Here is a 57,223-nt window from a genome sequence, read left to right on the forward strand (position 1 = left end):
GTGCGTGTTGCCAGTGATTAGTGGTTCCAGGGCAAGAGCAGCTTGTAGTTGGCCACAGAGAAATGGCTTGGTGTTAGAGAACCGTCATCCTCTGCTGGCGTGAACTTTGGCTCAGCACTTCGTCAGTAACATCTTGGTGACTTCGTTCTGGCCAACCTTGAGCATCGGCCTCAACGCCCTCGCCTTCTCTGTTCCAACGAGTTGGTCAGCAACATCGGCACCGGTGCCTGTTCTTTGTCCCAACCCGTTGGGTTTGAGAGCCAGCCTTAGCGTCTCTTTCTTCTTGGCGCTGTTCTGGTTCTGCAAGCTATCAGGCTGTTTTCGCTGTCGCCCAAGCGGCTGGCGTAGTTGGCCCCGGTTCAGCGCACAACAAATATTTCAACGGGACGCGCATAAAAGCCGCGCTCCCGTTAACTAAGACGTTGTGCGTGTTGCCAGTGTTGAGTGGTTCCAGGGCAAGAGCAGCCAGTAGTTGGCCACAGAGAAATGGCCAAGTGTTAGAGAACCGTCATCATCTTGTGGCGTGAACTTAGGCTCACCACGTTGTCAGCAACATCTTGGTGGCTTCGTTCTGGCCAACCTGGCTCATCGGCCTCGGCGCCCTCGCCTTCTCTGTTCCAACGAGTTGGCTAACAACATCGGCACCAGTGCTTGTTCTTTGTTCCAACTCGTTGGGGTTGAACGCCAGCCTTAGCGCCTCTTTCTTCTTGGCGCTGTTCTGGTTCTGTGGGCCATCAGACTGGTTTCGTTGTTGCTCAAGCGCCTGGCGTAGTTAGCAGCAGTTCTGGCACAACAAAAATTTCAATCGGACTGGCCTTAAGCTGCCGGTTTATCAACACACTGCTAAAGAACAAGGGTATCAAGGCCACCATTCCGCCGCGAAAAAATGCCGCCTTATGGGAAGAAGGCCATCCACGAAACGAAGCGGTTGAGGCACTCAAAGCCGGTGAATTGGCCGAATGGAAAAAGCAGTCCGGGTATCATCAGCGTTCGAAAGCGGAAACGGCGATGTATCGTTACAAACAGCTGATTAGTCCCAAACTGAGCCTGAGAAACCACAATGCCCAAGTCGGTGAAATGCTGGCTGGAGTAAAGGTATTGAACAAAGTCATCGGACTAGGAATGCCTGTCCGGCAGCCACTAAACTAAGCCAGGAAAAGCCGCAGGGGAACTGCTGTTTGGTGGCTGAATTGATCAACAACGCCGGGCCGGTATATAAATGTTACCTGTAGTCATGACCTACCCACATGCCCAGTATCTTGTACAGGTGATCCCGAACTGCTATACTTGTACCACTTAACGAACATGTAAGGGGGGTCGTATGAACATAGTGTCGTTCACAGAGGCAAGAAACAATCTCAAAAGTGTTTTAGATCAAGTGGTTAATGATGCTGATTGTACCGTCATCACACGTCGGGATTCAGAAGATGCCGTTGTCATGTCACTCGACTATTACAACAGCCTCATGGAAACAGTCCATCTTCTGAAATCACCGGCTAATGCAGCTCATTTATCTAGATCCATCGAGCAATATCGTCAGGGTAAGAGCCAAACCAGGGAACTGCTTGATGAGTAGACTGCTCACATGGACCGATGATGCTTGGTCAGATTATCTCTATTGGCAAACCCAAGATAAGAAAACACTAAAGCGTATCAACAAGATCATCGAAGATGTAAAGAGGGCTCCATTTGACGGCATTGGCAAACCAGAACCATTAAAGATGAATCTATCTGGGTTTTGGTCTCGCAGAATTGATGATACCAATCGCCTAGTCTATGCCGTTGACGACAGCGCCATAACGATAATTTCATGCCGCTACCACTACGAGTCATAGTCCGGTTATGCTGGTAACAAATAAATTAACTTCGCGCCTGGCCTTCGGCCCTACGCGGGCCGGTTATATAAACGTTATGAAAAATTATGCATCATAATCAATATTCGCGCGTAACTGATTGATTTTATTTGGATGTCATATCAATGTCAGCTAAATGTCGTAACACATTCACTCCATCTTGTGGAAAATCCCCTCGAACACCGAAAGCAAAGGGATAACAATGATCGTTCGTAAACTTAGGCTCCAACGCAATTGGTCTCAGGAACAATTAGCCCAAATCAGTGGACTCAGCATTCGTACCATTCAACGAATAGAACGAGGGCAGACTCCTGGACTTGAATCATTGAGATCACTCGCCGCTGTTTTTGATGTTCATATGGATAAACTTCAAATGGAGAACATTATGACTCAAGAAACTGAAATAGAAAAAACCGAGCTACGAGCTATTGAACAGGTTCGAGACATCAAAGGCTTTTATTCGCACGCCATAAAATACATTGTTGTAATAACGTTGCTCTTCATCATCAATTTAGCCACAGACCGTAACTACATCTGGGCGTGGTGGCCAATGCTTGGTTGGGGGTTAGGGCTTTTATCTCACGGGCTGAATGTTTTTGAAGTTTTTAACTTCTTCAGTCCCGCATGGGAAAAACGTCAAGTAGAAAAGCGTCTTGGCCGAAAAATATAGCAGCACATAACAAATAGTTTATGTTGTTCGCTTCGCTCACTGGGACGCCGCAAGCGGCGCCCCATAACTAAAATTTTGTACGTGTTGCCGGTGATGAGTGGTTCCAGGACAAGAGGCGCGGGTTGTTGGCCACAGGAGCCCAGCAGGGTTGGTTAGGCGATACCGCTATTCATCTTTTAGGTAAATCGTCGGCACCCTGGCCTGTAACTCGCGCAATTGGCTTTCCAGCTCGCGGATCCGCACCAGCAGCAGATGGGCCAGGGGAAGCGCATTGGCATCCAGGTCAAAATCATCCCGTAACCGGCAGACGCTGCGCACTGTCACCACATGATGGCCGGCAAACGTCCAGGGAGTGGCCTGCGGATGGATGGGGAGCAGCGCACAGCTCTCCACCAGTGCCTCCAGCTCGGCCGCCGAGAGGCCCGAGAGCGCCACCAACTCCTCAAACGAGAGCTCGACCTGCTCGTCCAACAAAAAATCTTCTGACAGCTGCAGTCTCATTGTGCCGACTCCTGAGTAAGGTGACTACGCGGGTTGAAACTTGAGCCCTGTGCCAATTGCCGGAACAGGGCTTGCTCTTGCTCGCTGAGCACGGGCGGGATCACTATCTGCACCAGAGCAAAGAGATCGCCCGGCTCGCCGACCCGTTTTGGCAAACCATGTTTGGCGATGCGCAACTGCTGCCCGGACGAGGTACCTGCAGGTACCTTCAGACGAACCATCCCCGCCAGGGTTGGCACTGCTATGGTGGCTCCCAGCGCAGCCTCCCAGGGGCAGAGCGGTAAGTCCAGGTAGAGATCATGCTCCTTGACGCGAAAGATGGGGTGGGGACGGAGCACAATATGCAGGTAGAGATCGCCGTTGCGACCACCGTGGATCCCCCGCCCCCCTTTGCCCGCCAGACGCAACTTCTGACCATCCGTCGCCCCCTGGGGCACCCGCGCCTTGAAGGTTTGCTGCACACTGTGCATGCGGCCATCCGTCCCCAGCTCGGGCGCCGAAAAACTCAGATCAATCAAGGTGCCGCTATAGGCCTCGGCCAGGGAGAGTGTCGCCGTCACCTCATAATCCTGCCCTGGGATGGGCGTCATGGCGCCTTGCGTGGCCCCCCGTTGCCTGCGGGCCGAGAGCGAGGCAAAGAGATCGGCCAAATCGATATCATTAAACGAGAACGCCTCCCCGCCGAACTGCTGCTCCCAGGCTGGCGGCGGCTCAAACTCCTGACCCGAAGGGTGCTGTCCCAGCTGATCGTAGGCCGCCCGCTTCTGGGGATCTTTTAGCGTCTTGTAGGCTTCGGCTATCTCCTTGAATTTGCTCTCCCCCTTGGGATCGGTCGAGATATCCGGGTGAAATTGATGGGCCAGCTTGCGATAGGCCTTCTTGATCTCATCGGTAGTGGCATCATGCCCTATGCCAAGAACCTGATAGTAATCTTTATATTTCATCGGCTTGCGTTCCTGGATGACGGCGACATGGTGCCTGGGGCAAGTAGCAGGGCAAGCGGCGCCGCCATGCCGGAGGGTGAACTAGCTCTAGTAACTCTAGTGCTATTTGGCAGTGACACATAGCAAACCCGCTCAGAAGTCGGCCATGCTCCACAGGCAGAAGTGCCTGGCTGGGTATTAGCAATAACACAAGAGCAGGCCAGGGAATGAATAAAATATCAATAAATTCAAATAGATACAAAATACCCAATAAAATCAACATGATATATGTCGTTGATTTTATTTGGTATTTATATTCGTATTCTGGGAAACGCGCGGTGTAACTGAGGCTGGCAAGGGGAGTGGCCTCCCCTGCCCTTAGATCTTCACGCCGTGAATGGCTTGCAGGACCCGCTTATCCGAGATGGGATACGGGGTGCCGAGGTTCTGGGCGAAGAAGCTGACGCGCAGCTCCTCTAACATCCAGCGGATCTCGCGTACCTCGGCGGGAATGGGCTGGCCCTTGGGGAGCTTGTTTTTAAGCTGCTGGTACTCCTGCTCCACCGACTGCACCTTGAGCATATAGAGGCGGTCGCGGTTGGGATCGGTGGGGATCTTCTCCAGCCGCCGCTCTATGGCGCGCAGGTAGCGCAGCAGATCCGGCAGGTGCTGATGGCCGGTGTCGGCCACAAAGCCCCGGTAGATAAGGCGCTCCAGCTGGGCCTGGATATCCGAGTGGGCGTAGGCCAACTCCAGAGTCACCCGCCCTTTGAGCTGCTTCTTGATGCCGTGGGCGGCGGTGAGGATCTGCTCCACCAGCTTGGCGATCTCCACCACAGTGTCGTTGAGATCGGCGCGGATACGCTCCTTCATCACCTCGAACTCGTCACTGCTCCACTTGGGCGCCCCCTGCGCCGTCATTAGCTGATCGCAACCGCAGGCGATACAGTCATCAATCAGGTCCGCCACCTTGCCGAAGGGGTTGAAGTAGAGGCCGAGCTTGGCCTTGTTGGGCAGCTTCTCCTGCAGGTATTTGATGGGGTTGGGAACATTGAGCAGCACCAGCCGCCGCTGCCCGGCCCACATGGCCTGCTGCTGGGCGAGCTCAGAGTCAAAGAGCTGGATGGCCACCGAATCCTTATTATCGACTATGGCCGGATAGGCCTTCATCTCGAAGCCACCACGCTTCTGGCTGTACTCCTTGGGCAGCGGGCCAAAGCTCCAGATGGTCAGGCCGCTTTGCTCTATGTCGCTGTCGGCCACCTGGCTTAGGGTCTCCTGCACCTTGCCCTGCAACTGGAGTTTCAGCTCGGTCAGATCCTTGCTCTCGGCAATCTTCTTGCCCTTGTCATCCACCACCCGGAAGCTGATCTTCAGATGCTCGGGCACGGCGGCCAGATCCCAGCTCTCGCGGGGAATGGTGACGCCGCTCATGCGCTTGAGCTGCTTTTCCAGGGCATCGAGCAGCGGGCCTGCATCTGGGCTCAAGGCTTGATTGAGTGCCGTGGCATAGTTGGGCGCCGGCACAAAGTTCTTGCGCAGGTTCTTGGGCAGCGCCTTGATCAGCGCAACCAGCAGATCGTGGCGCAGGCCGGGGATCTGCCAGTCAAAGCCCACCGGCTCTATCTGGTTCAAAATGGGCAGCGGAATATGTACCGTCACCCCGTCGGCATCGGTGCCGGGCTCGAACTGGTAGGAGAGCCTGAGCTTGATACGGCCTTGGTGCCAGAAGTTGGGGTAATCCAGCTCGCTGATATGGCTGGCATCGCCCTTCATCAGCATCTCGCGCTCGAAGTTGAGCAACTCCGGCTCGCTCTGAGCGGCCTTTTTCCACCAGCTATCAAAATGACGACCGGTCACCACATCGTGGGGGATGCGGGCATCGTAGAAGGCAAAGAGGGTCTCGTCATCCACCAGAATATCGCGGCGACGGGACTTGTGCTCCAGCTCCTCCACCTCGGCCAGCAGGGCGCGGTTTTGCTTGAAGAAGGCGTGACGGGTCTCGAAATCCCCCTCCACCAGGGCGCGGCGGATAAAGAGCTCGCGACAGAGCGCCGGATCGATCTGGCTGTACTGCACCTCGCGCTCCGGCACTATGGTCAGGCCATAGAGGGTCACCTTTTCGCTGGCGAGCACGGCCCCGGCCTTCTTCGACCAGCGCGGATCCGAGTAGGAGCGTTTGATCAGGTGCCCGGCCAAAGGCTCAATCCACTCAGGCTGGATGCGCGCGGCGGTGCGGGCAAAGAGGCGCGAGGTTTCGGTAAGCTCGGCGGCCATCACCCACTTGGGCGGCTTCTTGAAGAGCCCCGAGCCCGGAAAGAGCATGAAGCGGGCGTTGCGCGCGCCGATAAACTCCTGCTTCTCGCCATCTTTCGTGCCGATATGGCTAAGCAGGCCGCACAGCAGCGCCTTATGGATGGATTGGGGCTCGCTTGCTGCTTCGTTATGCAGCAGCCCCAGCTCGCGGGTGGCCTGGCGCACCTGATAGTGGATGTCCTGCCACTCACGGACGCGCAGGTAGGAGAGATACTCCTGCTGGCAGCGTTTGCGAAACTGGTTCTGGCTGTCCTCCTTCTGGGCACTCTGCAGGTAGTTCCAGAGATTCAAAAAGGCGATAAAGTCCGAGTCCTTATCCTCGAAACGGCGGTGCTGCTCGTCGCTGGCCTGCTTCTTCTCCATGGGGCGCTCGCGCGGATCCTGGATGGAGAGCGCCGAAGTGATGATGAGGATCTCCTCCAGGGCACCGAACTTGGGCGCCTCGAGCACCATACGCGCCAGACGCGGATCCAGCGGAATACGCGCCAGCTGTTTGCCCAGCGCTGTCAGCCTTAGCTCGCTGCCAGCACGGGTGGCATCCAGGGCACCCAGCTCCTCCAGTAGACGCACACCATCGCTGATCTGGCGGCTATCCGGCGGCTCCACAAAGGGGAAGCTGGCCATATCGCCCAGACCTAAGGAGAGCATCTGCAAGATGACCGAGGCGAGATTGGTGCGCAAGATTTCCGGATCGGTAAACTCGGGGCGCCCCATAAAATCTGCCTCGTCATAGAGACGAATACAGATCCCCGGTGCCACCCGACCACAGCGCCCCTTGCGCTGGTTGGCGCTGGCCTGGGAGATGGGCTCGATGGGCAGCCGCTGTACCTTGGTGCGCGCCGAGTAACGACTGATACGCGCCGTCCCCGGATCGATCACATAGCGAATGCCCGGCACGGTGAGCGAGGTTTCCGCCACGTTGGTGGCCAGCACAATGCGCCGTCCGGCATGGGGACTGAAGACCCGGTTCTGCTCGGCGTTCGACAAGCGCGAGTAGAGCGGCAAAATTTCGGTATCGCGGATATTGCGCTTGCGCAGGGCATCGGCGGTATCGCGAATTTCCCGCTCGCCGTTCATAAAGATGAGGATATCCCCCAGTCCTTCACAGCAGAGCTCGTCCACCGCATCGAAGATCCCCTGCAGCGGATCCTTCTGCTCACTCCCCTCCACCAAGGGTCGGTAGCGGGTCTCCACCGGATAGGTGCGCCCGGAGACCTCTATGATGGGCGCCTTGCCAAAGTGCTTGGCAAACCGCTCGGGGTCTATGGTGGCCGAGGTGATGATCACCTTTAAATCGGGCCGCTTGGGCAGCAGCTGTTTGAGGTAGCCCAGGATAAAGTCAATATTGAGGCTGCGCTCGTGGGCCTCGTCTATGATGAGGGTGTCATACTGGCTCAGATAGCGGTCGCTCTGGATCTCGGCCAGCAGAATGCCGTCTGTCATCAGCTTCACATAGGAGTCGCTGCTGACCTGATCGTTAAAGCGCACCTTGTAACCCACCGCCGTGCCCAGCTCGCACTTGAGCTCCTCGGCAATACGGGTCGCCACACTGCGGGCCGCCAGACGCCGTGGCTGGGTATGGCCAATCAGCCCCTGAATGCCGCGCCCTACCTCCAGACAGATCTTCGGCAGCTGGGTGGTCTTACCCGAGCCGGTCTCGCCGGCCACTATCACCACCTGATGGGCGGCAATGGCGGCGGCGATATCCTCCTTTTTCTGGCTGACCGGCAGATCGGCCGGGTATTCGAGCTTGGGCACCCTTCCTGCCCGCTCATCGGCCCGCAACTGGGCCGCCGCTATCTCCAGCGCTATGGTTTCCAGAATTGGCTGGCGCTTGGCCTCCGGCACCTTCTCTACGCCACGCAGCCGACGGGCAAGGCGCTGGCGATCCATGGCGAGACAACTTTTTAAGGAAGAGTGCAGTTGGGGGATGGATAAAGACACGAGAAGACTCCACAAAACTCATTGATGCCAGAAGAGGAAAAAGCGGCATCCAGACGGGGCGATATCCTAGCAGGGATCGGGCTGTGACGCAGCATCCATGCTTTTCAAGGCATCGTTTTGAAGCCAGGCTCCCCGAGCCCCCCGGTGTCAGAAAATCCGGAGGCTAAAAATGACAATTGCACAGCGTAATGACAGACGACACTATTTCGAGTCTCTTTTTAACACTCGGGTAGCGGAAAAATGTCAAAAAAAGCGGCGGTGCTTGGCGATATAGGAACAGATCACCACGGTTTTCCTCCTACGCCTATCATCGTTGGTTCGGCCAATATCTATATTGATGGCAAACCAGCTGCAAGGGTTGGTGATCCGTTAGCGCCACATTCTAAACCTAAGCATCCACCTCACCCCAGAAACATAGCTACCGGCTCATGTAGCGTGTTTTTCAATGGCTTGCCTGCTGCATTGACGGGCAGTGAGATTGATTGTGGTGGCGTGATTATCGGTAGCAGCTCGGTAACCATAGGTGAAAAAGTATGCTTCATGGAAGAAATAAATATATTGTCCTTTTTTTAGTTGGCGTGTTCTCGGTGTTTTTTTTCCTGCTATTCGAAGAGGTTGGTCGTTTAATTTATATGAAGTTTTTCATTCCAACATCCCGAGGGAGAGCGTTGTATTATGCAATTTGGATTTTCAGCATATATCTAGCTCCTGCAGGATTATTGCTTAGTTGCTTTTTTAATTTAAAATTTCAATCGAACCTCATATTCTTCATGGGGTTTTGTTCTGCAGTCATCTATACATTTAGAGATAATCCTCTTTGGGCAACACTATTGCTGCTCTCTTATTTGCTAGCTATCTTACTGGCATTAATTTTGAAATGGATTGCGAATAGGTTATTTGGTCTTTCCAATCACTGTTGTTGAGTTGAAAAGTTTTCCTTTCCTTCTGTGCATGACCCGCTAAGGTACCAGCTGTCTCTTATGTACATTTCTGGACGTTTCCGATGCCCTTATGCCTGCAGCGAATTCAGGGCCAGCATCAGGGTCATGGGATGATGAGGTGATACCACAAAACCGTAGTGCTCATAAAAAGCTCGGGCCTGTTCGTTAAGCGCATGAGCCAGCAAGGCGCGGATCCCGACGTTCTGGGCAACATGGATGCTGCGGTTAACCGCGTCCTGCAACATGCCCGCCCCTAGCTTGATGCCCTGCACCCGACGATCAGGCATGATAGCCAAACGCCCTGCTGATCACGCCAAGCCACTATCCTATTTCTCTTTTTTGTTAACCCTGAGAAGCAAATGGATTTTCATCTGAAGCCACGGCGAGTAGCATGGAGATCACTTTTTGCCAGCTGTCAGAACCGGCAACGTCAAACCATACTTCCAAGTGAGAAATATATGACTGTGATTGAGTATGTATCGATATTAGAGAAAGAAAGCCAGGAACTGAGTGCTCTATCAGGCAAACTGAGTGAGATTGAGTTATTTAAACAGATTTGCTTCCGCAGTTCCTATCCCCTTTTTTGGGAGCTATGCAAGCAGTATGGGTTGGATTTTGTTCTTGAATTAAAAGCTGAACTTGTCAAACAGCATAATATTGACAAATTCAATCAATACACGGTTAATTTATCAAGTGAAACACTAAGTGATATCCCAACCTGTTATCCTGCAGTTCCAGGAAGAAAAACCATCGACTACCTTATCGAAAAAAACAATGGTAAGCACCCAGAAATGGGCGTCATCGGAATGCTGTCTCAATACCAGAGCCTGGATGCAATAGAATATGCATTTACCAGACTGAATAGCATCCCGGGCTCTGAGGATTTTTTGTCGACTCTGCTAGCTGAAGTAATACTCAGGCAACATATAGCCGACAACATCAATTTTAAAAAGCACTTCGAAAGACACCTGGAAGATAAATGGCTAAAGTCACTACCGATTAAACTGCTTGCTGCAGAAAATTCATTCCCGATAGTTACATACTCTTACAGCGGGGGCTGTGGTTACAATAAAGTTCACTTTGACGATATCCTGAGCAAGGAAATTGAGATTGACATACGACATGCCTCTGCAACGGAAGAAATCGTCAACGCCCAAGCGTTCGGCTTTGCGGTGCAGGATTGGATAAGCTCCTCCAATGGACATAGCATTGAAAAAATATATCAATTAGAAAGTCCAGAGCAAGACGACGTAAGCCTATTGGCCTCAGTATTAAAAAGCATGAATCAAAGCTTTGAAGAGGAGTGTGACAGTTACAGAGTAAAACAATTAAGCCCTTGTGATACCATTGCCATTCTTGGGCAAGCATCTGCCTTTGGTGGCGCATATTCACGAATTATGCCATTTAAGCAGGCAAGGCTTGAAACCTGGAAAACATATTCAGCACTTACAGGAAAAACAATAAACTTCCTTGTTGAAAATGACAGAAAGGATATTCCAGACGTCTCTATATATCTTGTCTCGCCAGAAAATGATTGGTTTTGGCAGTTGGCATGGGACCTGTTTATTATTGTGATTGACAGATCAGCGAACCTTGCAAGAGTACTTGCCGCAACAGATACAGATTAAAGAAATAAATCCATACTCGTAGGCGACAGCCGACAAAACTATGTACCTGTCGAGCATTCATCCTGTTAGCTGCAGCCTAGAACCATGAGCGACACCAATACTACAATCTTAAAAACTTGGGGAGCCGTTACAGGTTTATGGATTCTGATAACTATTGCGAGCAAAATATGTCTAGTGAAAAATCAGCTACCTATCAGGCTTGGGCGGATAGTGACGGCATATTATTTACCACGTTGGAAGGTGTCGCCTGGCATAAGGAGAGAGGCTTATTATCTGCAGAGGCTACACTGCTGCACGAAGTGATTGCCGATACGCCGGAAGAAGCCAGTGCCGTGCATCATATCAAGATGGGCTGGGCTCCCTATAAGCCCATGGGTGAAGCCGCCCCCTGCCCTCAATGTGGCGCTTATTTTTATCCCGAGAGCAGTGGTATTTGCCCCAATTGCGGCCCTATCTGTTAACCGCTAGGTAAAAAAGAACACGCATGCCTAAGCAATCGCTTGAGTCGAGAATTAATGAACATCAGAAATACCGTCGGCAGTGTCAGGTAAGAATTCGCTCGGGAACAAGGCTGCTTCTGATCTGCCTGATTCCGGGACTCTTGCTGCTGCTCTATAAGGCAGCACTCTGGAAATGGGTGCTGATTGTGCTGGTGATTATCGGCGGCCCCACCCTGCTGGAGGTGTGGGGCTATCGCAAACACCATAAGGCGCTGGCTAAGCTGACCAAGCAGCGCCAAGGCATCAGTGAATAGCGAAGCTTGTCTGAAGGGATGACAGAAACCAGGGGGAAACAGTAAAACACGAATAGATTACACCAGTAAAATCAATATGCTATATCTTATTGATTTTACTGGGCATTTTTATATCTATTTGATTTTATTGGTAATTATAACCAGCGGATCATATCGTCGTTGAGCACCCCTTGCGGCCACTCGAAGCTATCCAGACGATGGAAACCGTGGCGCAAGTAAAAGTGCACGGCCCGGCGGTTGGCATCCTGCACTCCGCCCATCAGGACCACGGCCTGGCGTCCCAACTCCCGGCACAGATGCACTCCCTGTTTAACCAGCGGTGTACCGAGCCCCTGGGACTGCCACCCTTCGGCCACGACCGGGGCCAGGCTGACACACAGCGCTGGATCGTACTCTATGCCGTAGTGCGCAAATCGCGCCACCTCATGGGGGGCTAACCCCATCTGCAAGATGAGATAACCCAGCACCTCCTCTCCGGGCCCGCTCTTATCCAGCAGTAGCAGACGCAGCACCTGGCTTGGATCCAGTTCATCCACCAGCTGCTGGCCATCCTGCCACTCCAGGCCATGAGGGGCAAAAAAACCGCGGGTATCACTGGATAGTGAGCTCAAGAAGCGGGAGAACCGCTCCCCATCCCGAGGGCGCAGCGGGCGGATGAGCCGCAGACGGCCATGGGAGTCGGCAAACCAGGCTTCGGCGAAGGGGTTGTGGGTCAGATCGGCAAAAGAGAGCGACATAATGAGCCTCCAGATAAATAGTTAGCCTCGACATCACTGGCCTAGGAGGCAGGAGCAAGCCGCGGACAATATTTCAAGCCTAGATGATGGCAGCCTGGGCCGATGAGGAATGGATCGCGTTTTGCCACTCTCCGGGCATAGCCACACACTTCACGCAGCCTCTGCTAGCAATTCCGTGTCATTTCCCATCTTTATCCCTAGACTCAAATTACCCCAGCCTCAAAACAGGCTTGCTTCATCTCACCAAATGCCTATATTAGAATCATCTAATTTAAGGAGAGCTGCTATGTTTCATCGAACTTCTGCTCCACATCCCCTTACGCTCGGGATCCTCTGGCTTATTGCATCCTTCTGTGGCCCGCTAGGCGCGGCAGAAGCCCCGGCCTCGCTACTGACTATCCAGAGCCAAGCCCGGAGCGACTGGTTCGAGATGGATGCCCGCATCGAGCCGCAAGATCAAGGTTCGGTCGCCGCCCAGACCGCTGGGCGCGTCAGCCAGATCACCGTAGATGTCAACGATGTCGTCCCCGCAGGACAGCTGCTGATCGAGATCACCAACACCTCGCAGAGTGCCGGCTTGGATCAGGCCAAGGCGGCACTGCAAGCCGCCGAGTCACAACAACGGGACAGCGAGCGCCAACTGGCCCGCATGAGCGCCCTGGTGGCCAAGGGCACAGTCTCCCGTCGGGAATACGATAGCGCCAAAACCCAGAGCGATGCCGCCAACAGCGCCGTCGATCAGGCCAAGGCGGCACTGGTGCAGGCCAAAGAAAACCTGGGCTATACCCGCATCCTGGCCCCCTATGCCGGTATCGTCTCTGCCCGTCACGTCTCATTAGGCGAAACCGTTAACCCAGGCCAGCCCCTGCTCTCGGGTTATGCCTTCGAGAAGATGCGCCTGGTGGCCGAGTTACCCGCCCGCTATGTCAATGTGATACAGCCGCAGACCGCGTTGCGGGCCACCCTGCCGGACGGCCAAACGCTAACCCTGAGCCAACATCAGCTGTTTCAATTCAGCGACCCCAATAGCCACACCTATACCCTGCGCGCCCTGCTTCCCCCCCAGAGTCAACCGCTCTGGCATGCCGGGGGCTGGGCCAAGCTGGCGCTGCCTCTGCCACCACGCCAGGTGATCGCCATACCGGAAGGCGCCGTGTTGCGGCAAAGCGAACTCTCGGCCGTCTATCTCAAACAGGCTGAGGGTTATGTGCTGCGCCAGGTGCGGTTGGGGCGTCATGATGAGGGGAGCGTGGAAGTGCTGGCCGGCCTGCAGGAGGGCGAGCAGATCGCCGCCGATGCCTATGCCATCCTGAAGCAGCAAGGAGGCCACTATGCGCCCTGAGCCAGTTTCGACCTCTGAGCATTCTGCGCCGTTGGGCATTGCCGGCCGCCTGGCGCGGCAGTTTCTCCACTCCCCGCTGACCCCGCTGTTTGCCATAGTCGGCCTGCTGCTGGGGTTGGCCGCCGTGCTGGTCACCCCCAAGGAGGAGGAGCCGCAGATCGAGGTCACCTTCGCCGATATCTTCATCCCCTTCCCCGGCGCCACGCCGCAGGAGGTGGAGCAATTGGTGACCACACCGGCCGAGCAGGTGATCTCCGAACTGGGCGATATCGACACCCTCTACTCCTTTTCACAACCTGGTGGCGCCCTGCTGATCGTCGCCTTCAAGGTGGGCAAACCGCGCCAACAAGCCCTGGTGGATCTCTATAACCAACTGATGTCCAACCGGGACTGGCTGCCCGCCAATCTGGGGGTGGGTGAGCCACTCATCAAACCCCGCGCCATAGATGATGTGCCTGTGCTGGCCTTGACTCTGTGGAGCAAACAGGCCAGTACCACGGCCGAGCAGCTGACACAGATAGCCCATGGCCTGGAGACAGAGCTAAAACGCGTACCCGGCACCCGGCAGATCCAGACCCTGGGGCGACATGACAGCCTGGTGAATGTGATCCTGGATCCCGTGCGCCTCAACGCCTTTGGCGTGGATTGGCCAACTATCACTCAGGCACTGCAAGGCGCAAACCAACAGCAAGCGCCCCTGAGCCTGACCCAGGAGAACCGGCAGATCACCCTGCAGGTGGGGGATTTCTTGAGCTCGTCCCGCGAGGTGGGCGATCTCATCATCGCCAGCCATCAGGGCAAGCCTGTCTATCTGGCCGATGTGGCGACCATTAGCGATGGGGGCGATATCCCCAAGGCCAATGTCTGGATGAGTCAACAGGGACAGATCTATCCGGCCGTGACCCTGACAGTCGCCAAGCAACCTGGCGTCAATGCGGTGGAGCTGAACCAGGCTCTGCAACAGCGCATCAATCAGGTGAAGAACATACTGATCCCCGATGGCGTCGAGCTCAGCTTAAGCCGGGATTACGGCCAGACCGCCAGCGAGAAGGCCAATACCCTGATCGCCAAGCTCATCTTCGCCACCACGGCTGTGGTGTTGCTGGTGTGGCTCAGTATGGGGTGGCGAGAAGCCCTGGTGGTCGGCGCCGCCATTGTGCTAACACTGGCGCTGACCCTGTTTGCCTCCTGGGCCTGGGGCTTCACCCTCAATCGTATCTCACTCTTTGCGCTCATCTTCTCCATCGGCATTCTGGTGGATGATGCCATAGTGGTGGTGGAGAACATCCACCGTCAGCAGGCCAAGGGGGCCCACTGGCGTGAGGCCATACCCCAGGCGGTCGATGAGGTGGGCGGCCCGACCATACTGGCCACCTTGACGGTGATCGCTGCCCTGCTGCCCATGGCCTTTGTCAGCGGCATGATGGGCCCCTATATGAGCCCCATCCCCATCAACGCCAGCTCCGGCATGCTCATCTCGTTGGCGGTAGCCTTTATCGTCACCCCTTGGCTCGCGTTCCATCTGCTGCGCAGCCCTCACCAGACCAACCCGACACACCCTGACAGCCACCCGGGCCAGCACGCATGGGAACAAAAGGCCGCACAATGGCTGGGGCGGTTTCTGCAAGGCCCGGGGGCCCAAAAGGCGCGGCGTAAATTGGGGCTGACGGTAGCACTGCTGTTACTGATCGCCGTGGCGCTGCCCCTGACCGAACGGGTCGTGCTCAAGATGCTGCCCTTTGACAACAAGTCCGAGTTTCAGGTGATGGTGGACTTGCCGGAAGGGACGCCGCTGGAGCAGAGCCAGGCGCTGTTGCAGCAACTGGCCCAGGAGGTGGAGAAACTACCGGAGGTGACCTCGGTGCAGATCTACGCTGGCACCTCGGCGCCCACCAATTTTAACGGTCTGGTCCGTCACTATTTCCTGCGTGCTAGCCCTGAGCTGGGCGATCTGCAAGTCAATCTCCAGGGTAAGCATGAACGCCACCGTACCAGCCACGCTATCGCCCGTGAGGCTCGCCAGCGCCTCACCCCGCTGGCCGATGCCGTCGGCGCCAGGATCAAAATAGTGGAGATACCGCCCGGGCCTCCAGTCTGGTCCCCCCTGCTGGCCGAAGTCTACGGCCCGACCCAGACCCTGCGCGAGCAGGCCGCCAGCCAACTGGAGCAGATCTTCCAAAACACAGCCGATATAGTCGATATCGATCTGGATGTTCCCGGAGCTCAGGCGCAATGGCGGGTGCATATCGATCGGGAGCGGGCCATGCGACTGGGGATCAGTGAAACGGCGATCCGCAACACGCTGGCTGCCGCCATAGGCGGGCAGGATGTAACCCAGTTGCACCATGCGGGGGTTGAAGGGCTGGGGCAGAAGTATGCCAAACCGGTTCGTCTGCAGGTGAGCGAGGCCGACAAGGTCAATCTGCAAGGGGTACTGAGCCTGACGCTGCCCTCGGCCGAGGGGCGGGCGATTCCACTGGGTGAGCTGGTGCAGATAGAGCAAGGTGTGCAGCCGCACTCCATCATGCACAAAAACCAGCAGCCTATCGTGATGGTCACCGCCGATATGGCGGGCAAACTCGATAGCCCGCTCTACGGTATGGCGGAGATTGCCAGCACACTGCGCACCCAGCACCCCGAGTGGTCACAGACGTTGATCTCGGCACCCGATGGTCTCGCCGGTGTGGGTATCAAGTGGGATGGTGAGTGGAAGATCACCTACGAAACCTTCCGCGACATGGGGCTGGCTTACTCTGTGGGCTTGCTGCTGATTTACTTTCTGGTGGTGGCCCAGTTCAGATCCTATCTGGTGCCGCTCATCATAATGGTGCCCATCCCGCTCACGCTGGTCGGTGTCATGCCGGGCCATGCTCTGCTGGGGGCGCCGTTTACCGCCACCTCCATGATCGGCATGATAGCCTTGGCCGGTATCATAGTGCGCAACTCCATCCTGTTGGTGGACTTTATCAACCAGCAAAGGGCGGCTGGCGTCGAGCTGGCCACGGCCGTGATGGAAGCCGGGAAGGTGCGGGCCAAGCCCATCATACTGACGGCGCTGGCCGCCATGATAGGTGCCCTGTTTATCCTCGATGATCCCATCTTCAGTGGCCTGGCCATCAGCCTGTTGTTTGGACTGTTTGCCTCGACTCTGCTGACCCTGATCGTCATTCCTGTGCTCTATTACCTCTACCTGCAAGCACAGGCGCGCACATTAACCACAGAGTCAAAGCCAGATCTGGCCACACCTTTGACCTCAGAGCCCGCCGCCGAGCGTCCGGAGGGCGATCTGTAGTTGCTCTCCCTCCCTGTTTGAAGGATAAAACAAGGCCCCGCAGTGCGGGGCCTTGCTGTTAAAGCACATCACTCGCCGTGGATGCGGAGACGTTAATCACCCGGTTGCGCCGTGGCAAACTCTTCCGAGTTCAGGGTGCCGTTGCCATTCTTGTCGTACAGCTTGATCCAGGCCGCCGTTGACCCATCGATCTGATGGCGAGGCATGGGCGCCAGCTCCTGCGCACTCAATACCCCATCCTGATCAACATCCAGTTGGCTAAAACGGCCTTGATGCTGGGCCATGCGATGGGTATTAAACTCGGCCTCACTGATCTTGCCGTCATTATCCGAGTCCATCATCTGCATGCCCCACCCCTGGCCGTTGCCATAGGGGCCATTCATCATGCCCACACCTTGTTGATTCTGGCCCTTGGGGCCAGCTTGCCCCATCATGCCGCGGCCGTAGCCACCACAGTAGCTAGTGAACTCCTGGGGTGTCAGATAGCCATCCTTATCCTGATCCAGTGAGCCGAAGTTGACGGCTGGACCCTGTGCTAGAGCCAAACCGGCGATCATCGCCAGGAGCAGTCCAGCCATTCCTCTGCCTGTTTTCATAGGTCACCTCATTACATTTGTTTATGTGTGCCTAGCGTGAGTATGGTCTACCGTTGTGACAAAAACGCGCCAACTAGCCACGCAATTGTAACCAGATGCAACAAGCAGCCTGGCTTGGCCACGTACACCACCTGGTCACCCATCCGTAATGAAAGCGTCACCTAAACGTAATGAGACAGCACGGATAATCCCCTCAGGTAGCCAATGCCGCCATAGACCTTAATTCGGCTCTACGACCAGCCAGCCCAAGGAGATCACCATGAAGCACTTCACGCACTGTCTGACCACAGGCGCCCTCCTCTTCGCCCTGCACGGAGAGGCAGCCGATCTCGCCCCCCTGAATAAGGCCGCGCAGGCTGAGGGGGAAGTCAACAGCATCGGCATGCCCGATAGCTGGGCAAACTGGAAGGATACCTGGGCCGATCTGGGCCGTCTGTATGGCATCAAGCATATGGATACCGACATGAGTTCGGCCGAAGAGATCGCCAAATTCGCCGCCGAGAAAGAAAATGCCACGGCCGATATCGGCGATGTGGGGCACGCATTTGGCCCTATCGCCGTGCAAAAGGGGGTGACCCAAGCCTACAAACCCAGCCACTGGGATGAGATCCCCAACTGGGCCAAGGATCCGGAAGGGCATTGGATGCTGGCCTACACCGGCACCATAGCCTTCATGGTTAACAAGGATCTGGTCGCCAATCCACCCAAGAGCTGGGCCGATCTGCGCAGCGGCAAGTACAAAGTCACCCTGGGCAACGTGGGTGTCGCCTCGCAGGCCAATAATGGTGTGCTGGCGGCGGCCATAGCTGGGGGCGGTGATGAGAAGAACCTGGATCCCGCCTTTAACCTCTTTGCCGACCTGGCCAAACAGGGCCGACTCTCCCTTGCCGATCCGACCCTGGCCTACATCGAAAAAGGCGAAGTGGAAGTGGCCGTGTTGTGGGACTTCAATGCCCTGAACTACCGGGACAAGATCGATGCCAAACGCTTCAGCGTGGTGATCCCCGCCGATGGTTCAGTGATCTCCGGCTACACCACCCTCATCAACAAGTATGCCAAGCACCCCAATGCCGCCAAGCTGGCTCGGGAATATATTCTGAGTGATGCCGGACAAATCAACCTGGCCAAGGGCTATGCCCGCCCCATACGCCCCAGCGTGACATTGCCCGCCGACGTGGAAGCCAAGCTGATCCCGGCCGCCCAATATGCCTCCGCCAAGCCGATCAAAGACTTTGCCGCCTGGACAGCCGCCGCCAAGACCCTGCCCCGTCTGTGGCAGGAAAAAGTCATGATCCACCAGCAGTAACCACCAAGCCAGAGCAGGCCTAACCCCTCATCCTGGATGGCCTTGCCTGGCGGGTAGCCCGTGGAAACATGGGCTACCCCGCTGGCAAAAGAGCCCACTGAACTCCAGCAGGCGATCTGACACCTAACCCATCCCAGGGACTAGACCCCTTCGAGTGAATGCCCATTGAGTGATGAAGCACTGCTACTCCCCGCAAAATTCCAGCGGGTGGCACACCAGACACCCCATCCTGGCCAACAACGCCAGCTGCTGCGCCGAGTGCGCCATGCCGTTCCTGCGCTTTGGCTGCTCCCTCTGCTGCTGATCCTGGGGATATTTACCTTTGCCCCCCTGGGCTGGATCCTGCACAGTGCACTGGCTACGGAGCAGGGTTGGTCGCTGAGTCGTTTTCACGAGATCCTCGCCTCGCCCTTCTATCGTCAGGCCTTCGGCAACAGCCTCTATCTCGCCATCGGCTCATCACTGGCAGGCCTGCTGCTGGCGACGCTGGGGGCGGCCTCGTTGCGCCGAGTCGGCGGGCCACTGCGCAACTGGGTGGTGGCCCTCACCAACATGACCAGCAACATGGCCGGCGTCCCCCTGGCGTTTGCCTTTATCGTTATCCTCGGCACCAATGGCGCCATCACCCTGCTACTGCGGCAGGGTCTAGGCATAAGCGGCTTCAACCTCTACTCCATGCAGGGGCTGCTGCTTATCTACACCTACTTCCAGATCCCGTTGGCCCTGCTGCTGCTCTATCCGGCGTTTGACAATCTCAACGACGACTGGCGCGCTGCCGCCGCCCTGCTGGGGGCCTCCCCCGCGCGTTATGTGTGGCATGTGGCTCTGCCCGTGCTGGCGCCGGCCCTGCTCGGCACCTTTATCCTGCTGTTTGCCAACAGCATGGGGGCCTATGCCAGTGCCTATGCCCTCACCTCGGGTAATTTCAATCTGCTGACTGTGCGTATTGCCAGCCTGGTGGCGGGCGATCTGTTTCTGGAGCCGGAAACGGCCGCCGCGCTGTCGGTATTGCTGATGGGGCTGTTGGCTCTCATCGCCTGGGCCAATCAACTGCTGCTAAAGAGGGTAACGCATGGCCGCTGACTCCAGTTCGCCTCGCTTGGCGTCCATGGCTCGACGATCGCATTCGAGCCGTTGCTGGCATGTTGCGAACTATCATAGGCTGGTGGTCGCCACGCTGCTGACCCTCTTGCTGCTACCCATTCTGGCCACGCTGCTTTACTCGCTCTCCAGCCGTTGGGGCGCCACCATACTGCCCGATGGCATCACCCTGAACTGGTATCTGCAACTGTGGAGTGAACCACGATTTCTGGCGGCCTTCGCCCGCTCACTGCTGCTGTGTATCGGCACTCTGCTGCTGGCGATACTGGTCGTGGTGCCAGCGGCCTTCGTGGTCTTTTACTACTACCCCAAGCTGGATCGCTGGATGAACCTGTTGATCCTGCTGCCCTTTGCCATGCCTCCCGTGGTCAGCAGTGTCGGCCTGCTCAGCCTGTATGCCGATGGGCCGCTACCACTGATCGGCACCCCCTGGGTGCTGCTGGGTTGTTACTTTACCCTCATCTTGCCCTTCCTCTACCGAGCCCTGGCCAACCGGCTGCAGAGTCTGGAGTTGCACGCGCTGATGGAGGCGGCCCAACTGCTGGGGGCCTCGGCACCCCGTGCCTTTATCTGCGTGGTGTTACCCGCTCTGCGCAAGAGTCTGTTTGCCTCGCTGTTTCTCTCCTTCTCGTTTTTGATGGGGGAATTTGTCTTTGCCAATCTGCTGGTGGGCACCCGTTTCGAGACCCTGCAGATCTATCTCTACAACATGCGCTCGACCAGCGGCCACTACACCAGTGCTGTGGTGATGAGCTATTTCCTGATCACCTTGATCCTCACCTGGCTCGCCACCCGTTTTAATCGCTAGCCATCTCTATAGCTAGCCAGTAGCCATCCTAACCAAGGAGCCGACCATGCCGTTCTTCCAGATCCAGCAACTGAGTAAGCAGTATGCTGGTCGCCCCGTATTCAGTGATCTGGATCTGAGCATAGAGCCGGGCGAATTCATCACTCTGCTCGGCCCCAGCGGCTGCGGCAAGTCCACCCTGCTGCGTTGCATGGCCGGGCTCAGCCGGCCAGATCGGGGGAGTCTGCACATGGCGGGCCAGGAGATCACCCAGCTGCCACCGCAAAAACGCGGCATAGGCATGGTGTTTCAAAGCTATGCCCTCTTCCCCAACATGACGGTAACCCAGAACATCGGCTTTGGCCTGCGCATGCAAGGGGTGCCTGCAAGCCAGCAACAACAAGCCGTGAGTGAGATCATCGAGCTGGTTGAACTCACGGGCAGAGAGCAGGCCATGCCCGAGGAGCTCTCTGGCGGACAGAAACAGCGCGTGGCCCTGGCCCGAGCCCTGGTGGTGCGTCCCAAACTCCTGCTGCTGGATGAACCGCTCTCGGCCCTGGATGCCCGCATACGTCGTCATCTGCGTGAACAGATCCGCGCCATTCAGCGGAGTTTGGGTCTCACCACAGTATTTGTGACTCACGATCAGGAAGAGGCGCTGACCCTATCGGATCGCATCGTGCTGATGCACGACGGCCAGATAGTGCAGGCCGGCTCTGCCGAGAACCTCTACACCCGCCCGACCAGCCGCTTTGCCGCCCAGTTTATTGGCCACTACAACCTGCTCACTGCCCCCGAGGCCCTGACGCTCTTCGGGCGCGCCATTGGTGGCCAGTTGGCGATCCGGCCCGAATCCATCACACTGATAGCTGACCAGGCAGGGGGGATCACAGGCCGCGTGATCGATCACCAACTGCTGGGCAACGTGATCCGCTATCGTATTCTCTGTCGGGGCATAGTGCTGAAAGTCGATGCCCTCAATCGCGATGCGACCGCCCTGCTGCCTGCTGGCAGTGACGTCGGACTGAGCTTCGCCGAACCCGAACTTTGCGAGGTAGCCTGATGGCATTGGCCCTGTTTGATCTGGATGACACCCTGCTGGCTGGCGATAGTGCCACGCTCTGGTTTCACTTCATGGTGACCAAGGGGATAGCCCCAACCGCCATGCTGGCCGAAGAGGAGCGCATGATGGCCTGCTACTATGCTGGCGAGCTGGATATGGCCGAATACATGGCCTTCACCCTGCAGCCGCTGGCTGGCAGGGGCAGCCAAGAGGTGGAAAGCTGGGTGCAGGAGTTTGTCAGCTCCATGATACCGCAACGGCTGTTTGTCGAGGGGCTGGCCCGTATCGCCTGGCATCGAGCCCAGGGCGATCGCGTGCTCATCATCTCGGCCAGTGGTGAGCATATAGTCAAGCCTATCGCGGCACTGCTGGGCGTTAACGAGGTGCTGGCCATAACGCTGGAACAACAGGGCGGCGTGTATACCGGGCAAACCCGGGGTGTACTGAGTTTTCGTGAGGGCAAAGTCACGCGGTTAACTGATTGGATGGCGCAACAGGGTGAAACCTTAGCGGGCAGTAGCGGTTACAGTGACTCCATCAATGATCTCCCCCTCCTGCAGGCGGTCGAACGGCCCGCTGTGGTCAACCCGCCGCCACGCCTGCTGACACAGGCCCAAGCGCTAGGCTGGCGGATATTAACGTGGCAACAAACGGCACTCGTTGAAGCAGAGGAGAGTCACACTACCACTACGATCGATAACCCTTCGCCACAGACTCCGCGTTAAACATCAAATTCGGCTAGCAATGCAAGGTTAATTACCGCCTTGCCATAAGGAACCAGAAAAGCACGTCAAGCTATTCATACCCAAGAGATTCAAACAAGAATTAGCCTAAGAAAAAGTTCATACTCACACTGTTTGGGCTATTTCCCTCTTACGCGCTAGCAGGCATGATATGAGTGGGATTAGCCGATGCATTGATATAGAGACAACCTTGCCAACCCGCTTATTTATCAATACGTTATGCTAGTTCGGTGCGGCAAGCCGCCGCGTCTACGGATAAGGTGAGCGGGCGTTAGCAGCAGGTGCTCATGTCGGTTCACTATCCCTAAGCCACATTCTAATACAGGAGTCACACCCGCTATGTTTATTGACCTAGTCAAAGGTGTGGCGCTATTGCTGGCGTTGAGCCTGCTCTACGGCTTCCATATCCGGGTGCGCTACCGCTCAATCTGGCTGAGATTGGCCATCTCCGGCTTGCTATTTGGTGGCATCACCATAGTGGGCATGATGATACCCATCCGCATTCCGCCCGATATCATCTTCGATGCCCGCTCCGTGATTTTGAGTATGGCGGCGCTCTTTGGTGGCCCAATAGTGGCGGCGATTGCCATGCTCTGCGCCATGGCTTATCGCCTATGGTTAGGTGGTGGCGGAGCACTCATAGGCTGTTTGGTTATAGTGCTAAGTACATCTGCCGGACTCGCCTATCGCTATGCTATGGCCCGGGGCTGGATGCGCATCAGTCTCCCCCATTTACTGGGTTTTGGCCTGGTGCTGCATATGGCAGTTCAGGCACTCTTTACCCAGTTACCCTCCCCGGCGGCCAAGGTAGTCTCCAGCGAATTCGGACTCTACTTCACCCTGATCTTCACCCTGGCCACCGCCATTTTGGGCTGGATCATCCAGGACATGTTGCAGCGCAAAAAAACCGAGACGGCCCTGAGTCAGAGTGAAGCCAGGCTGCGAGCCATGGCTAACGCCATTCCCGACCTGCTGTTCGTGCTGGATGAAGATGGCCGCTATATCGAGATCCTCTCCTCAATCGACAACATTCGGGGGCACAACCCTCCTCAACTGCTGGGCAACCGGCTGCATGATATTTTTTCGGCCGAAGAGGCGGATGCCTTGATGGCCGTGATCCGTACTACGCTGCAGACACAGCAACCCCAGTGCTATGAATATCAGGCGCCCCCCCTCTCCGGCCGCTGGTTTGAAGGGCGCACCCAACCGCTGGCGGTGCCCTACCACGGGAAACCCTGTGTCGTCTGGCTATCCCGCGATATCACCGAGCGCAAGGAGCGAGAGGAGCAGATCGCCTTTTTGGCTTTTTATGATCCGCTCACCAACCTGCCCAACCGCCGTCTGTTACTGGATCGTCTACATCAGGCACTCGAAACCAGTGCCCGGAACGGCTCACATGGCGCTTTGCTCTTCATCGACCTGGATAACTTCAAGGTGCTCAATGACACCTTTGGCCATGAGATGGGGGATTTATTACTCAAGCAAGTCGCCAGTCGGCTGCACACTTGCGTGCGCAAATGTGACACAGTCGCCCGTCAAGGGGGGGATGAGTTTGTAGTCATGCTGGAGGAGTTGGGCTCGGCCTCTAATGAGGCGGCAAATCAAAGCCGCCTGGTGGCCGAAAAAATACTGGCAAGCTTGAGTGCCCCTTATACCCTGGCCCAGTATGAACATCACACCACGGTCAGCATAGGAGTCGCCCTGTTTGGCGGCCATGGCGAACGGGTCGAGGAGCTACTAAAACATGCTGATCTGGCCATGTACCAGTCCAAGAGTGCGGGTCGAAATACCCTGCGTTTCTTTGACAGCACAATGCAGGCGGTGATCCACAAGCGGGTGGAGATGGAAGCCGAGATGCGAGAAGGCATCCAGCTAAACCAATTTATTCTCCACTATCAGCCACAGGTTGATAATCAGGGGCAGGTCACGGGGGCCGAAGTATTGGTCCGCTGGCAACACCCCAAACGGGGCATGATAGCCCCGGGTGAGTTTATTCCCCTGGCCGAAGAGACAGGGCTCATCATCCCCTTGGGGCTCAAGGTCCTGGAAGCCGCCTGTCAGCAGTTAGCCGCCTGGAGCAAGCAGGATAACAGGGGGCAATTGACGCTATCGGTCAACGTTAGCGCTCGCCAATTCCACCAGAATGACTTCGTTGATCAAATCATTGCCATCATTGAACAGAGTGGCGCGCACCCAGAGCGACTGAAGCTGGAGCTGACGGAAAGCATGCTGTTGCACGATATTCAAGACACCATCGACACCATGGCTCGGCTCAAAGCCTACGGCATTGGCTTCTCACTGGATGACTTCGGCACAGGCTACTCTTCGCTCACCTACCTCAAACGGCTGCCCCTGGAGCAACTGAAGATCGATCAATCTTTTGTTCGGGATCTGCTGACCGACCCAAATGATGCGGCCATAGCCAGAACTATCATAGCCCTGGCCGATAGCCTGGGCTTATCTGTCATAGCCGAGGGGGTGGAAACCGAGGCACAACGCCAGTTCCTCTCCGAACACGGCTGCAGTGCCTATCAGGGCTATTTTTTCGGCCACCCAGGCCCCATTGCTCAATTGGAGAACATGCTTGATCGGCTTCACAGGGAGAAGGTTCTAACGTGAACCTCATAGCTAACGCCCCAGTAAGGTGAGGTATAGTCTCTGCCATAATAATGATTACCGACTTCCAGCCAAGAGTAGCCAGCCCCATGAGCACAGAGCTAGCCGATAAAAAATTAACACTTCTGTTTCGAGTAGAGCCTGGCTGCCTGGGGCCAGATGGCAAGGCGCATATAGACGGCTTCTGCCATCTCGCTCAGCAAGCCTTTGCTTCCAAACAACATCCTTTGCTGGATATTCACATCATCCCCCGACATGACAAAAGCTTGCCCGAAACTGAATACCGATTTGGCGAGCGCGGCTTACACCGCGCCAAGGCAGAACGCTATATGAAGTTGCATGGTAAAGAGCTGGATCAGTTGGAAAGCCAATTAAACGAGCTGATCTCCAATCTCATTGAACACTATCTGCGGCGCTAATTTGCCTGCGGGCAAAAAGAGCAGAGTTAGAAGCCCAAGGGCCAAGTGACGATATGCTCTTCCCACTCACCGGCAAATCGCTCATGAATGGCCTTGTTACGCACCGACTGACCGGCTGCATGCAGAGCTGAACGGCTGCCCGTCAGCAGGGGGTGCCAAGCTGGCAGAGGATCACCTTCGGCGATCAGCCGATAGGCACACGTGGCGGGCAACCAGTGAAACTCCGGGATCTTGTCTATGGTTAACTGCAGACAGTCAGGCATCTTCTTGAAACGACCGGGGTAGTCAGCACACTGACAGGTTTTCAGATTGAGCAGATCGCAAGCCACATTGGTGAAAATGAGCTCCCCTGTCTCTTCATCTTCCAGCTTGACCAAGCAGCACTTGCCGCAGCCATCGCACAGGGACTCCCATTCGCGCTGGCTCATCTGCTCGAGGGTTTTCTCTTCCCAAAAACGCCCAGAGGATTCTGGCGCAACAACATGGGCTGTCATCTTGTTCTCCTGACGCTTAGGACTTGCCGACGATACGATCGGCCAGATAACCAACGGCGGCCACAAAGTAGCTGGAACGATTCCAGCCCATCAGTGCCTTATAGTTGTCATAGGCCAGATAGGCTCGCCCCTCTTTATCATCGGGCATCACCAAAGAAGCCTGCTGGTTGAGCGGTGGCAGAGGGGAACCATCCAGATTACGCACTCCCAGCGCCTGCCAATCGGCCAGGGGTTTGGTGGTCTCCAAACCAACCAGCTTCAGATCCAAACCGCTAGGCACCTTGACGCGACGGGCCCAGTTTTCATCGGTTTTCCAACCATGCTGCTGCAGGTAATTAGCTGCTGAAGCGAAAACATCCGCCTGGCTATGCCACAAATCCTTGCGACCATCGCCGTCCTGATCCACCGCATAGGCCAGGAAGGAGCTGGGCATAAATTGCACCTGCCCCATGGCTCCGGCCCAGGAACCTTTCAGGGTCTTGGGCGTGGCATGCCCCTGCTCTATGATCTGCAAGGCAGCAAACAACTCTTTCTTGAAGAAGGCTTCACGGCGGCCTTCATAAGCAAGCGTACTCAAGGCTGAGACCAGGGAGTATTTTCCGGTCAATTTACCAAAGTTGGTCTCAATGCCCCACAAGGAGACGATGAAGCGTGGCGGCACACCATACTGTTTACCAATCTGCTGCAATAGGGCGTAGTGCTGGCGATACAGCCGCTGCGCCTGCGCCACCTTCCACTCGGGAACAGCCTTGGGCAAATAGGTATCCAGAGTCAGTTTAAATTCAGGCTGGTTCTTGTCATACGTCACCGCCTTGGCGATGAATTTGACATCAGCAAAGGCCGCATCCACAGTCTGCTGGCTAATACCTTGAGCCAATGCCTCTTGCTTGAGCGTTGACACATACTGGTGAAAGGTCTGCTGACTCGCGGCCTGAGTGGTACAGGAAAGCAGAGTCAGCGCCCCAAACAACAAATGAGCCAGGAAAGAGGTTTTCATTCGGGCGAGTTCTCCAACTGCTTACGGTGTTCAGCCAGCAAATTAGGCACAGGGGGCGGAACCTGAAGGTAGTAGCCCTGCCCTTGCAGACCATCTCGCACCTTATTGATATCCGATAGTGCCAGTTGTTTGAGTTTGGCCAGGGGCAATAGCATCACAAACTCTGGAGCACCAAAAATCGCCAGCAGAGGCGCAGGTACACGGGAAAAATCATCACGACGTTCGACAAAGAGGTAGGTCTCCTCTTTTTTGCGACTTTTATACACGGCAGAGATCATGGATTGCGTTAAATATGTCGGGGTTTGTTGCCTGAAATGGTGGCTGACTATAACATGTGGGGCTCAATAACTATAAGGGTTTTCCTCGTCAACGGAGTGCTGTAAATGGCCGATCGCGGCATTGAACTCAAGGGTACAACCTTCACCCTCTCTGTTCTGTATTTGACGGATACTGATCCTCATAAAATCAAAGAATTACTGGAAGAGAAGGTCGCGCAAGCGCCGCAGTTCTTTAATTGTGCCCCCTTGGTGGTCAATGTTGAAAAACTCGAAGAGACGCCCGATTTCGAGGCGCTTAGAGAGACCATAGAACGCGAAGATTTTGTCCTGGTCGGCATTACAGGGGCCCGAGACGAGGCAACCAAAGTGGCCGCCCGCGCCGCAGGGTTAGCCGTCATGACAGCAGGCAAACGGATTGAAAACGTAGAGCCTGCGCCCCAGCCTGAGCGCGAGGACGAAGTTTCTATGACTGCTACCCGCGTCCACCATGGTAATGTACGTTCAGGCCAACAAATTTATGCCTCAGGTGGCTCACTGGTGATCCTGGGATCTGTGAGTAATGGTGCAGAAGTCATTGCCGACGACAGCATTCACATCTACGGAACGCTGCGGGGACGCGCCCTGGCCGGGGCCAGAGGCAATACTCAGGCCAGAATTTATTGTCAGCAACTGGAGCCAGAACTCATCTCCATTGCTGGAACCTACCAGCTTAGCGATGCTTTAGCTGCGGATATGGTGCAAAAAGATGTCCATATTCGACTCGAGCAAGACAAGCTCATTTTTGAAAGATTACAGTCTTAACGGTTTACAAGGAAAGCACCCATGGCTCGTATTATCGTCGTAACTTCTGGTAAAGGCGGCGTTGGTAAGACCACCAGTAGTGCTGCCATCAGCACTGGCTTAGCACAGCGTGGCAAAAAAACGGTGGTCATCGACTTTGATGTCGGTTTGCGTAATCTCGACCTCATCATGGGGTGTGAGCGCCGCGTCGTTTACGACTTTGTGAACGTCATCAATGAAGAGGCCAATCTGACCCAGGCGATGATCAAAGATAAGCGCGTGGAGAACCTCTACATACTCCCCGCCTCACAAACTCGGGATAAGGAAGCGCTGAATCGCGAGGGCGTTGAACGCGTCATTAATCGGCTCAAGGAGATGGAGTTTGACTATATCGTCTGCGACTCTCCGGCTGGCATCGAAACCGGTGCCTTGATGGCGCTCTATTTCGCCGATGAAGCCATTGTCACCACCAATCCGGAAGTCTCTTCCGTGCGTGACTCTGACCGTATTCTGGGGATTTTGGCCTCCAAGTCCCGCCGTGCTGAACTGGGCCTCGAGCCTATCCAGGAACACCTGCTGTTGACCCGCTATGCACCTGGTCGTGTCAACAAAGGTGACATGTTGAGCGTGGAGGATGTCCAGGAAATCCTGGCTATTCCACTGCTTGGTGTCATCCCCGAATCCCCCTCGGTGCTCCGTGCATCCAACGCGGGCGAGCCTGTCATTCTGGATGCTGAATCCGATGCTGGCCAAGCCTACGATGATGCCGTTGCCCGTCTTCTCGGCGAGAAGCGTGAATTCCGCTTCCTGCAAGAGGAGAAGAAGGGCTTCTTGTCTCGCCTGTTTGGGGGTTAAGTCATGTCATTACTCGATTTTTTTCTGCGTCCGCGCAAAGATAACACCGCCAAGGTGGCCAAAGAACGTCTACAGATCATTGTGGCTCATGAGCGCAGCACCCGCGGCGGGCCTGACTATCTGCCACAATTGAAGCAGGATCTGCTGGATGTGATCCGTAAGTATGTGCAGATCAGCCCAGAGCAGGTTACGGTACAGCTGGATAAGAAGGATGATCTCTCCGTACTGGAGCTGAACATCATGCTTAACAGCGACAAGCCGGAAGTGGACGTCCCGGTTGAAAGCAGCGAAGCTGCCAAATAACGGCGGCATCCCGGTAAAATAGGCAATAAAAAGAGATGGTCAGTTGTCTGCCATCTCTTTTTTTATGGCCATCCTCTCACGGCGCAAGGTGCTGAACTCATCAACTGTACTACCGGATACACTCGCGCCCCGCCATCACTCCACTCCCAGGTGTTCTTCTATGACCAACCCGTACCTTGCTCGCCCAACCAAAGCGGAGATAGTGGCACTGCCTGATTTTAAGGGCTTGACGCTCGATCAAATTCATCTGGTGCATACCGACCAAGATCTGGCTTTTGCCCGTCAGGAAATCGGCCGCTGTTCACATATCGGCTTCGATACCGAAAGCAAGCCCAGCTTTATTGCCGGCGAGACCAATAGTGGCCCGCACATAGTGCAAATTGCCACCGATAAGCATGCCTTTATCTTCTCTCTGGCCAATCAGGCCTGTCATAGCTTGCTAGCCGAGATAGTGGCTTCGGAGCAGTTGATAAAACTGGGCTTTGGCCTGAAGTCAGATAGTGGCCCCCTGCAACGAAAGCTGGGTAGCAAAATGGGGGCCGTGCTGGAACTATCCAGGATAGTAAAAGGCTTGGGCTATAAAGACGCCGTTGGGTTAAAAGCCGCCGTGGCCATTGTCTTAGGCGAGCACATTCGAAAGTCCAAAAAGATCACCACCTCCAATTGGGCGGCGGAGACGCTCTCTGCCGCTCAACTGCTCTATGCCGCCAATGATGCCTATGCCTCTTTGCGCGTCTATCTGGCCCTGGCTCTGCACGGCTCAACCGACACGCCTCGGGCTATCGTATCCACGCCTCGTTAACCAAAGGCGGTGGCCAACTCGGCTCTGTACCTGCCAGCCTCGACCTTCTTATTGCAGGTACGCTGGCCTGAGCCCGCCAGGATCTGGTGACTTTCGTCACATCGCCCTTGTTTCATGGCTGGTTTTGCTTCAGGATCGTCGGCGTGATCTCTTTTACTCCTTCCACTATGGATACCCTCATGAGTCAACTGACCGCCGATCTGCAAGCCAACTATGATCTTCTCCTGACCCAGGCCCGTGAAAGCGGTGTACTCTGGGGTTTGCAATATGGTGAAGATTGGGTCGTCTGCGACTCCAATCACTTTGCCGAGACAGATGTGCTCCCCCTCTGGTCCACCGAAGAGGCCGCCCGCGCCCATTGTGTGGAAGAGTGGGCCGACTACCAGCCGGTAGCCATCGATCTGGAAACCTTCTTCGAGGAGTGGGTCAACGATCTGGGCGAAGATGGGGTACTCATCGGCACCAACTGGAATGATGATCTGGACGGGATGGAAATCGATCCACTGGAGTTGGCTAAAGATTTGGCTGAAATTGTGGAATAACCCCGCTAGCCGATGGCCTGCTCGCTTACTGCCTCGCGGCCATTACGCTGAAAAAATGCCAGTTAACATGACTGGCATTTTTTATGGCGGTTAGGCAAGCAGCCCCTGCTAATGGTTAGCCACCTGATTTTTCCGCCGCCGCCGGCGTGAGATAGCTTTGGATCAAGTGGGCCACCCAGCCTTCGGAAACCATCTGCGCCAGGGCGTTATCGAGCAGAGCCGCCTCCTTTTCAATCCCTGCAGCCTTGCTGTAACCAATGTAGAGATCGAGCGGATGCGACGGACGATAGAGAGTCGGAATAATTTGTCCGGTTAACCCCTTCTCTTTCAGCGCGTAATCCACTTGGCAATCGGCACCGATAAACAGCTGATTGCGCCCTTTTAGCAACTTACCAGGCAGTTGGCTTTCATTAGATACCCCATTTTTTAGCAGACGAGCATCATGATCAAACGGCTCAAAATAGGCCGAGCCACGAACATAACCAATTTTTTTGCCATACAAGTCATCGTAGCTACGGATCTGTGTGGCCATGGCCGGTAAGGCATAAAATGCGGTGTGGCACTGATAGTAGGGGGTACTCAGGTAGCCTATGTATTGGCTCCGCGCTGCTGTTTTGGCCAAACTGGTCATGATATCTACCCGCCCGCCCTGCATGTCTTGTAATGCCCGGGCAAAGGGGTAACGCAACGGATATATCTCAATTCCCGTCCTGGCCGATAACTCCTGGAGTAACTCTTGATCGATGCCGTCAAACCCTGAATCGGAGCTGACCGAGTTGGTATCTATGATAAAGGGCGGCCAATCATCCATGGCAGCATACAGCACCCTCTTGGCCTCAGCCGAAGGGCTCAGCAGTAGACCGAGGAGCAGAGGTACTAATGACCACCCATGTCTGGTCATCGCTTTCATATATATCCTCAAGCTTGCCCATCCATACCATTCATCGCTGACGCATCACGCCAGTACAGCATCAGTCAAATACCTGACTCTCCCATAACCATAGATCGAAATAGGTAATCGACCTGCAAGTTATCTCCATTCTTGTGATCGTGACACTTAAACCCATGCGCGTATGAGTCAGTGCCGGGCACGCATGCCACGCTTTGTTTCACCGCCTGGCGAGTGTTGTAATCGTTAAATAGATGGGGCAAACACCCAACGTCCGGCCGCCGCTTCGTCACTCTGCCGGGCCGCCACCCAGCGACTGCTGCCATCGGCTAACCGCTCCTTCTTCCAGAACGGCGCCCGGGTCTTGAGCACGTCCATGATAAACTCACAGGCGGCAAAGGCCTCCCCCCTGTGCTGGCTGGCCACCAGCACCAGAACTATCTGCTGGCCGGGGACAAAATCACCTATGCGGTGGATAAGCGTCACAGCCGCCAGCTCCCAACGTGCTCGGGCCTGGGCCACCAGCTCGGCCAGAGAACGCTCCGTCATGCCCGGATAATGCTCCAGACTCAGGCCCACCACCTCATCACCGCAGTTGAAGTCACGCATGCGCCCGACAAAGCTGACCACGCCGCCAATGCGGGTATCGCTCGCCAGCCGCTCATACTCCTGGGCCAGAGAAAAATCGTCGACGGCCACCCGTATCACATCGTTCAGCACCATGTTCAGCCTCCGGTGACCGGGGGGAAGAAGGCGACTTCATCCCCCTCTTGCAGCTGGGTATCCAGGGGCTGCAGGGTCTGATTGACCGCGACCAACACCTGACCCGAGGCCAGGGCTAACGCCCACGGCTCGCCTCGGCTCATCAGGGCCTGACGCAATGCCTCCACCGTGGTGAAGTGCTCATCCAGCTCTAGGCTGCTCACCCCGACCCACTCCCGTACCTGGGCAAAAAACTTCACATGAACCATACATTCTCCTCGGGGCGAGCGCTTAAGCGCGCTGATAATCGCCAGACTTACCGCCGGTTTTTTGTAACAGACAGATATCTTCGATCACCATGCCTTTATCCACCGCCTTGCACATATCATACAGGGTGAGTGCCGCCACCGAGGCGGCGGTCAGGGCCTCCATCTCCACGCCGGTCTGCCCCTTGAGGCGGCAGAGGGTCTCGATCACCACAAGGGAGTTGGCCTCATCCGGAGTGAGCATCACCTCCACCTTGGCCAGTGCCAACGGGTGGCACAGCGGGATAAGCTCGCTGGTCTTCTTGGCGGCCATGATGCCCGCGATGCGCGCCGTGGCAAACACGTCCCCCTTGTGATGCTCCCCCGCCAGAATAAGCGCCAGGGTGGCAGGCAACATGCGCACGCGAGCCTGGGCCCGGGCCTCACGATGACTCTCCTCTTTGGCCGAGACGTCCACCATATGGGCCTCGCCATTGCTTTTGACATGAGATAGCGTCACAGGAGCTGACGCCTCATAAGGCGGTGCCTTGCTCATGATGCCACCCCACTCTTGAGGTGCATGACAAAGCTGCAGGGCCGGGTGCGGGCATCCAGTTGCGGCGCTATTATCTGCTCCCAGCCTGTGCGGCAGGCATTATTGGATCCCGGCAGGCAGAAGATGATAGTACGATTGGCCAACCCCGCTAGGGCACGGCTCTGTATGGTACTGGTGCCTATCTCGCTGTAGGAGACTTGACGGAACAACTCACCAAACCCCTCCACCTCCTTGTCAAACAGAGGCTTGACCGCCTCGGGGGTGGTGTCGCGACCGGTAAAGCCGGTGCCGCCTGTGATGATCACTGCCTGCACGCTCGATGAGGCGACCCAGCGGCTCAATGTGGCCCGGATCTGGTAGATGTCGTCGATGACGATCTGCTTGTCCACCAGAGTGTGACCCGCGCTCTGCAGGCTCTCGGCCAACCAGGCCCCCGAACTATCGGTCTCGGCAGTACGAGTATCCGAAACGGTCAGCACGGCTATGTTCAAGGGTTTAAATTCAGCGGCCGCATGGCTCATAAGAAACTCCTGTTTTATTCACTATCTGATAGGTCGCGGCGCGCAGCCTGCTCAAGCTTGCTGCGTTGCGCCAGAAATTGTTGCCACTCCTGTGGCGTATTGGTATTCAGCAGTGCCCACGCCAGCGCGTCACTCTCCAGCGCGGCCGCCGCCAGGGGCGACAGCGCCAGGACGTGGATCAGTCCACCGATCGAGCGCGCCCTGGGTTCCGCTTGTGCAAGCAGCGCCATCAGCTGCGGCAGTAAGCCGGGTGACGCCTGCAGCAACAGCGGAAACTGGCTACCAGGGGTGTAGCCCCCCGCCCCGCCTAAGGTGCTCAGCTGGGTGGTTAATCGCGCCAACACAGCCCCCTCCATAGCGGGCATATCCACCGGCAGCACCAGCCAGCTGACATCCGGGTAACGCTGCAACGCCGAGGCAATACCGGCCAAGGGACCACACCCTTGCCAGGCGGGGGCATCGGGTAGGCTATTGCTCAACCCATAGTCACCGCTCACCACGACCTGCTGGCAACCTGCCTCCCGCAGCAACGACTGGCCTCGCGCCAATAGCGTTTGCCCCGCCAGCGTCAAGTTAGCCTTGTTCTCTCCCATCCGGCTGGAGCGGCCTCCGGCCAGTAGCAGGCCATAGAGGGGGGCAGCGTTGCGCATATTCATCGGCTTGATAGTCACCTGCTGTGGCACTCCAGACTAACCGCCTATGGAAGCCAGATGGCGGCGCCCCCCGGGATCCCCGGCATGCAGCCTGTGGGCCTGGCTCTTGTGGCGCAAGGCCGTTTGCAACCGCAGCATCAGCTGTGACTGCTCCTCGTCCGAGCCGAGCAGATCCCGCAGCTCAATACCGCCATCACCAAACAGGCAGAGGTGCAACTGACCCAGCGCCGAAACCCGTAGCCGATTGCAGCTATCACAAAAGCCCGGAGTGTAGGGCATGATGAGCCCTATCTCCCCCAGATAATTTGGGTGGCTATAGACTCTGGCCGGGCCATCATCCACGCCGCGCGCCTTAAGCTGCCACCCTTGCGCCAGCAGCTGCTGCTCGATCTGCAGGCCGCTGAGATGATGCCGCGCAAAATACTCCGCCCCGACGCCCGTCTGCATCAATTCGATGAGGCGTAACTGGATGGGCTTGTCCTGGATCCAGGCCAGGAACGCGGGCAGCTCCCTGTGGTTAAGCGCCTTGAGCAACACAGTGTTGACCTTGATCTGGCCAAAGCCCGCGGCCCACGCCGCCTCCATACCAGCCAGGATCTGCCCCAGCCGATCCTCACCCGTGATGAGCTGAAACTGGCGTGAGTCCAGACTGTCGATGCTGACATTCAAGGAGTCTAGACCGGCCTGCCGCCACTGGGCGGCCCGCTCTTTAAGGCGATAACCATTGGTGGTGAGGGCTATCTTCTGCAATCCGGGCAGGGCGCGCAGATCGGCAATGATAGGGGTGAGATCCCGGCGCATGGAGGGCTCACCACCCGTGAGGCGGATCTTGGTGGTACCTAAGGCCACAAACGCCGACGCCACCCGCCGCAACTCATCCCTGGTGAGAAAATCCCGGGAACCATCGGGCTTGTAGCCCGAAGGGAGGCAGTAGCTGCAGCGGAAATTGCAGACATCGGTGACCGACAGGCGCAGGTAATAAAAGCGGCGAGCAAAGCCGTCCACCAGGCCAGGCAGGCTTGGGGGGCTATCAGGCAATATCTCGCCGTCCGACAAAATGCCGGAAGTAGGCAAGCGGTCATACTGGTCTGCCACGGCAGGGCCAGCAGGCGTCCTCAGCAAGGACACTTCATGGGTATCGAGCGAATACATAAACACCTTTCCAAGTCGGGAGGCGGCTTGGTTTCCCGCACCACCCTCGCCGGGTTAACCGGCTCGGCCTGAACGCCCTGCTCTGACTCAGCCACTGGCGAGTAGAGGGTAGGCAGACAGGCTCGGGTTTATCGTCTCTGAGCTGTTATCGGCTCATGCTTCCGCATCGGAAGATGAGTTAACTCGTTGTTGGCATTATCTTGAGTTTGATTCCCCTTTCTTAGCCCTCACACAACGTCTACCTTCACACAACCTCATGCCGCCCGGGTGGCCCCGCCACAGACCCGACAGGCGGGATCCCGAGGCAGCTTGAGGGGCTGAAATTGTCCGCTCAGGCCATCTATGAGCAACAGACCGGAGAGCGGTTCACCCAAACCAGTCAAGAGTTTTAGCGCCTCCATGGCCTGCAGACTCCCCACCAGACCCACCAGGGGAGCCAGAACCCCATTGGTCACACAGCTGCCATCGGGTTCACCAAACAGGCGGCTTAGGCAACCATAACAGGGTTCCCCCTCGCCCCAGGTGAACACGCTCACCTGCCCCTCTACACGAATGGCAGAGCCGGAGATCAGCGGTACAGAGGCACCACGACAACAGAGATTGATCAGATTTCGGGTTGCCAGATTGTCACTGCAATCGAGCACCAGATCCTGCTCACTGAGCAGGTCCGGCAGGTTGAGCTCATCCGCATATTCGGGCAGCGGCACCAAGTGACAGTAGGGGTTCAGTTCCGCCAAGGCGACGGCGGCCGACGCCACCTTGTAGTGACCGATACGGCGGTCACTATGCAACACCTGGCGGGCCAGATTAGTCAGCTCGACCTTATCACCATCCAGCAGAGTCAACTGTCCCACTCCGGCCGTGGCCAGGTACTGCGCCGCGGCGCAGCCCAAACCGCCCAGGCCAATGATCAGCACCCGGGCCGCCTTGACGGCCTCTTGCCCCGGCAGATCCCACCCCTTGAGGTTGATCTGTCTGTGGTAACGCAACAGCTCCGCATCCGACAGCAGGGCCTGACTCATACCGGCCTGGCTCATGGCCAGCGGGCGCATGCCAAATAACGTCATCGCAGCACCTCATCAAAGAGCTCTATGGTGACCAGACTCCCCGCCGGCAGCAGCACCTGGCCTGGATAGTGGCTGGCATCCAGACGGATCAGGCAGTTAGCCTGAGAGAGAGAGGTAAACATGGCCGAGCCCTGACCTCCGGCCAGCGTCACGCCCAATAGCCCAGAGGCATCGCTACGGGCTATGCCGCGCTGAAAATCGATGCGTCCGGCACTCAAACGCAGGGGATCATGACAACGGGCCTGCAGGCGCAAGGGTTCGCTCGCCTCTTTACCCATCAGGCGCTCCAGCGCCGGCCGAACCAGGAGCATAAAGGTCACCAGGGCCGAGACCGGATTACCCGGCAGGCCGAAGAACCAGCGGCCATTGGCGGCCCCCGTCAAACGGCCGCAGGCGAAGGGCTTGCCCGGTTTGATGGCAACTCTCCAGAACTCCACCTCACCCAGCTCGCGCAAGATCTCCTTGGTATAGTCGGCCTCACCCACAGAGACCCCTCCCGAGGTGATCAACACGTCGGCCTCCTCGTCAGCACGCAAAAAAGCGGCCCGTAGCGCGGCCTTATCATCGGCTATGATGCCCAGATCCAGAGCTTCACACCCCAGGCGTTGCAACAGGGCCGCGATGGCGTAGCGGTTGGAGTCCACGATTTGCCCCAGCGCCAGCTCACTCTCCACGGGGCGCAGCTCGTCGCCACTGCTAAAGAAAGCTACCCGCAGCGGGCGATAGACGCTCACCTCGCTACACCCCAGCGCCGCCAGCAGGGGCAGCTCCCGGGCAGTGATGGCTAAACCGGCGCGCAGCAGGCTCTGCCCTGCGACCACATCCTCCCCCTGACGACGAATATTCTGCCCGGCCTCGACCTGTGCCAGAAACTCCACGTGCGGCAGGGCATCCCTGAGCGCTGGCTCAGCGGCTGCCAGCAAGCGGGTCTGCTCCTGCATCACCACCGCATCACACCCCTCCGGGATCGGCGCGCCGGTCATGATGCGGATCGTGCTGCCAGCAGGCCAGGAACCCAGATAGGGTTGTCCGGCAAAGGCCTTGCCCACTTGCGGCAAGATGCGCTGCTGTTGCAGATCGGCCAACCGTACGGCATAGCCATCCATGGCCGAGTTATCAAAGCCCGGCAAGGGATGCTTGGCCACCACAGGCGCGGCCAGAATACGGCCCAAGGCCCCAGAGAGTGGCACCGTCTCTACGCTCACCATGGGCAAGAGCCGAGCCGCCAACTGACCTTGGGCCTCATCCAGCGTCAAGGCCCCACCGAGATCACAACTGGCCATCGAGTTATCCTTATTGCAGTGCTGAGGCAGGATCTGACCCCCGCCTACTCAAACGTGAAAACCACGCCTCTGCCGCGCTATGGCTGGGCGAGCCAAAGCAGGACAGGAGTGCGTCAGCGCGTGCGGCGGCACCCGCAGCCAAGGGGCAAAGATGCAACCAAATTGCAACATCAGACCTGAAAAGCGGCCTGATGGCAATGGCGGGGCCCAAGCGAGAGGCCCCACCCAGGGCGCTAAACCTGAATATAGACGGTCTCGCCCTCCAGTTTCACCGGCCAACTGCGCACGCAAACCCCCTCCTCCTCTAGGCAGCGGCCATCGGCTAGGCTGTAGTGGTGCTTATACAGAGGCGACGCCACACAGGGCACGCCCTCTATATCCCCCACTATGCCGCGCGAGAGTACAAAGGCTTCACCTTGGGGATCCCAGTTATCCAGGGCATAGAGAGCGGGTTGCAGTTTAGGCAGATAAAACAGCGCCACTTGCTGGCCCTCAACCAGGGCTGCTGTCCCCACATTGGCCGTCAGTTGCGGCAAGTCACACACTTTGACCCAATTCATACCAACTCCTTGATGTAAATGGTCTCTTCATCCTGTGCCGGGAAGGCTTGACCGCGCAGCACAGTTCGAGGCGGCATATAGGCCTCATCGCTGTTGATAAAGGGCTTGAACAGCTTGAGCTTCTCAGGATCGGCCAGCGTCCCCTTCCACTCGCACTGGAAGGTGGCCAATTGATGCGCCATCTGGGCTTCCAGTTCGGCCGCTATACCCAGCTTATCCTCTATGATCACCGACTTGAGATAGGCCAGCCCCCCTTCCATATTCTCCATCCAAACCGAGGTACGCTGCAGGCGATCACCGGTACGGAGATAAAACATCAGCACCCGATCGATATAGCGAATAAGTTGCTCATCCGAGAGGTCGGTGGCGAAGAGATCGGCGTGACGGGGCCGCATGCCGCCGTTACCACAGACATAGAGGTTCCACCCCTTCTCGGTGGCAATGATGCCAATGTCCTTGCTTTGGGCCTCGGCACACTCGCGCGTACAACCTGAGACCGCGAATTTAAGCTTATGAGGGGAGCGTAGCCCCTTGTAGCGGTTCTCTATGTCGATGGCCATGGTAATGGAGTCCTTCACCCCATAACGGCACCAGGTCGAGCCGACACAGGACTTCACGGTACGCACCGACTTGCCGTAGGCCTGGCCGGTCTCAAAGCCAGCCGCGATCAGCTCTTGCCAGATGGCGGGCAGTTGATCCACCCGGGCACCGAACAGGTCAATACGCTGACCGCCGGTGATCTTGGTGTAGAGATTGTACTTCTTGCCCACTTCGCCGATAGCGATGAGACCATCCGGGGTGATCTCGCCACCGGGAATCCGCGGCACCACCGAGTAGGTGCCGTCTTTCTGCAGATTGCCAAGAAAAGCGTCATTCGTATCTTGCAGCGGTCGATGGGGCTTCTCCAGCACATGCTCGTTCCACAACGAGGCCATGATGGAGCCGACCATGGGCTTGCAGAGATCACACCCCATCCCCTTACCGTGCTTCTCCAGCACGGCGTCGAAGCTCTTGAGCTCGCCGACCCGGATCAGGTGAAACAGCTCCTGCCGGGTGAAGGCAAAGTGGCCACAGACATGGTTGTTCGCCTCCATGCCCAGCTCCAGCAGGGTGGTGTCCACCACTTGCTTGACCAGGTTGGAGCAACCGCCACAGCCGGTACCGGCCTTGGTGCAGCTCTTCACCTCCGCCAGGGTATGGTTACCCGCCTTCACCGCCGCCACTATGTCGCCCTTGGTGACATTGTGGCAGGAGCAGATGGTGGCGCTGTCGGGCAGCGTCAGTTGTGGCGCACTGCTCTCCTGCTCGCCCATGATGAGGCCAAGCGGCGACTCGGGCAGCTCGACACCATTCAAGTAATACTGCAGCAGAGTGTCATACTCGGCATTGTCACCCACCAGGATGGCCCCCAGCAGACGTTTACCGCTCTCATCAATCACCAGCTTCTTGTAGACCCCGCTCTTGCGATCCAGGGTCAAGATCTCCTGGGAGCCCGCGGTCTGGGCGTGAGAATCGCCAATGGCGCCCACATCCACGCCCATGAGTTTCAGCTTGGTGCTCATATCAGCCCCCTGGAACCCCCCCGCTTGCCCCACGAGGAGGGCGGCGGCGGCGCGAGCCATCTGATACCCAGGTGCCACCAGGCCAAAGATCTTGCCCGACCAGAGGGCACACTCACCGATAGCCAGCACATCATGATCCGAGGTGCGGCACTGATCATCGATGACGATACCGCCCCGCTCGCCGACCCCCAAGCCGGCACTGCGTGCCAGACGATCTTCAGGACGGATACCGGCCGAGAAGAGGATCACGTCGGTTTCCAGGAACTCGCCCCCCTTGAATACCATGCGGTGCCGGGCACTCTCGCCATCCACTATGCACTCGGTGGCGGTATTGGCATGGACCTTAACCCCCAGACTCTCAATCTTGTTTTTCAGCAGATCGCCGCCCACCGGATCCAGCTGCACCGGCATCAGACGCGGGGCAAACTCGATGACATGGGTTTCCAGCCCCAACAGCCGCAAGGCATTCGCCGCTTCCAGTCCCAGCAAGCCGCCCCCGACCACCACGCCGGTACGCCCGCCGGCACAGGCATCCCGTATGGCTTCCAGATCAGCCAGGGTGCGATAGACATAGCAACCGGCCCGGGTATGCCCAGGAATGGGCGGCACAAAGGGATAGGAGCCCGTGGCGAGCACCAGCTTGTCATAGCGGTAGACCTCGCCCTGGCAGCAGGTCACCTGCTTGGCGGCCAGATCCAGCGCCTCAGCGGCGCGGCCCAGAAGCAGCGTCACCCCTTGGGCGGCATACCACTCGGGATCGGCCATCTGCAGCTCCTTGGGCGCCCGCCCCCCAAATACCTCGGAGAGGTGCACCCTGTCATAGGCACTATCCTGCTCGGCACAGAGCACGGTAACCGCAAACTGCTCCAGACCGCCGGCCTTGACCAGCTGTTCGATAAAGTGGTGGCCGACCATGCCGTTACCCACCACCAATAGTTGTTGCTTGTTCATATTCAGCTCTCCATCCTGGCAGGCATGACTCACACCCTTGCCATCATTCTGCTCTTGCACCTTCCCAGCTAAGGGAAGAGCCCTCAAGCAAACCGCGTCCGTCAATTATCCCAGCCAAATCACGCTACGGCGGCCTTGACCTCGGCCTTAGCTTTTTTTAATGGCGTGACCTTACTGTGCTTCTCGTAGAGGAAGCTCAGCACCCGCTGCCGCAGTCTGTGGTATTCCACATCCTCGGCCAGGGCGACCCGGTTACGCGGCCGCGGCAAGGCGATCTCGAGGATTTCCCCTATGGTCGCCGAGGGGCCATTGGTCATCATGACGATGCGATCCGAGAGCAGCACAGCCTCATCCACGTCATGAGTGATCATGATGACGGTGTTGTTGAGCTCGGCCTGTATCTCCATCAGGGCATCCTGCAGGTGGGCCCGGGTCAGGGCATCCAGCGCACCGAAGGGCTCATCCATCAATAGCACCTTGGGAGACATGGAAAGCGCCCGGGCTATCCCCACCCGCTGCTTCATGCCGCCAGAGATCTCGTGGGGCTTCTTCTCCAGAGCGTGATCCATCTGCACCAGCGAGAGGTAGTAGCGCACCTTCTCGGCGATTTGTGCCTTGCTGGCCCCCTTCATCACCTGACGCACCGCCAGCTCTACGTTCTGGTAAACAGAGAGCCAGGGCAACAGGGCGTGATTCTGGAACACCACAGAGCGCTCGGGGCCCGGACCGTCGACTTCTCGCCCTTCAAGAATAATCCCGCCAGAGGTCGCATCATTGAGCCCCGCCACCAGATTCAGCACTGTGCTCTTGCCACAGCCGGAGTGGCCTATGAGGGAGATAAACTCGCCCTTTTCAATCTGCAGGTTGACGTTCACCAGCGCCTCAAACCAGCCGCTCGGGGTGGCGAAGCGCATGCCCACATTGCTCAGATCCAGATAGTGTTTAGACATATTCGTCATCCTAATTCGTCAGGCGGTGATTAACGCAGATCGCTGCGTTTATCCCAGGAGAGCCATTTCTGCAGGATCAGCATGCAGCGATCGAGCATGAAACCAATCAAGCCTATGGTGACTATGGCGACCATGATGCGGGCCAGGGATTCCGAGCTGCCGTTTTGGAATTCATCCCAGACGAACTTGCCCAACCCCGGGTTCTGCGCCAGCATTTCGGCCGCGATGAGCACCATCCAGGCTACCCCCAGCGAGAGACGCAGACCGGTGAAGATCATGGGCACGGCCGAAGGCAGCACGATTTTGCGCACATGGGTCAGCGGATCGAGTTTCAGCACCCGGCTCACGTTCTTTAAATCCGGGTCTATGTTGGCCACCCCAACCGTGGTGTTGATCAGCGTCGGCCACAGACTGCACAGGCTGACGGTAAAGGCCGAGATGACAAAGCTCTTGGCAAAGAAGGGATCGGTACTCACATAGACGGCACTCACCACCATGGTCACCAGCGGCAACCAAGCCAGCGGCGAGATGGGCTTTAGGATCTGCACCACAGGGTTAAGGGAGGCATAGAGGGTCTGATTCAGCCCCAACACTATGCCCGCGGGGATCGCGATGACGGTGGCCACCAGGAAGCCCGTAGCCACGGTAAACAAGCTGGTCAGCACCTGATCGAAGAAGGTGGCACGGCCCGTGTAGGGGCGGATCTTCACCTGGGCCGCCGGATCCGCTTTGAGTTTTTCTGCATTGCGCAGCTCCTGGCGGGCATAGAAGGCATCACGCTTGTCACGTTCGCCCCTGTGCTCCTGATACAGGGAGATCAGCTGTTTTCCCGTGGCGACCGGCCCCGGCAAATTGCCCAGGGAGGTTTGAACCTGGCTGGCAACCATCTGCCAGACAAACAGGAAGGCGAGCATACCCAGCAGGGGCAGCAACCCCCCGCGCCATGCCTTGGCGCCGCCAGCTTTGAGAGCATCAAAGCCTAGGGGGTTGATCCGTTGAATGATGGCTTGCATAGGAATACCTCTATCATCTCTTTTATTCTCGCCTCCGAAGCGGAGACGCTTTAGAAGTCAGTAGGCAGGCCAGCCGAGCTGGCCTGCCATCACGCATCAGAGCTTCTCATCACCCTTAAGGCCAATGGCAAACTGCTTGAGATACGCATTAGGTGTGTGGCCGTCATAGGTGACACCATCGATAAAGTGGCTATCAGCGGCTTTGTAACCTGTCTCCTTGGCAAAATCCGGGAAGTCGGCGGCTTTCATCTTGCCTTCGGCAATCAACTCCTTGGCGGCGATGGCGTAAACATCCGGGCGATAGACCTTCTTCGCCATCTCGGCATACCAATTATCCGGCTTGGCCTCACCAAGTTGCCCCCAGCGGCGCATCTGGGTCATGTACCAGATGGCATCCGAGTAGTAGGGATAGGTCGCGTTATGACGGAAGAAGACGTTGAAATCACTGGCCGGACGCTTGTCGCCCTTCTCATATTCGAAGGTGCCGGTCATGGAGTTGGCAATGACCTTGGCATCGGCCCCCACATAGTTAGGGCGAGAGATGAGGTTGACCGCTTCCATACGGTTGCCATTGTTGTTGGCATCCAGCCAGTAGGCAGCCCGGATCAACGCCTTGACGAGACGCACATGGGTATTGGGGTACTGGTCGGCAAAGGCCTTGGTGACACCGAACACCTTATCCGGGTTGTTCTTCCAGATGGCATCATCGGTAATGACGGGTACGCCTATGCCCTTGGCCACGGCCGCCTGGTTCCAGGGCTCGCCGACACAGTAGCCGCTGATGGTACCCGCCTCCATGGTCGCGGGCATCTGGGGGGGCGGCGTGACCGAGAGCAGCACATCCGCCTGTTGCTGGCCAGAGTTATCCCCCTTGGCGGGCGCATAGAAACCGGGGTGAATCCCACCGGCCGCCAGCCAGTAGCGCAGCATGTAGTTATGGGTGGACACCGGGAACACCATGCCGAAGTTGACCGGCTTGCCCTGCTCCTTGTAGCCCTTGACGACCGGCTGCAAAGCATCCGCCTTGATGGGGTGCACTGGCTTGCCATCGGCGCCCTTGGCCACATTGCCCTTCATTTTTTCCCAGACGGCATTGGAGACGGTGACTGCCTTGCCGTTGAGATCCATGCTGAAGGCCGTGACCACCTCGGCCTTGGTACCTATGCCTAAGGTGGCGCCGATAGGTTGGCCAGCCAGCATATGGGCGCCATCGAGCTGACCATCAATGACCCGATCCAGCAACACCTTCCAGTTGGCTTGGGCTTCCAGCGTCACATAGAGACCCTCATCCTCGAAGAAGCCCTTCTCGTAGGCCACCGCTAGCGGGGCCATATCGGTCAGTTTGATGAAGCCCAGCTTGAGCTCCTCCTTTTCCGGGGCCCCAACTTCAGCTTGTGCCGCGGTGGCCACCAGTGCAGCGCCCACCATTACAGCCAGAAGAGTCTTATTTGCGTTAGCCATTGTGTTTCCTCCCTGAAACAAAAACGCCTTGCCGATCTTTCGATCTGCAAGGCGTCTTTGCCATCAATACTAGAATGTGTGCTTGTGTCGTTTGAACACGGTAAGCAGAAGGGATTGCGCTGAAACCGCCGTTGGTCTTGGCCAACCCTATCTGCTGTGCAATTACTGTTATTCAGATTCTGTGCCAAGTTGTAAGAAAGCCATTACTGCCCATTAACATGGATTTATTAGCCATTTTTACTCAATCGGAACTCAGGTTTGTCACTATCTGCCAGAAGTTGCGCACCAAAATGGCGCTGACGCACCATGGCGAGTCGGGCTGAGTCGCGGGTTACAGTGCGGGGAAAACCCTACCCAGCGCCTGACTTTTTTGCATAATAGCCCTTTGCCATCGCCGCATATGGAGTTGTATGTCTTCCCATCCGTTTAATCATGCCGAACAACACGGCCTCTACCGGGCCATTTATGAGCGTCGGGATGTGCGCTCCCAATTCTTGCCCGACCCCATACCGGTAGAGGTGCTAGCCCGTTTGCTCCATGCGGCCCACCATGCCCCCTCAGTGGGCTTCATGCAGCCTTGGGATTTCATCGTCATTGATGATCCGGCCATCAAGGGCAAGGTGAAGGGGTTATTTGATGAGGCCAATAGCCAAGCCGCGGCGCGCTTTGCCACTGAGCAGGAGGAGAAGGCCAGCCTCTATCGGCGCCTGAAGTTAGAGGGGATCATGGAGAGCCCACTTAATCTGTGCATTACCTGCGATCGGCAACGGGGCGGCCCCACTGTGCTGGGGCGCACCAGCATAGTAGAGATGGATCTGTTCAGTGCCTGTCTGGCGGTACAAAACCTCTGGCTCGCCGCCCGCGCCGAGGGGATCGGCATAGGTTGGGTCAGCATCTTCGATAACGACCGCCTGGCTGAGTTACTGGAACTGCCCGAACAGGTCTACCCCCTCGCCTATTTGTGCATCGGTTATGTTAGCGAGTTTCTGCCCGAGCCTGAGCTGCAGGCCCAAGGGTGGCGACAACGGCTACCGTTAGAGGCATTGGTACACGCCAATGGCTGGCATGGCCCAGTGCAAGATGAGGGGTTAAAGCAGGCCCTGCAGCAGGTACAGATCCCGGAGTATTGCCATCAACGGAAATAGGCCAACCGCAGGAGTTCACACTTCGAGCATGGTGGGGTATGGCATACTGAACATAAATAGTCTTATCCCTTAACCAACCAGTAGCGATTCCAATCGGCATCATTCTGGTCTCATACACTGTAAATTTAGGAAACAAGCAATGCTGAAGTTTATTGCCAATGCTGATGGATTGTCTCGAAATAAGGTTGAGCTTGGCGGCGATGCCGTGGCAAAAGGGGAATGTAGCCTAAGCTTCTGGCGCGAATCCCATAATAACACCCTCCTCATTGGCGATCGTTTTATCGCTAACAATCTTAAAATTGTATTTAAAGGCCATAACTGTCGCCTCATCATAGGAAATGATGTACGTCTTACCGGCCATATCCTGATTGTGGGCCAAGGACGAGAAGTGATGATTGGCGATAGAACCACAGCACAAGGTGTCTATATCCTGTCACGTGATGCCAATGTCACAATTGGCGCCGATTGCATGCTGTCCCGGGAGATAGAAATTCGCTCCACCGATGTGCATAAGATATATGATCGAGACTCCGGGGAAAGAGTGAACCCGGCTGCTGACGTGCATATTGCTAATAATGTCTGGATTGCCGCCAGAGCGATTGTATCCAAAGGCGCCAGTGTGGCTCAAGGCTGCGTCATTGGCGCTGCCGCCTTTGTGAATAAAGCCCATACCGAAGAGCATGTCGTTTTGGCTGGAGCGCCGGCCAACATTGTAAAACGCAATATCCGCTGGGAGCGATAATTCCCCGCACCTGAGCAACGCGCATTGATTTGTTGTATAGCACCAAAAGAAAATGCCAGTCAGATATTCTGACTGGCATTTTTATTTAGTTAGACGTTATCCAGTCGCTTAGGCCGCTGGAGTCACGACCACCTTGATGGTTGAGCTGCTCACACCACCAACCTTAGCAGTGAAGCTATAGGTACCTGCCACACCAGTGCGGAAGGCATTGGCGCTCATCTTGGTGGAGCCGCGATAGAACACCACATTCGCATTGGACATCACTTTGCCTGCTTGATCCTTAACGACTGCAGTGAACTTCACAGTTGAGCCCGCTGTGATACGGGAGTTAGAACTGGTCAGCGTAATAGTAGTTACGACAGGAGCCGCATCCACTACCTTAACCACAATCGGAGCACTTACCAAAGAGCCAACCTTAGCGGTGAAGCTATATGTTCCAACTACACCCGTTTTGAAGGTGTTAGAGCTCATCTGGCTGGCACCACGGTAGAACACAGGGGTCAGACCAGAGATGACACTACCTTTCTGATCTTTGGCTTGGGCAGTGAGGGTCACCTTCTCGCCAATCGCGATCTGGGACTTGCTGCTAGTCAGGGTGACCGTTGTGGGCGCGGCCACATCTTGCACCTTGATCTGCACAGTAGCCTGGCCAGTTGCCCCCTTGTTATCAGTCACAGTGACGCTAACCGGATAGGTACCCGCAGCGGTGAAGCTGATGGTGGCCTTGGCCGTCTTGTCACCTGTGCTCCACAGGTAGGAAGCAATAGAGCCATCGCTGTCAGTTGAAGTCGATGCATCCAACGTGACCACATCGCCCACATTCACCGTGGTGCTGCTGGCCACAAGCTTGGCCACTGGCGCTACGTTGCTGACACCAACCACTACCTGAGCGGAGGCAGTATTAGTGCTGCCCTTATCATCAGTCACGGTCACGCTAACTGTGTAGGTACCCGCTGCAGTGAAGGTCTGGGTCAGGGCTGAGCCGGTTGAACCATCACTCCACTTATAGCCTGCAATCACACCATCGCTGTCGGTAGAGCCGATAGCAGAGAAGGTGACAGACTCGCCTACCTTGATAGTGCTGGTCACAGGGGTCAGCTTGGCAACAGGAGTCTGATTACCCAGCTTACCGGCTACAACCTTACCGGCATCGACCAACCAATCACCGGCCGCAAACTGATAGTTAGCCCCGCCATTGCTATCCCAAGCGCCCGCACAGTTGTTAAAGGCGATTTCAAGACCATCGGTAGCACCCAGCTCTGCACTGAATTTCCACCAGCCTGTGTAGCCATCAACCGGCGTCATCACCACACCAGGTGCAACACTCCAGGTACCAGCCTTTTGGCGCCAGTGAGCACACGCCTTGGTCCAAGTGGCAGCAGACTTATAGTACACAGTGGCTTGCAGCTTCAGATCAGCCGGGAAGCCCGTTACCGTGGTGCCATCCGCCTTCAGGGTCCAAGTCCCATCCTGGAGCAGTACGCCATCGGCAGACGGTGTCCACTGAGCCTGACCATTCAGGTAACGAACGCGCAGACCCTCGGTACCATCTTCAAAGCTACCGGTTACACGGTAGTAGTGAGCACCCGTGTAGAGCTCATCCGCACTCTTGCTGACCCACTCCTTGTCGGCCTTCTTGGTCGCTACAGTAATGGAGCTGCCATTGCTGTCATCACCCTTGACGTAGACGGTGACCTCTTTTTGGATGGGTTGATCGCTGAAGAAAGCCGGTTCCCCTTCCAGATCACCCTTAACATCTTCAACGATCTTGGTACCGTCTTTCTTGTAACGACCTGCGCCTACATAGACCTGCTGGATCTCGGACTTGGTGACGTTACCCTTGGCATCAGTGGCCTCGATGTAGTAGTCGAGCAGTTGATCGCGATACTGGTCAAAGTAGGTGTAATAGAGATTACCAATTTTCTTGGCCGGTACCTTTTCAAACACCGCAGTAGAGGTCGGCTGCCATGACACACCATTAATAACCGGGGTCAGGTTACGCTCGATCATGCTGAACTCTTCCCATTTGCCTACGCGAGACGGATCCACGTTTGGCTGACCGGCGTGAGCGGCTGGATCGTAGAGCTTGTAGGTCTTGTCTTTGGCATCGGCCCACTTGTTGGTGTGGACGCGAACCTTGACCTTGATGTTGCTGATACCGCTAAGGTCATAGGCATAGGTGTAAACGGCAAACCGGTTGTCCATGTACATCTTGGCCCAGCCTTCCGCCTTGGAGGCATTGGCACTACCCGGGTTGTACGGATAACGTTGTGGCCACCAAACAGACGGACCGGTACGATCCTTGTCCAGGCGGGCGGCAACGTAGGGCTCGGTAAAGGCCAGTGACTGGTTGAAGGAGATGGTCGGCTTGACACCATCATCCTGGTTTTCGTCATAGTAACCAAAACCAGAGTCGATAGAGGCCACCAGGAAATACCAACCCAGTTCAGCCGGGTTCGCGCCACCCTTCCAGTCGTTGTTGGCATCACCCTTCACCGGATAGGACATCATCCAGGGGTTCAGCTGATTGCCCGCATAGGTAACCTGCTTGTCACGATTGGTAGTCGGCTGCCAGTAAGTCGGGTGAGTATCCAACCAGATCTGCTCAGCCGTCTTGGCATAGTTTTGCGCCGCTTGCAGCAGGGCAAAGTTACGCTCCAGATAGTGATAGCCATACTCCATGGAGGGCATGTGGCTACGCAGGTTGTTGGTGAACTTGCTGAACATCTTGGGATAGTTGGTGCCATTGGCGGTGTTGAAGGCAGCCAATTGACCACTCCACACGCCCATGGGGATGCGCCAGTGGTTCCAGGTCGGATCGGACGAGGAGTCTCGGGTGTCGATCCAGGAGCCATCCTGAACATGCACCACGTCATCGGCTGGGATCGGGTACTTGGCCAGGTATTCATCAACCCCCATGCCGGTCACACCCGCATCGGAATAGGTCACGTTACCAGAAGCAAGCCAGGTATCACCTGAGCCAGCACGGCCTGAGCTGTTATCGCCATCATGAGCCAGCACGAAATACTGGGTGCGGCCCTTGGCAGAGGCGGCAGCCACATAAGGCTTGAGCGGATCGGCCTTGGCCTCACCCAAGTAACCTTCGGCCCAGGAGCTAGCCTGCTCTACCGGAATACCGGCCACTTTCGAGGACGCGCCGGTTTCCGGATCTATGTACTCAACCCAGTGCGGCGTCGAAGCAAACGGGAACTTGTTATAGGTCACCTGCTGTTCGTTGGTCATATTGAGCTTGACCCAATCACCCTCGGCGCTGACGTTACGCATATCGGCACGGTTGGGCGGAGAGATCAGGCAATCAATACCCGGATCATTCAGGTAAGGATAATCACGCAGGGTACGGGAGTAGTGCACGTTACCCAATACGGACCATTCGATCCCCAGCTTTTTCAGGGTTGGGATCAGACGATCGGAGAAGCCAAGCTCGGTAGGGAAGAAACCCTTGGAGGAGACAAAACTGTCACCGAGAAAGTAGGGCTGAGCCAGGGTGGCGTTATGATAAATCAGATCTTTGAGGAAATAATCATTACCCACCAGTGGTCCCATGCTGTGGTGACCAGTGAAGTGGATCAGATCCAGAGCTCGCTTACCACCAGAGGTCTTTTTGGCATCGTACACTGAGCGCCAGCGATCACCCCATCCCAGATTGTAACCTGCCTGATTCTTCAGCTCGCCGAAGCTCTGCACGTTATTGATAACGGCGGCAGACATGGTGACATGTGCCTGGGAAAGCGGGAATCGCTTATTATTGGACTCTGCTGTATCCATCGGCCAAGAGAGATAGGCGCCGGTCTTGGCATGATGTGCATAATAGGATTCGAGATCATCGTGAGGCATAGCCTTGCCATTGGGCAGCGTAGGCCAACCTGCGGGGGGGTTAATCTTCAGGTTTTTAACCTGACCATCATAGCTATAGCGAATGGGTGACCCCACAGCTTGCGCATCGTAGCCACTGACATTGTAGTAGGGCCAGAAGTTAGGCATATGATTGTGCCAAACGTGGGTGGCGGCTATTTCAGCATGCGCCCCCATAGAGAAGGTTCCAAAAAGAGCCCCCGCTAACGCACAGTGCAGTCGAGATAATTTTCTCATCGCTTGCATTCCTTAGTAGTGTTTATATCTCGCGGTTGAAGGCAGACTCATATAGCTCAGTAACTCGAATCTACTTTTTCATCCGACTCCATACCTCGAACAATTAAAATTAGCTAAGTCTTTTCTAAGAATTTTAATTAAATCAAGTTATGACACTACTGTTGCAGTCTTTTGATAAGCAGCGCAATAGCCGAGCCTAGGTAAATGTGTGAGCCAATCCTCAACCGTAAAAACAATGTCCTGGCATTGACTTTAGTGTCGATAGATAATGATTCCGTTGCTGGTCAGAACATGATAAAAGTAGTATTAAAGCATTAAATATCAAGGAATGCGCATGTCTAAGTTGACAAAACTAATACGGAATCCAATTGGATTCATTCGAGATGGAATAGAGAATCGTTTATCCATTTCAAATCATTCAAAAAACGACAAGCCCGGCAAACCATCGACCTTTCTAATCGGTTTTAGTAGTGCTTGGAAACCGCTCCTTGCTAAATTATTCAAAGATCGTGCATTAGTATATATATCCATTAACATTGATGAAACAAGCTTTAATTTAAAATTCAAAGAGAGACTAACAAAAAGCCCTAACTCCGAAATATATGTTTGGGGTTTTAAGACTCCAGAGTTTATTTTGGATTTTATAAAAAAAGCCAAGCTTCCTTGCAAGTTTGTTGAGGATGGATTCATTCGTTCCGTTCATTTAGGTTCAGGGAAAGCGCCACCTCGCTCTTGGTGCTTTGACTCAAAAACCCCCTATTTTGATAGCCGGACACCATCTGATTTAGAAGTGTTATTGTCTACTTATGATTTTAAATCTGACACCGCACTTATTAAGCGCAGTAGAGAGTTAATCAATGTTATTGTAAATAACAACATTAGCAAATATAACAATAGCTTACCCGTTAATGTACATGCCTTCTATGGTAAAAAAACAAGTAAACGAGTCTTGGTGGTTGGTCAGGTAGAGGATGATGCCTCTATCAAGTATGGCTGCAATAGACCCATCACCAACTTTGACTTACTATCCCTGGCCTGTGATGAAAACCCTGAGGCTCAGATATTCTATAAAGAACATCCAGATGTATTAACAGGCAATCGACAAAACAGCAGTGACATGGAAAAGCTAAAATCAAGATGTCATCTTCTTGCACAAGATCTTCCACTATCACAAGCATTAGAGACTATTGATCATGTTTATACGATAACATCTCTTTGTGGATTTGAGGCTCTGCTTCGCGACATTAAAGTAACTGCATTAGGATGCCCATTCTATGCTAATTGGGGGCTAACAGATGATCGACAACCTAACCCTCGCCGTCAAAGAAAACTGACAAAATATGAGCTATTTGCTGGCGCCTATGTGTTATACCCAAACTATTTCGACCCTGAAACAGGTGACAAAAAAACCATTGAGGAAACATTGCAGGCAATATTGACAGAGCGGGCTGCATTCTATAACAGCCACAATATTGCGGTTACTCAGAACGATCTGAATGCTCCATCCGATACCGACAGGAAAAATGCCAAACCGTCAAATAGTGATGATTTGAGCAAGCCGAACATTCCTGCCTGGTTTAATGTCGGTAAAAATGAGCATGTCTCCTTTAATAAGCATCATAATAAACCCATATATTTATACGCCACCTGGACTGACGAATATACCTCCTCGCTGATCCCCAAAATCAGGGATGATGCCTATGAACTCATGCCTCTTGATTTGTTTCAAAAAATAGACAGCATTTCTGTCCAAAAACAAGTTCAGGCTTATGCACAACAATATCCTGAACTATACCGCAAACTATTGATCCGTCATCTTCTCCCATTATCTAAACACGTTAGTGGCGTGATTTTTACATTTGATTGGTCACCCGTAATGCGCAGTCTGGCCCATGTTTGCGAAGAGCTAAACATACCAAGGATACTTATCCCAGTAGAACAAGTTTTTGGCGACCTTGATCAGTACTACAAAGACCCTCTAACTTGTGCCTCTATGCCAACTAACGATGTGATCCTGGCGGGTGGTGGATTACAACGTGATATATTCATCAACCGCGGGTATGACGCCAGCAAAATTGAAATTGTTGGCTCAGTCTGTTTTGATGATTATGCACACTATCAACCGCAACTAAGTCGAGATACATACTCTCGAATTATGGGATTGGACCCAGAGAAAAAGAGCATTCTATTCCTGTTTCAAGCCGCCAATAGCGCCACCAATCGACTGCAAAATCAAATACTGGAATCACTATTCCTCTATGTTCGAGAACAAGGACATCAGTTATTAATTCGTCTGCCAAAATTACGCGGAGTGAGCCTGGATGCTAATCTGCGAGCCCGCCTCGAGGTCAGTGATTGCGCCATTATTGATGATGAGGAATACCAAACCGTCAGCAGTGCTGAATCCATCTACCATAGTCATGTTATTTGTGCAATTGACAGCCCATTACTCTTCGATGGTTTGCTCTTGGAAAAACCGGCACTAGCTATTACCTATGAAAATAAAGCCCAAGTTTGGTATCAAGCAGGTGTCATCCAGATAAAAGATGAACATATGCTGAATAAAACCTTGGCAAGCATATTAGAGCACGATGAATGGAAGTATAACGACGCGGCCAAGCGCTGGGCAGCAACTCAGTTTTCCTGTGGAAAGTTTGATGGCCAAGCAGCCAAACGTATTCGCTCTTATCTCGCCAAGTTGGCTCAACAGTCGAGCGTGTTAACTCCTCGATCCAAAGCGGTTAGCCGCCTTGAGCAACAGCAACACCTTGATGTGATCGCGGTTAATCTCGCCGTTGCACAACGGGATGTGCAACAAACAAGAATAGGCCAGTTACTCCAAGCCAACTCCGTGCATGCTATCAATCTTGAAGAGTCAATTAACGCTACTTTAACCTCTGCCGCCTCTGCCGAGTTTGTTATTGCGTGGTATGATCATCAACAGTTCGATATCAGACCATTCAAAAATATACAGCGCCGCTTGGGCTTAGACATTGCTTACATGAGCCCAGGGTTCATTAATTACTCAATTTCGAGCCAGACAAATATCGTCCTAGACTCTGTCGTGCTCGATAGTGAAGGTTTTTATTTCGACTCAACCACATCATCAAGCATGAACGCCCATTTAAATAGTGACCATGTTATTGCTGATGATGTTCTCACACAGAGCAAGAAAATGATCCAGCAGATCAAGCAGGCTCGGATTGGTCGTTACCATTCTTATCCGGATATTCGATTAAGTTTGGGCATGCCTGGTCGTAAAAAAATACTCATACTTGATCAGGCATCAAATGACCCTGCCATGGGGCATCCAAGTGTACAGCAGAAACTTTTTTATGCGATGGTAAGCCATGTACTCCATGTCAATGACGGTTGTGACATCATCATTAAGCAGGGCGGACAATCTGATGGCATTACACTGCTCAGTGATGAACTCAAGAGTAGTATGGCGTATAACCAAAATGTCTATTTGATTGATGCCAAGATACATAGCCATGCGCTGCTGGATCTCGCGGATGAAGTCTACGTGATTGATGACCACTTCGGATTTGAAGCGCTATTGACCGGGAAGACAGTACACTGTTTCGGTCGCCCCTTCTATGCCGGCTGGGGCTTGACACAAGATCATGATCCGCTGCTAAAACGAGCAAGGTCAAGAACCCTCGAGGAGTTATTCTATATCAGCTATGTGCAATACAGCCGATATTTAGACCCTGTCACTTCGAAACTGGCCAGCCTGGATCAGGTACTGGATTACTACGTCAATGCTGATTAATGATGTAAGGTTCACCGCCTTCATCTTGTACTGAAAATCACCGGGAGCATTTGGCTAGATTCACGCCCCATGCTCCCGGATTATTAACATAGCAACTTAATTGAAATATTTTCCCCAACCTATAGCGTTTCAAACCCATACCGATGTAACTAACAAGCAAAGCATAGAGACACGCAACACCCCATTGATAGCCATGTCATCTCTTCGTCACAGGAGGAACTTACTCTCGTCTGACTGGATTGTTCGAGCATGCACCCTATGACTAAGCTATCAACCATGGGCTTATATCCCTCCCGCCACACAGCTGGGACTTCGCAGCTAGGTAACTCGCGCTCTGCCTTGCCCATGCTGCTCTTGGGGCTGGGTTTGCTCTTCTGGTTACTCTGTCTGGATACCAGCAACAGCGAAGTCTCATGGCAGGATCAAGCCGGTTGCTCCTCTAGCCACTTGACGTCGCCCCAGGTAGCCTCGGCTTCCACCCACACTGGCTTCTGGCTAACCTTACAAACCTGGCATCACGAACTCCAGGGTGCCGGTTGTCAGCTCCCTCCCCATAGTGAGTGACGCTTATCCAATTGGTGCCGCGATTTGACTCTCGCTGTGATGACAGGAGCCCGCCTCGCTGCCCCGATAGTTACGGCAACCCCAGAAGGGCCCCCGCCCCCCCAGCCTCTGGATGAGGACACCGCCACACTTGGGGCACACCGGCTCCCAATGCCCACAGCCAGCACAGACCTGATAACGGCCGCGCCGCAGCAAAGTCATAGCGCAGTGACGACACGCTGCGGCCTGCAGCCGAGAGTGGGCCTTGGGGATGGATGTAGATCCGGGGCTCGGCGCAGCAGGGACCCGTGCCCGGGCGCTTACCTGTGACTGCGGCCACGCCTTCTGCTGCAGCACATAACCTTCGGCTAACAGCTCCTGGATGAAAGGTGAGCAGCGTTGGGGATCGGCCAGCAAGAAGAGCTGTTTTTTGGCCCGCGTCAGGGCCACATAGAAGAGCCGTCGCTCCTCGGCATGGGGATAGGACTCCTGTGCTGGCAGCAAGGCATCCAGTAGCGGGTGGGTCGCCTTTTTACTGGGCAAGCCAAACTCGCCGCAGCTTAACCCCGCAACCAGCACATACTCGGCCTCCTTGCCCTTGGCACTGTGGATGGTCATAGCCTGGATCTGCAGTTGTGGATACTCCCGCTGCCAACGCGCCAGTTGCTCCTCGCCAGGCAGCGTGAAACGAAAGCGTGCCAGCAGATAGACAGAAGCTATCTCGCCCCCAGGATCCCGCTCGGCCACTATCTGCCTGAAAATAGACTCATATGCACAGTAGTCGGGGCGCGCCTGCCGACGGCCGGTTTTTTGTGGCAGCAGAATTATGGCATCGGCCATAGCGGGCTTGGATGTGGCCAGAGACTTGGCAAGCAAAGCGGGATCTTGCTGGATGAAGCGATTGGCCAGCTGGGCTATGGAGTCGTTGAAACGGAAGGTACGATCTAGCGCCAATTGGGCGCTATCGCCGAAGTAGTCGGCAAAGCGGGTGGTGAGCGAAAGATCGGCACCGGTGAAACGATAGATGGCCTGCCAGTCATCCCCCACACAAAATAGAGAGCAATCGGCATGGGTGGCGCGCAATTGTCGCAACAGACGCGCCCTGGGCTCGGAGATATCTTGAAATTCATCCACCAGAATATAGCGCCAGGGTGAGCTAAATTCGCCCAGCACTACCCGCTGCAGGGCTAGCGCTATCATGTCATCAAAATCCAGCTCCTGCCGCGTCTGGAGTCGCGCCTGATAGGCCCGATAGAGTGGCCGCAGCAGGCGCAGCGCCGCCCGAGCCCGCTTGGGGTCTGCGCTTTGATCCAGCTGCCGCTTGAGGCGTTGTGCATCAAAACAGCCTGCCTTGTAGTGGCCCAACAGCTCATCTAGCTGCGCTATCCACTCCGCGAGCCGCCCCATCTCACCCAGAGTGGCCAGTACGGCTTCATCGGGTAAGGGGTTCCACTGGTAACCCAACGCCGCCAGTCCCTGCGCCAAGGCCTCACCCAGGGAGCCTTGCGCCCACTGCCAGTGAAACAGCGGCAGATAGGCGTGGCGCAGCCCGGCATAACACTGCGCCTGGCGGGCAGGCAGCTCACGGTATTGGCTAGACGCCAGCCAAACCGGGCTATTACCGGCTTTATCCAGCAGGTAGAACTCTATCCATAACTGCCACTCCGGCAGGTAGAAGCCGCCCCCATGCCCCATGGCAGCAGGGATCGAAGCGGGGGCCGCCACCTGGTAGCAGTACTCGATGCCATTGACAAACAACCAGTTGGCGATCTCGACTTCCCCGGGTGTTGGCAGTGCCTCCCCCTTGAAGGTGCGCAGTGACTCCGCCGCCAATCGGGAGTGCAACGCCTGGGCGGATGCAAACGTCATGGGATCGATACGGGGATAGAGATAACGACACAGATAGTCGAGGCTCAGTCGCAGATAGCCGGCATCGCGCCACAACGCTGTCATACACTCGGCCACCCAGCCTCTACGGCTAGCAGGGTCAGTCGCTAGCGGGGAGAGCAGCCGACGTCTTCCCTCACCACCCAAGATCCGTAATCCCAGTCCGTGAAACGTGGTGGCCTCTATCTTGACCCCCGACATCTGCGCAGCCAGCCGGGCGGCCATCTCTTCGGCCGCCTGTTTACCATAGGCCAGCAGCAGGATCTCATGGGGCTGGGCCTGACCACTGGCCAGCAGGTAGGCCGCTCGCGCCACCAGTACGCTGGTTTTGCCACTGCCCGCCCCCGCCAGAATGAGCGTGGCGAACTCATCGAGAATACAGGCCTCACGCTGCCGGGGGGTCAGGGGCTGCCCCGCTATCGTCTCAAATAGTGGCTGGTAGCGCTTGAGTTGTTGCCGCAGATAACGAGCTCGCAACTTATCCCGATCGGACTGCGTCGCTGTAGCCAGCCCCTGTAACCAGGCCAGTGCTTGCTGGCTACGTGTTGGCAGGGAGTAACCGGCCAGAGGCTGATACTGAGTGACGAGCACCTCGGCCCGCGCCTGCAGGGCCACCGCCTGCTCCGTCCGCAGATAACGCTGTTTGAGCTGCTGCTTGAGGGGCTGCAGATCCCGCTGCAGATCAGCCAACTGCTCGCCCAGCCAGACCTGTTGCCAACTACGATACAGACGCCAAGCCTGCCAGGGCCAGAGCCAACCCAGGCGATAAACCTCAGGCGCGACGGGCGATTGCCTATCCGCACGAAACGTCAGGGAGAGCGTGCCCCACCCCAGACGCGGAGCCTGAAGCTGGGACCAGGGGATAGAGAGGCT

At 55.8% G+C, this 57,223-nt stretch carries 50 protein-coding genes, 1 pseudogene and 1 riboswitch (1 of these 52 cut by a window edge); of the genes and pseudogenes, 26 read left to right on the forward strand and 25 right to left on the reverse strand.

The features are described 5' to 3' along the window. Positions 1-840: 840 nt before the first annotated feature. From ACZYTD_RS11955 to ACZYTD_RS11970, 4 genes and pseudogenes are all read left to right on the forward strand, one after another. A pseudogene (locus tag ACZYTD_RS11955) lies at positions 841-1,149 on the forward strand (transposase); the annotation flags it as partial. Between the two features lie 172 nt (positions 1,150-1,321). After that, entirely contained in the window at positions 1,322-1,576 is a 255-nt protein-coding gene (locus ACZYTD_RS11960) for a type II toxin-antitoxin system Phd/YefM family antitoxin (RefSeq protein ID WP_463892298.1), read from the forward strand. Further along, positions 1,569-1,835: a Txe/YoeB family addiction module toxin gene (locus ACZYTD_RS11965; RefSeq protein ID WP_463892300.1), complete on the forward strand. Its 267-nt coding sequence runs from the start codon at positions 1,569-1,571 to the stop codon at positions 1,833-1,835. Before ACZYTD_RS11960 ends, ACZYTD_RS11965 begins: the two co-directional genes overlap by 8 nt. Positions 1,836-2,055: 220 nt before the next feature. After that, entirely contained in the window at positions 2,056-2,523 is a 468-nt protein-coding gene (locus ACZYTD_RS11970) for a 2TM domain-containing protein (protein ID WP_463892301.1), read from the forward strand. 165 nt (positions 2,524-2,688) lie between these two features. Here ACZYTD_RS11970 and ACZYTD_RS11975 read toward each other — a convergent pair whose 3' ends face one another. The 3 genes from ACZYTD_RS11975 to hrpA all read right to left on the reverse strand — a co-directional run bounded on the left by ACZYTD_RS11975 (position 2,689) and on the right by hrpA (position 8,207). Further along, positions 2,689-3,024 (reverse strand): chaperone modulator CbpM, encoded by a 336-nt coding sequence (locus tag ACZYTD_RS11975; RefSeq protein ID WP_463892302.1) that lies wholly within the window; start codon positions 3,022-3,024, stop codon positions 2,689-2,691. Then, complete coding sequence (locus ACZYTD_RS11980; protein WP_463892303.1) at positions 3,021-3,968, reverse strand: DnaJ C-terminal domain-containing protein; 948 nt, start codon at positions 3,966-3,968, stop codon at positions 3,021-3,023. The genes ACZYTD_RS11975 and ACZYTD_RS11980 overlap by 4 nt, the downstream gene beginning before the upstream one ends. A gap of 357 nt (positions 3,969-4,325) precedes the next feature. After that, entirely contained in the window at positions 4,326-8,207 is a 3,882-nt protein-coding gene (gene hrpA, locus ACZYTD_RS11985; protein ID WP_463892305.1) for an ATP-dependent RNA helicase HrpA, read from the reverse strand. A gap of 240 nt (positions 8,208-8,447) precedes the next feature. On the opposite strand from hrpA, the gene ACZYTD_RS11990 reads away from it, so the two are divergent. Next, positions 8,448-8,780, forward strand: coding sequence for a type VI secretion system PAAR protein (locus tag ACZYTD_RS11990; RefSeq protein ID WP_463892306.1), 333 nt, complete (start codon positions 8,448-8,450; stop codon positions 8,778-8,780). Between the two features lie 436 nt (positions 8,781-9,216). Here ACZYTD_RS11990 and ACZYTD_RS11995 read toward each other — a convergent pair whose 3' ends face one another. Then, positions 9,217-9,444 carry a hypothetical protein gene (locus ACZYTD_RS11995; RefSeq protein ID WP_463892308.1) on the reverse strand — a complete coding sequence of 76 codons (228 nt, stop codon included), beginning with the start codon at positions 9,442-9,444 and terminating at the stop codon, positions 9,217-9,219. A gap of 162 nt (positions 9,445-9,606) precedes the next feature. Here ACZYTD_RS11995 and ACZYTD_RS12000 point away from each other — a divergent pair, with 162 nt between their 5' ends. The 3 genes from ACZYTD_RS12000 (at position 9,607) to ACZYTD_RS12010 (ending at position 11,530) form a co-directional block, all read left to right on the forward strand. Continuing rightward, positions 9,607-10,776 carry a DUF6183 family protein gene (locus ACZYTD_RS12000; RefSeq protein ID WP_463892309.1) on the forward strand — a complete coding sequence of 390 codons (1,170 nt, stop codon included), beginning with the start codon at positions 9,607-9,609 and terminating at the stop codon, positions 10,774-10,776. 167 nt (positions 10,777-10,943) lie between these two features. Then, the gene (locus ACZYTD_RS12005; RefSeq protein ID WP_463892310.1) at positions 10,944-11,237 is read left to right on the forward strand and encodes a hypothetical protein; all 294 of its coding nucleotides are present in this window, start codon (positions 10,944-10,946) and stop codon (positions 11,235-11,237) included. Between the two features lie 23 nt (positions 11,238-11,260). After that, positions 11,261-11,530: a hypothetical protein gene (locus tag ACZYTD_RS12010; protein WP_463892312.1), complete on the forward strand. Its 270-nt coding sequence runs from the start codon at positions 11,261-11,263 to the stop codon at positions 11,528-11,530. A 134-nt stretch (positions 11,531-11,664) separates the two neighbouring features. Here ACZYTD_RS12010 and ACZYTD_RS12015 read toward each other — a convergent pair whose 3' ends face one another. Then, complete coding sequence (locus tag ACZYTD_RS12015) at positions 11,665-12,267, reverse strand: GNAT family N-acetyltransferase (protein ID WP_463892313.1); 603 nt, start codon at positions 12,265-12,267, stop codon at positions 11,665-11,667. A 286-nt stretch (positions 12,268-12,553) separates the two neighbouring features. On the opposite strand from ACZYTD_RS12015, the gene ACZYTD_RS12020 reads away from it, so the two are divergent. Together ACZYTD_RS12020 and ACZYTD_RS12025 are read left to right on the forward strand one after the other, a co-directional pair. Further along, entirely contained in the window at positions 12,554-13,609 is a 1,056-nt protein-coding gene (locus ACZYTD_RS12020) for an efflux RND transporter periplasmic adaptor subunit (RefSeq protein ID WP_463892315.1), read from the forward strand. Beyond that, complete coding sequence (locus ACZYTD_RS12025) at positions 13,599-16,901, forward strand: efflux RND transporter permease subunit (protein WP_463892316.1); 3,303 nt, start codon at positions 13,599-13,601, stop codon at positions 16,899-16,901. Before ACZYTD_RS12020 ends, ACZYTD_RS12025 begins: the two co-directional genes overlap by 11 nt. A gap of 92 nt (positions 16,902-16,993) precedes the next feature. Here the strand turns inward: ACZYTD_RS12025 and ACZYTD_RS12030 are convergent, their stop codons facing one another. Beyond that, a complete protein-coding gene (locus ACZYTD_RS12030) occupies positions 16,994-17,479 on the reverse strand; it encodes an EF-hand domain-containing protein (RefSeq protein ID WP_463892318.1) in 486 nt (161 codons plus the stop codon). A 277-nt stretch (positions 17,480-17,756) separates the two neighbouring features. On the opposite strand from ACZYTD_RS12030, the gene ACZYTD_RS12035 reads away from it, so the two are divergent. The 7 genes from ACZYTD_RS12035 (at position 17,757) to ACZYTD_RS12065 (ending at position 25,532) form a co-directional block, all read left to right on the forward strand. After that, positions 17,757-18,803, forward strand: coding sequence for an ABC transporter substrate-binding protein (locus ACZYTD_RS12035; RefSeq protein WP_463892320.1), 1,047 nt, complete (start codon positions 17,757-17,759; stop codon positions 18,801-18,803). Between the two features lie 165 nt (positions 18,804-18,968). Beyond that, on the forward strand, positions 18,969-19,886 hold the full coding sequence (locus ACZYTD_RS12040) for an ABC transporter permease (protein ID WP_463892322.1): 918 nt from the start codon (positions 18,969-18,971) through the stop codon (positions 19,884-19,886). Positions 19,887-19,911: 25 nt separating this feature from the next. After that, positions 19,912-20,712 carry an ABC transporter permease gene (locus tag ACZYTD_RS12045; RefSeq protein ID WP_463892324.1) on the forward strand — a complete coding sequence of 267 codons (801 nt, stop codon included), beginning with the start codon at positions 19,912-19,914 and terminating at the stop codon, positions 20,710-20,712. A gap of 46 nt (positions 20,713-20,758) precedes the next feature. Beyond that, positions 20,759-21,754 (forward strand): ABC transporter ATP-binding protein, encoded by a 996-nt coding sequence (locus ACZYTD_RS12050; RefSeq protein WP_463892325.1) that lies wholly within the window; start codon positions 20,759-20,761, stop codon positions 21,752-21,754. Then, a complete protein-coding gene (locus tag ACZYTD_RS12055; protein ID WP_463892326.1) occupies positions 21,754-22,479 on the forward strand; it encodes an HAD family hydrolase in 726 nt (241 codons plus the stop codon). Before ACZYTD_RS12050 ends, ACZYTD_RS12055 begins: the two co-directional genes overlap by 1 nt. 357 nt (positions 22,480-22,836) lie before the next feature. After that, positions 22,837-25,116, forward strand: a complete 2,280-nt coding sequence (locus tag ACZYTD_RS12060) for a putative bifunctional diguanylate cyclase/phosphodiesterase (RefSeq protein WP_463892328.1) — start codon at positions 22,837-22,839, stop codon at positions 25,114-25,116. An 86-nt stretch (positions 25,117-25,202) separates the two neighbouring features. After that, positions 25,203-25,532 (forward strand): hypothetical protein, encoded by a 330-nt coding sequence (locus ACZYTD_RS12065; RefSeq protein WP_463892329.1) that lies wholly within the window; start codon positions 25,203-25,205, stop codon positions 25,530-25,532. A 26-nt stretch (positions 25,533-25,558) separates the two neighbouring features. Here the strand turns inward: ACZYTD_RS12065 and ACZYTD_RS12070 are convergent, their stop codons facing one another. Genes ACZYTD_RS12070 through ACZYTD_RS12080 form a run of 3 tightly spaced genes read right to left on the reverse strand, consistent with a single transcriptional unit; the run spans position 25,559 to position 27,301 of the window. After that, positions 25,559-26,026 (reverse strand): YcgN family cysteine cluster protein, encoded by a 468-nt coding sequence (locus ACZYTD_RS12070; RefSeq protein ID WP_463892331.1) that lies wholly within the window; start codon positions 26,024-26,026, stop codon positions 25,559-25,561. A 16-nt stretch (positions 26,027-26,042) separates the two neighbouring features. After that, positions 26,043-27,023, reverse strand: a complete 981-nt coding sequence (locus ACZYTD_RS12075; protein WP_463892333.1) for a lytic murein transglycosylase — start codon at positions 27,021-27,023, stop codon at positions 26,043-26,045. Then, a complete protein-coding gene (locus tag ACZYTD_RS12080) occupies positions 27,020-27,301 on the reverse strand; it encodes a YcgL domain-containing protein (RefSeq protein WP_463892335.1) in 282 nt (93 codons plus the stop codon). Before ACZYTD_RS12080 ends, ACZYTD_RS12075 begins: the two co-directional genes overlap by 4 nt. A 105-nt stretch (positions 27,302-27,406) precedes the next feature. On the opposite strand from ACZYTD_RS12080, the gene minC reads away from it, so the two are divergent. The 5 genes from minC to ACZYTD_RS12105 all read left to right on the forward strand — a co-directional run bounded on the left by minC (position 27,407) and on the right by ACZYTD_RS12105 (position 30,583). Then, on the forward strand, positions 27,407-28,102 hold the full coding sequence (gene minC, locus ACZYTD_RS12085; protein ID WP_463892336.1) for a septum site-determining protein MinC: 696 nt from the start codon (positions 27,407-27,409) through the stop codon (positions 28,100-28,102). 21 nt (positions 28,103-28,123) lie between these two features. Next, on the forward strand, positions 28,124-28,936 hold the full coding sequence (gene minD, locus ACZYTD_RS12090) for a septum site-determining protein MinD (RefSeq protein ID WP_463892338.1): 813 nt from the start codon (positions 28,124-28,126) through the stop codon (positions 28,934-28,936). A gap of 3 nt (positions 28,937-28,939) precedes the next feature. Then, positions 28,940-29,239 carry a cell division topological specificity factor MinE gene (minE, locus tag ACZYTD_RS12095; protein WP_463892339.1) on the forward strand — a complete coding sequence of 100 codons (300 nt, stop codon included), beginning with the start codon at positions 28,940-28,942 and terminating at the stop codon, positions 29,237-29,239. Between the two features lie 160 nt (positions 29,240-29,399). Further along, the gene (locus ACZYTD_RS12100) at positions 29,400-30,041 is read left to right on the forward strand and encodes a 3'-5' exonuclease (RefSeq protein ID WP_463892340.1); all 642 of its coding nucleotides are present in this window, start codon (positions 29,400-29,402) and stop codon (positions 30,039-30,041) included. A gap of 179 nt (positions 30,042-30,220) precedes the next feature. After that, positions 30,221-30,583 carry a DUF2750 domain-containing protein gene (locus tag ACZYTD_RS12105; protein WP_463892342.1) on the forward strand — a complete coding sequence of 121 codons (363 nt, stop codon included), beginning with the start codon at positions 30,221-30,223 and terminating at the stop codon, positions 30,581-30,583. Positions 30,584-30,698: 115 nt separating this feature from the next. Here the strand turns inward: ACZYTD_RS12105 and ACZYTD_RS12110 are convergent, their stop codons facing one another. The 14 genes from ACZYTD_RS12110 to ACZYTD_RS12175 form a co-directional block, all read right to left on the reverse strand. Next, positions 30,699-31,493 (reverse strand): substrate-binding periplasmic protein, encoded by a 795-nt coding sequence (locus ACZYTD_RS12110; RefSeq protein ID WP_463892343.1) that lies wholly within the window; start codon positions 31,491-31,493, stop codon positions 30,699-30,701. Positions 31,494-31,718: 225 nt separating this feature from the next. Then, a complete protein-coding gene (moaE, locus tag ACZYTD_RS12115; RefSeq protein ID WP_463892344.1) occupies positions 31,719-32,195 on the reverse strand; it encodes a molybdopterin synthase catalytic subunit MoaE in 477 nt (158 codons plus the stop codon). Between the two features lie 2 nt (positions 32,196-32,197). Continuing rightward, positions 32,198-32,443 carry a molybdopterin synthase sulfur carrier subunit gene (moaD, locus tag ACZYTD_RS12120; RefSeq protein ID WP_463892345.1) on the reverse strand — a complete coding sequence of 82 codons (246 nt, stop codon included), beginning with the start codon at positions 32,441-32,443 and terminating at the stop codon, positions 32,198-32,200. 22 nt (positions 32,444-32,465) lie between these two features. Further along, positions 32,466-32,975, reverse strand: a complete 510-nt coding sequence (gene moaC, locus ACZYTD_RS12125) for a cyclic pyranopterin monophosphate synthase MoaC (protein ID WP_463892346.1) — start codon at positions 32,973-32,975, stop codon at positions 32,466-32,468. Next, positions 32,972-33,496 (reverse strand): molybdenum cofactor biosynthesis protein B, encoded by a 525-nt coding sequence (gene moaB, locus ACZYTD_RS12130; protein WP_463892347.1) that lies wholly within the window; start codon positions 33,494-33,496, stop codon positions 32,972-32,974. Before moaB ends, moaC begins: the two co-directional genes overlap by 4 nt. A 14-nt stretch (positions 33,497-33,510) precedes the next feature. Continuing rightward, positions 33,511-34,152: a molybdenum cofactor guanylyltransferase gene (gene mobA, locus ACZYTD_RS12135; protein WP_463892348.1), complete on the reverse strand. Its 642-nt coding sequence runs from the start codon at positions 34,150-34,152 to the stop codon at positions 33,511-33,513. Positions 34,153-34,185: 33 nt separating this feature from the next. Beyond that, positions 34,186-35,301, reverse strand: a complete 1,116-nt coding sequence (gene moaA, locus ACZYTD_RS12140; protein ID WP_463892350.1) for a GTP 3',8-cyclase MoaA — start codon at positions 35,299-35,301, stop codon at positions 34,186-34,188. Further along, positions 35,289-35,441, reverse strand: a riboswitch (molybdenum cofactor riboswitch). It overlaps the preceding gene by 13 nt. A 114-nt stretch (positions 35,442-35,555) precedes the next feature. Next, positions 35,556-36,368 carry a molybdopterin-synthase adenylyltransferase MoeB gene (locus ACZYTD_RS12145; protein ID WP_463892352.1) on the reverse strand — a complete coding sequence of 271 codons (813 nt, stop codon included), beginning with the start codon at positions 36,366-36,368 and terminating at the stop codon, positions 35,556-35,558. Next, positions 36,365-37,651, reverse strand: a complete 1,287-nt coding sequence (gene moeA, locus ACZYTD_RS12150; protein WP_463892353.1) for a molybdopterin molybdotransferase MoeA — start codon at positions 37,649-37,651, stop codon at positions 36,365-36,367. The genes ACZYTD_RS12145 and moeA overlap by 4 nt, the downstream gene beginning before the upstream one ends. Positions 37,652-37,884: 233 nt before the next feature. Further along, positions 37,885-38,211 (reverse strand): nitrite reductase small subunit NirD, encoded by a 327-nt coding sequence (gene nirD, locus ACZYTD_RS12155; protein ID WP_463892354.1) that lies wholly within the window; start codon positions 38,209-38,211, stop codon positions 37,885-37,887. Then, a complete protein-coding gene (gene nirB, locus ACZYTD_RS12160) occupies positions 38,208-40,724 on the reverse strand; it encodes a nitrite reductase large subunit NirB (protein WP_463892355.1) in 2,517 nt (838 codons plus the stop codon). Before nirB ends, nirD begins: the two co-directional genes overlap by 4 nt. 119 nt (positions 40,725-40,843) lie before the next feature. Further along, positions 40,844-41,674, reverse strand: a complete 831-nt coding sequence (locus tag ACZYTD_RS12165; protein WP_463892356.1) for an ABC transporter ATP-binding protein — start codon at positions 41,672-41,674, stop codon at positions 40,844-40,846. Between the two features lie 29 nt (positions 41,675-41,703). After that, the gene (locus ACZYTD_RS12170) at positions 41,704-42,687 is read right to left on the reverse strand and encodes an ABC transporter permease (protein ID WP_463892357.1); all 984 of its coding nucleotides are present in this window, start codon (positions 42,685-42,687) and stop codon (positions 41,704-41,706) included. Between the two features lie 96 nt (positions 42,688-42,783). Continuing rightward, positions 42,784-44,148: a CmpA/NrtA family ABC transporter substrate-binding protein gene (locus ACZYTD_RS12175; protein WP_463892358.1), complete on the reverse strand. Its 1,365-nt coding sequence runs from the start codon at positions 44,146-44,148 to the stop codon at positions 42,784-42,786. 410 nt (positions 44,149-44,558) lie between these two features. Between ACZYTD_RS12175 and bluB the strand changes: the two genes are divergently transcribed. Continuing rightward, positions 44,559-45,293: a 5,6-dimethylbenzimidazole synthase gene (gene bluB / locus ACZYTD_RS12180; protein WP_463892359.1), complete on the forward strand. Its 735-nt coding sequence runs from the start codon at positions 44,559-44,561 to the stop codon at positions 45,291-45,293. A gap of 139 nt (positions 45,294-45,432) precedes the next feature. Further along, positions 45,433-46,035: an acyltransferase gene (locus tag ACZYTD_RS12185; protein ID WP_463892361.1), complete on the forward strand. Its 603-nt coding sequence runs from the start codon at positions 45,433-45,435 to the stop codon at positions 46,033-46,035. Between the two features lie 108 nt (positions 46,036-46,143). On the opposite strand, the gene ACZYTD_RS12190 is transcribed toward ACZYTD_RS12185, so the two are convergent. Beyond that, positions 46,144-50,145 carry a PKD domain-containing protein gene (locus ACZYTD_RS12190; RefSeq protein WP_463892363.1) on the reverse strand — a complete coding sequence of 1,334 codons (4,002 nt, stop codon included), beginning with the start codon at positions 50,143-50,145 and terminating at the stop codon, positions 46,144-46,146. Between the two features lie 334 nt (positions 50,146-50,479). Between ACZYTD_RS12190 and ACZYTD_RS12195 the strand changes: the two genes are divergently transcribed. Both ACZYTD_RS12195 and ACZYTD_RS12200 read left to right on the forward strand, forming a co-directional pair. Next, a complete protein-coding gene (locus tag ACZYTD_RS12195) occupies positions 50,480-53,920 on the forward strand; it encodes a capsular polysaccharide export protein, LipB/KpsS family (protein ID WP_463892365.1) in 3,441 nt (1,146 codons plus the stop codon). Positions 53,921-54,178: 258 nt separating this feature from the next. Next, a complete protein-coding gene (locus ACZYTD_RS12200; RefSeq protein WP_463892366.1) occupies positions 54,179-54,484 on the forward strand; it encodes a hypothetical protein in 306 nt (101 codons plus the stop codon). A 3-nt stretch (positions 54,485-54,487) separates the two neighbouring features. Here ACZYTD_RS12200 and ACZYTD_RS12205 read toward each other — a convergent pair whose 3' ends face one another. Further along, positions 54,488-57,223: the 3' portion of a UvrD-helicase domain-containing protein gene (locus tag ACZYTD_RS12205; RefSeq protein ID WP_463892367.1), read on the reverse strand. 48 nt of this gene lie beyond the right edge of the window; 2,736 of the gene's 2,784 nt are visible here — the last part of the coding sequence; its start codon lies off the right edge, out of view; the stop codon is at positions 54,488-54,490.

Source organism: Pseudaeromonas sp. HNCC25DJ180 (genome assembly GCF_055413345.1).

What these genes read in the sequence shown, in the direction of transcription:
- ACZYTD_RS12100 (WP_463892340.1), top strand. Translation starts at nt 29,400, where the DNA reads ATGACCAACCCGTACCTTGCTCGCCCAACCAAAGCGGAGATAGTGGCA.
- minE (WP_463892339.1), top strand. Translation starts at nt 28,940, where the DNA reads ATGTCATTACTCGATTTTTTTCTGCGTCCGCGCAAAGATAACACCGCC.
- moaD (WP_463892345.1), bottom strand. Translation starts at nt 32,443, where the DNA reads ATGGTTCATGTGAAGTTTTTTGCCCAGGTACGGGAGTGGGTCGGGGTG.
- ACZYTD_RS12170 (WP_463892357.1), bottom strand. Translation starts at nt 42,687, where the DNA reads ATGCAAGCCATCATTCAACGGATCAACCCCCTAGGCTTTGATGCTCTC.
- ACZYTD_RS12050 (WP_463892325.1), top strand. Translation starts at nt 20,759, where the DNA reads ATGCCGTTCTTCCAGATCCAGCAACTGAGTAAGCAGTATGCTGGTCGC.
- ACZYTD_RS12185 (WP_463892361.1), top strand. Translation starts at nt 45,433, where the DNA reads ATGCTGAAGTTTATTGCCAATGCTGATGGATTGTCTCGAAATAAGGTT.
- minD (WP_463892338.1), top strand. Translation starts at nt 28,124, where the DNA reads ATGGCTCGTATTATCGTCGTAACTTCTGGTAAAGGCGGCGTTGGTAAG.
- ACZYTD_RS12070 (WP_463892331.1), bottom strand. Translation starts at nt 26,026, where the DNA reads ATGACAGCCCATGTTGTTGCGCCAGAATCCTCTGGGCGTTTTTGGGAA.
- ACZYTD_RS12200 (WP_463892366.1), top strand. Translation starts at nt 54,179, where the DNA reads ATGACTAAGCTATCAACCATGGGCTTATATCCCTCCCGCCACACAGCT.
- nirD (WP_463892354.1), bottom strand. Translation starts at nt 38,211, where the DNA reads ATGAATTGGGTCAAAGTGTGTGACTTGCCGCAACTGACGGCCAATGTG.
- minC (WP_463892336.1), top strand. Translation starts at nt 27,407, where the DNA reads ATGGCCGATCGCGGCATTGAACTCAAGGGTACAACCTTCACCCTCTCT.
- ACZYTD_RS11965 (WP_463892300.1), top strand. Translation starts at nt 1,569, where the DNA reads ATGAGTAGACTGCTCACATGGACCGATGATGCTTGGTCAGATTATCTC.
- ACZYTD_RS11980 (WP_463892303.1), bottom strand. Translation starts at nt 3,968, where the DNA reads ATGAAATATAAAGATTACTATCAGGTTCTTGGCATAGGGCATGATGCC.
- ACZYTD_RS12055 (WP_463892326.1), top strand. Translation starts at nt 21,754, where the DNA reads ATGGCATTGGCCCTGTTTGATCTGGATGACACCCTGCTGGCTGGCGAT.
- ACZYTD_RS12065 (WP_463892329.1), top strand. Translation starts at nt 25,203, where the DNA reads ATGAGCACAGAGCTAGCCGATAAAAAATTAACACTTCTGTTTCGAGTA.
- ACZYTD_RS11990 (WP_463892306.1), top strand. Translation starts at nt 8,448, where the DNA reads ATGTCAAAAAAAGCGGCGGTGCTTGGCGATATAGGAACAGATCACCAC.
- moaC (WP_463892346.1), bottom strand. Translation starts at nt 32,975, where the DNA reads ATGAGCAAGGCACCGCCTTATGAGGCGTCAGCTCCTGTGACGCTATCT.
- ACZYTD_RS11970 (WP_463892301.1), top strand. Translation starts at nt 2,056, where the DNA reads ATGATCGTTCGTAAACTTAGGCTCCAACGCAATTGGTCTCAGGAACAA.
- ACZYTD_RS12195 (WP_463892365.1), top strand. Translation starts at nt 50,480, where the DNA reads ATGTCTAAGTTGACAAAACTAATACGGAATCCAATTGGATTCATTCGA.
- ACZYTD_RS11975 (WP_463892302.1), bottom strand. Translation starts at nt 3,024, where the DNA reads ATGAGACTGCAGCTGTCAGAAGATTTTTTGTTGGACGAGCAGGTCGAG.
- ACZYTD_RS11960 (WP_463892298.1), top strand. Translation starts at nt 1,322, where the DNA reads ATGAACATAGTGTCGTTCACAGAGGCAAGAAACAATCTCAAAAGTGTT.
- ACZYTD_RS12005 (WP_463892310.1), top strand. Translation starts at nt 10,944, where the DNA reads ATGTCTAGTGAAAAATCAGCTACCTATCAGGCTTGGGCGGATAGTGAC.
- ACZYTD_RS12015 (WP_463892313.1), bottom strand. Translation starts at nt 12,267, where the DNA reads ATGTCGCTCTCTTTTGCCGATCTGACCCACAACCCCTTCGCCGAAGCC.
- ACZYTD_RS12045 (WP_463892324.1), top strand. Translation starts at nt 19,912, where the DNA reads ATGGCTCGACGATCGCATTCGAGCCGTTGCTGGCATGTTGCGAACTAT.
- ACZYTD_RS12165 (WP_463892356.1), bottom strand. Translation starts at nt 41,674, where the DNA reads ATGTCTAAACACTATCTGGATCTGAGCAATGTGGGCATGCGCTTCGCC.
- ACZYTD_RS12060 (WP_463892328.1), top strand. Translation starts at nt 22,837, where the DNA reads ATGTTTATTGACCTAGTCAAAGGTGTGGCGCTATTGCTGGCGTTGAGC.
- moeA (WP_463892353.1), bottom strand. Translation starts at nt 37,651, where the DNA reads ATGGCCAGTTGTGATCTCGGTGGGGCCTTGACGCTGGATGAGGCCCAA.
- ACZYTD_RS12190 (WP_463892363.1), bottom strand. Translation starts at nt 50,145, where the DNA reads ATGAGAAAATTATCTCGACTGCACTGTGCGTTAGCGGGGGCTCTTTTT.
- moaA (WP_463892350.1), bottom strand. Translation starts at nt 35,301, where the DNA reads ATGTATTCGCTCGATACCCATGAAGTGTCCTTGCTGAGGACGCCTGCT.
- mobA (WP_463892348.1), bottom strand. Translation starts at nt 34,152, where the DNA reads ATGAATATGCGCAACGCTGCCCCCCTCTATGGCCTGCTACTGGCCGGA.
- ACZYTD_RS12075 (WP_463892333.1), bottom strand. Translation starts at nt 27,023, where the DNA reads ATGAAAACCTCTTTCCTGGCTCATTTGTTGTTTGGGGCGCTGACTCTG.
- ACZYTD_RS12035 (WP_463892320.1), top strand. Translation starts at nt 17,757, where the DNA reads ATGAAGCACTTCACGCACTGTCTGACCACAGGCGCCCTCCTCTTCGCC.
- ACZYTD_RS12080 (WP_463892335.1), bottom strand. Translation starts at nt 27,301, where the DNA reads ATGATCTCTGCCGTGTATAAAAGTCGCAAAAAAGAGGAGACCTACCTC.
- ACZYTD_RS12110 (WP_463892343.1), bottom strand. Translation starts at nt 31,493, where the DNA reads ATGAAAGCGATGACCAGACATGGGTGGTCATTAGTACCTCTGCTCCTC.
- ACZYTD_RS12145 (WP_463892352.1), bottom strand. Translation starts at nt 36,368, where the DNA reads ATGACGTTATTTGGCATGCGCCCGCTGGCCATGAGCCAGGCCGGTATG.
- ACZYTD_RS12020 (WP_463892315.1), top strand. Translation starts at nt 12,554, where the DNA reads ATGTTTCATCGAACTTCTGCTCCACATCCCCTTACGCTCGGGATCCTC.
- moaB (WP_463892347.1), bottom strand. Translation starts at nt 33,496, where the DNA reads ATGAGCCATGCGGCCGCTGAATTTAAACCCTTGAACATAGCCGTGCTG.
- ACZYTD_RS12030 (WP_463892318.1), bottom strand. Translation starts at nt 17,479, where the DNA reads ATGGCTGGACTGCTCCTGGCGATGATCGCCGGTTTGGCTCTAGCACAG.
- ACZYTD_RS12000 (WP_463892309.1), top strand. Translation starts at nt 9,607, where the DNA reads ATGACTGTGATTGAGTATGTATCGATATTAGAGAAAGAAAGCCAGGAA.
- ACZYTD_RS12025 (WP_463892316.1), top strand. Translation starts at nt 13,599, where the DNA reads ATGCGCCCTGAGCCAGTTTCGACCTCTGAGCATTCTGCGCCGTTGGGC.
- ACZYTD_RS12105 (WP_463892342.1), top strand. Translation starts at nt 30,221, where the DNA reads ATGAGTCAACTGACCGCCGATCTGCAAGCCAACTATGATCTTCTCCTG.
- ACZYTD_RS12175 (WP_463892358.1), bottom strand. Translation starts at nt 44,148, where the DNA reads ATGGCTAACGCAAATAAGACTCTTCTGGCTGTAATGGTGGGCGCTGCA.
- nirB (WP_463892355.1), bottom strand. Translation starts at nt 40,724, where the DNA reads ATGAACAAGCAACAACTATTGGTGGTGGGTAACGGCATGGTCGGCCAC.
- moaE (WP_463892344.1), bottom strand. Translation starts at nt 32,195, where the DNA reads ATGGTGCTGAACGATGTGATACGGGTGGCCGTCGACGATTTTTCTCTG.
- ACZYTD_RS12010 (WP_463892312.1), top strand. Translation starts at nt 11,261, where the DNA reads ATGCCTAAGCAATCGCTTGAGTCGAGAATTAATGAACATCAGAAATAC.
- bluB (WP_463892359.1), top strand. Translation starts at nt 44,559, where the DNA reads ATGTCTTCCCATCCGTTTAATCATGCCGAACAACACGGCCTCTACCGG.